The 55,758-nt window shown below is 70.3% G+C and carries 50 protein-coding genes, 4 tRNA genes, 1 other RNA gene and 1 pseudogene (1 of these 56 cut by a window edge); 24 read left to right on the top strand and 32 right to left on the bottom strand.

The window, feature by feature from the left end; translation table 11 throughout:
- Positions 1–339: 339 nt before the first annotated feature.
- Together bldC and ACZ6TU_RS30575 are read right to left on the bottom strand one after the other, a co-directional pair.
- Positions 340–546: a developmental transcriptional regulator BldC gene (bldC, locus tag ACZ6TU_RS30580; protein WP_003949541.1), complete on the bottom strand. Its 207-nt coding sequence runs from the start codon at positions 544–546 to the stop codon at positions 340–342.
- A 596-nt stretch (positions 547–1,142) separates the two neighbouring features.
- On the bottom strand, positions 1,143–1,988 hold the full coding sequence (locus tag ACZ6TU_RS30575; protein WP_467677788.1) for a DUF8083 family protein: 846 nt from the start codon (positions 1,986–1,988) through the stop codon (positions 1,143–1,145).
- A 251-nt stretch (positions 1,989–2,239) separates the two neighbouring features.
- Here ACZ6TU_RS30575 and ACZ6TU_RS30570 point away from each other — a divergent pair, with 251 nt between their 5' ends.
- Together ACZ6TU_RS30570 and ACZ6TU_RS30565 are read left to right on the top strand one after the other, a co-directional pair.
- On the top strand, positions 2,240–3,346 hold the full coding sequence (locus ACZ6TU_RS30570; RefSeq protein ID WP_467677790.1) for a Leu/Phe/Val dehydrogenase: 1,107 nt from the start codon (positions 2,240–2,242) through the stop codon (positions 3,344–3,346).
- 298 nt (positions 3,347–3,644) lie between these two features.
- On the top strand, positions 3,645–3,896 hold the full coding sequence (locus ACZ6TU_RS30565; RefSeq protein WP_020277200.1) for a DUF3073 domain-containing protein: 252 nt from the start codon (positions 3,645–3,647) through the stop codon (positions 3,894–3,896).
- 84 nt (positions 3,897–3,980) lie between these two features.
- Here ACZ6TU_RS30565 and purM read toward each other — a convergent pair whose 3' ends face one another.
- From purM to purS, 7 genes are all read right to left on the bottom strand, one after another.
- On the bottom strand, positions 3,981–5,063 hold the full coding sequence (gene purM / locus ACZ6TU_RS30560; protein WP_467677792.1) for a phosphoribosylformylglycinamidine cyclo-ligase: 1,083 nt from the start codon (positions 5,061–5,063) through the stop codon (positions 3,981–3,983).
- Positions 5,064–5,108: 45 nt separating this feature from the next.
- The gene (purF, locus tag ACZ6TU_RS30555) at positions 5,109–6,638 is read right to left on the bottom strand and encodes an amidophosphoribosyltransferase (RefSeq protein WP_467677794.1); all 1,530 of its coding nucleotides are present in this window, start codon (positions 6,636–6,638) and stop codon (positions 5,109–5,111) included.
- A 63-nt stretch (positions 6,639–6,701) separates the two neighbouring features.
- Positions 6,702–7,475, bottom strand: coding sequence for an META domain-containing protein (locus ACZ6TU_RS30550; protein ID WP_467677796.1), 774 nt, complete (start codon positions 7,473–7,475; stop codon positions 6,702–6,704).
- A gap of 68 nt (positions 7,476–7,543) precedes the next feature.
- Positions 7,544–8,341 (bottom strand): maleylpyruvate isomerase family mycothiol-dependent enzyme, encoded by a 798-nt coding sequence (locus ACZ6TU_RS30545; RefSeq protein WP_467677798.1) that lies wholly within the window; start codon positions 8,339–8,341, stop codon positions 7,544–7,546.
- Positions 8,342–8,499: 158 nt separating this feature from the next.
- The gene (purL, locus tag ACZ6TU_RS30540) at positions 8,500–10,758 is read right to left on the bottom strand and encodes a phosphoribosylformylglycinamidine synthase subunit PurL (RefSeq protein WP_467677800.1); all 2,259 of its coding nucleotides are present in this window, start codon (positions 10,756–10,758) and stop codon (positions 8,500–8,502) included.
- Entirely contained in the window at positions 10,755–11,435 is a 681-nt protein-coding gene (gene purQ / locus ACZ6TU_RS30535) for a phosphoribosylformylglycinamidine synthase subunit PurQ (RefSeq protein WP_467677802.1), read from the bottom strand. Before purQ ends, purL begins: the two co-directional genes overlap by 4 nt.
- Complete coding sequence (gene purS / locus ACZ6TU_RS30530; protein ID WP_309063126.1) at positions 11,432–11,695, bottom strand: phosphoribosylformylglycinamidine synthase subunit PurS; 264 nt, start codon at positions 11,693–11,695, stop codon at positions 11,432–11,434. The genes purQ and purS overlap by 4 nt, the downstream gene beginning before the upstream one ends.
- Positions 11,696–11,962: 267 nt before the next feature.
- Here purS and ACZ6TU_RS30525 point away from each other — a divergent pair, with 267 nt between their 5' ends.
- The 8 genes from ACZ6TU_RS30525 to ACZ6TU_RS30490 all read left to right on the top strand — a co-directional run bounded on the left by ACZ6TU_RS30525 (position 11,963) and on the right by ACZ6TU_RS30490 (position 16,575).
- Entirely contained in the window at positions 11,963–12,280 is a 318-nt protein-coding gene (locus ACZ6TU_RS30525) for a histone-like nucleoid-structuring protein Lsr2 (RefSeq protein ID WP_467677804.1), read from the top strand.
- Positions 12,281–12,414: 134 nt separating this feature from the next.
- Positions 12,415–12,486, top strand: a tRNA-Gly gene (locus ACZ6TU_RS30520).
- An 82-nt stretch (positions 12,487–12,568) separates the two neighbouring features.
- A tRNA-Gly gene (locus ACZ6TU_RS30515) sits at positions 12,569–12,641 on the top strand.
- A 144-nt stretch (positions 12,642–12,785) separates the two neighbouring features.
- A complete protein-coding gene (locus tag ACZ6TU_RS30510) occupies positions 12,786–13,751 on the top strand; it encodes an ABC transporter ATP-binding protein (protein WP_469552220.1) in 966 nt (321 codons plus the stop codon).
- Complete coding sequence (locus ACZ6TU_RS30505) at positions 13,748–14,551, top strand: ABC transporter permease (RefSeq protein WP_467677808.1); 804 nt, start codon at positions 13,748–13,750, stop codon at positions 14,549–14,551. The genes ACZ6TU_RS30510 and ACZ6TU_RS30505 overlap by 4 nt, the downstream gene beginning before the upstream one ends.
- A gap of 22 nt (positions 14,552–14,573) precedes the next feature.
- Positions 14,574–15,860 (top strand): sensor histidine kinase, encoded by a 1,287-nt coding sequence (locus ACZ6TU_RS30500; protein WP_469552218.1) that lies wholly within the window; start codon positions 14,574–14,576, stop codon positions 15,858–15,860.
- Positions 15,857–16,477, top strand: coding sequence for a response regulator (locus tag ACZ6TU_RS30495; protein WP_467677812.1), 621 nt, complete (start codon positions 15,857–15,859; stop codon positions 16,475–16,477). Before ACZ6TU_RS30500 ends, ACZ6TU_RS30495 begins: the two co-directional genes overlap by 4 nt.
- A 22-nt stretch (positions 16,478–16,499) precedes the next feature.
- Positions 16,500–16,575: transfer RNA gene (locus tag ACZ6TU_RS30490), tRNA-Gly, on the top strand.
- Between the two features lie 54 nt (positions 16,576–16,629).
- On the opposite strand, the gene ACZ6TU_RS30485 is transcribed toward ACZ6TU_RS30490, so the two are convergent.
- The 6 genes from ACZ6TU_RS30485 to ffs all read right to left on the bottom strand — a co-directional run bounded on the left by ACZ6TU_RS30485 (position 16,630) and on the right by ffs (position 25,644).
- Positions 16,630–17,529 carry a phosphoribosylaminoimidazolesuccinocarboxamide synthase gene (locus ACZ6TU_RS30485; RefSeq protein ID WP_467677814.1) on the bottom strand — a complete coding sequence of 300 codons (900 nt, stop codon included), beginning with the start codon at positions 17,527–17,529 and terminating at the stop codon, positions 16,630–16,632.
- A gap of 69 nt (positions 17,530–17,598) precedes the next feature.
- Entirely contained in the window at positions 17,599–19,074 is a 1,476-nt protein-coding gene (locus ACZ6TU_RS30480) for a N,N-dimethylformamidase beta subunit family domain-containing protein (RefSeq protein ID WP_467677816.1), read from the bottom strand.
- A gap of 170 nt (positions 19,075–19,244) precedes the next feature.
- Positions 19,245–21,065: a hypothetical protein gene (locus ACZ6TU_RS30475; protein ID WP_469552251.1), complete on the bottom strand. Its 1,821-nt coding sequence runs from the start codon at positions 21,063–21,065 to the stop codon at positions 19,245–19,247.
- A gap of 501 nt (positions 21,066–21,566) precedes the next feature.
- A complete protein-coding gene (gene purD, locus ACZ6TU_RS30470; RefSeq protein WP_467677818.1) occupies positions 21,567–22,817 on the bottom strand; it encodes a phosphoribosylamine--glycine ligase in 1,251 nt (416 codons plus the stop codon).
- A 181-nt stretch (positions 22,818–22,998) separates the two neighbouring features.
- A complete protein-coding gene (locus tag ACZ6TU_RS30465) occupies positions 22,999–25,491 on the bottom strand; it encodes a DNA polymerase III subunit gamma and tau (protein ID WP_469552214.1) in 2,493 nt (830 codons plus the stop codon).
- A gap of 54 nt (positions 25,492–25,545) precedes the next feature.
- An RNA gene (gene ffs / locus ACZ6TU_RS30460) (signal recognition particle sRNA small type) lies at positions 25,546–25,644 on the bottom strand.
- Positions 25,645–25,716: 72 nt separating this feature from the next.
- Between ffs and ACZ6TU_RS30455 the strand changes: the two genes are divergently transcribed.
- Positions 25,717–25,804: transfer RNA gene (locus ACZ6TU_RS30455), tRNA-Ser, on the top strand.
- Between the two features lie 67 nt (positions 25,805–25,871).
- On the opposite strand, the gene ACZ6TU_RS30450 is transcribed toward ACZ6TU_RS30455, so the two are convergent.
- Positions 25,872–26,351, bottom strand: coding sequence for a DUF6415 family natural product biosynthesis protein (locus tag ACZ6TU_RS30450; protein WP_469552212.1), 480 nt, complete (start codon positions 26,349–26,351; stop codon positions 25,872–25,874).
- Positions 26,352–26,432: 81 nt separating this feature from the next.
- Positions 26,433–26,966 carry a hypothetical protein gene (locus ACZ6TU_RS30445; protein WP_469552210.1) on the bottom strand — a complete coding sequence of 178 codons (534 nt, stop codon included), beginning with the start codon at positions 26,964–26,966 and terminating at the stop codon, positions 26,433–26,435.
- 185 nt (positions 26,967–27,151) lie between these two features.
- Between ACZ6TU_RS30445 and ACZ6TU_RS30440 the strand changes: the two genes are divergently transcribed.
- The 3 genes from ACZ6TU_RS30440 to ACZ6TU_RS30430 all read left to right on the top strand — a co-directional run bounded on the left by ACZ6TU_RS30440 (position 27,152) and on the right by ACZ6TU_RS30430 (position 29,525).
- The gene (locus ACZ6TU_RS30440) at positions 27,152–27,895 is read left to right on the top strand and encodes an XRE family transcriptional regulator (protein ID WP_469552208.1); all 744 of its coding nucleotides are present in this window, start codon (positions 27,152–27,154) and stop codon (positions 27,893–27,895) included.
- A complete protein-coding gene (locus ACZ6TU_RS30435; RefSeq protein ID WP_469552206.1) occupies positions 27,895–28,365 on the top strand; it encodes an NUDIX hydrolase in 471 nt (156 codons plus the stop codon). The genes ACZ6TU_RS30440 and ACZ6TU_RS30435 overlap by 1 nt, the downstream gene beginning before the upstream one ends.
- An 830-nt stretch (positions 28,366–29,195) precedes the next feature.
- Positions 29,196–29,525 (top strand): hypothetical protein, encoded by a 330-nt coding sequence (locus ACZ6TU_RS30430; RefSeq protein WP_467677827.1) that lies wholly within the window; start codon positions 29,196–29,198, stop codon positions 29,523–29,525.
- Between the two features lie 300 nt (positions 29,526–29,825).
- On the opposite strand, the gene ACZ6TU_RS30425 is transcribed toward ACZ6TU_RS30430, so the two are convergent.
- On the bottom strand, positions 29,826–30,551 hold the full coding sequence (locus ACZ6TU_RS30425; protein ID WP_469552204.1) for a GNAT family N-acetyltransferase: 726 nt from the start codon (positions 30,549–30,551) through the stop codon (positions 29,826–29,828).
- A 566-nt stretch (positions 30,552–31,117) separates the two neighbouring features.
- Positions 31,118–31,969 (bottom strand): dienelactone hydrolase family protein, encoded by an 852-nt coding sequence (locus ACZ6TU_RS30420; protein ID WP_469552202.1) that lies wholly within the window; start codon positions 31,967–31,969, stop codon positions 31,118–31,120.
- A 98-nt stretch (positions 31,970–32,067) separates the two neighbouring features.
- On the opposite strand from ACZ6TU_RS30420, the gene ACZ6TU_RS30415 reads away from it, so the two are divergent.
- The 3 genes from ACZ6TU_RS30415 to ACZ6TU_RS30405 all read left to right on the top strand — a co-directional run bounded on the left by ACZ6TU_RS30415 (position 32,068) and on the right by ACZ6TU_RS30405 (position 36,140).
- Positions 32,068–33,039 carry a GlxA family transcriptional regulator gene (locus tag ACZ6TU_RS30415; RefSeq protein ID WP_469552199.1) on the top strand — a complete coding sequence of 324 codons (972 nt, stop codon included), beginning with the start codon at positions 32,068–32,070 and terminating at the stop codon, positions 33,037–33,039.
- A 330-nt stretch (positions 33,040–33,369) separates the two neighbouring features.
- The gene (locus ACZ6TU_RS30410) at positions 33,370–33,651 is read left to right on the top strand and encodes a hypothetical protein (RefSeq protein WP_469552198.1); all 282 of its coding nucleotides are present in this window, start codon (positions 33,370–33,372) and stop codon (positions 33,649–33,651) included.
- A 53-nt stretch (positions 33,652–33,704) separates the two neighbouring features.
- A complete protein-coding gene (locus tag ACZ6TU_RS30405; protein ID WP_469552249.1) occupies positions 33,705–36,140 on the top strand; it encodes a helicase-associated domain-containing protein in 2,436 nt (811 codons plus the stop codon).
- Between the two features lie 170 nt (positions 36,141–36,310).
- On the opposite strand, the gene ACZ6TU_RS30400 is transcribed toward ACZ6TU_RS30405, so the two are convergent.
- Positions 36,311–36,742: an arsenate reductase ArsC gene (locus ACZ6TU_RS30400; protein ID WP_467677837.1), complete on the bottom strand. Its 432-nt coding sequence runs from the start codon at positions 36,740–36,742 to the stop codon at positions 36,311–36,313.
- A gap of 138 nt (positions 36,743–36,880) precedes the next feature.
- Between ACZ6TU_RS30400 and ACZ6TU_RS30395 the strand changes: the two genes are divergently transcribed.
- From ACZ6TU_RS30395 to ACZ6TU_RS30385, 3 genes and pseudogenes are all read left to right on the top strand, one after another.
- Positions 36,881–37,189 carry an ArsR/SmtB family transcription factor gene (locus ACZ6TU_RS30395; RefSeq protein ID WP_467677839.1) on the top strand — a complete coding sequence of 103 codons (309 nt, stop codon included), beginning with the start codon at positions 36,881–36,883 and terminating at the stop codon, positions 37,187–37,189.
- Positions 37,186–38,295 carry an ACR3 family arsenite efflux transporter gene (gene arsB, locus ACZ6TU_RS30390; protein ID WP_469552196.1) on the top strand — a complete coding sequence of 370 codons (1,110 nt, stop codon included), beginning with the start codon at positions 37,186–37,188 and terminating at the stop codon, positions 38,293–38,295. Before ACZ6TU_RS30395 ends, arsB begins: the two co-directional genes overlap by 4 nt.
- Positions 38,296–38,400: 105 nt before the next feature.
- A pseudogene (locus ACZ6TU_RS30385) lies at positions 38,401–38,564 on the top strand (NAD(P)-binding protein); the annotation flags it as partial.
- A gap of 3 nt (positions 38,565–38,567) precedes the next feature.
- On the opposite strand, the gene ACZ6TU_RS30380 reads toward ACZ6TU_RS30385, so the two are convergent.
- The gene (locus tag ACZ6TU_RS30380) at positions 38,568–38,990 is read right to left on the bottom strand and encodes an ArsR/SmtB family transcription factor (protein WP_467677843.1); all 423 of its coding nucleotides are present in this window, start codon (positions 38,988–38,990) and stop codon (positions 38,568–38,570) included.
- A 135-nt stretch (positions 38,991–39,125) separates the two neighbouring features.
- Here ACZ6TU_RS30380 and ACZ6TU_RS30375 point away from each other — a divergent pair, with 135 nt between their 5' ends.
- Together ACZ6TU_RS30375 and ACZ6TU_RS30370 are read left to right on the top strand one after the other, a co-directional pair.
- Entirely contained in the window at positions 39,126–40,505 is a 1,380-nt protein-coding gene (locus tag ACZ6TU_RS30375; protein WP_467677845.1) for an FAD-dependent oxidoreductase, read from the top strand.
- 28 nt (positions 40,506–40,533) lie between these two features.
- Positions 40,534–41,001, top strand: a complete 468-nt coding sequence (locus ACZ6TU_RS30370) for an ArsI/CadI family heavy metal resistance metalloenzyme (protein WP_467677847.1) — start codon at positions 40,534–40,536, stop codon at positions 40,999–41,001.
- A gap of 48 nt (positions 41,002–41,049) precedes the next feature.
- On the opposite strand, the gene ACZ6TU_RS30365 is transcribed toward ACZ6TU_RS30370, so the two are convergent.
- The 5 genes from ACZ6TU_RS30365 to ACZ6TU_RS30345 all read right to left on the bottom strand — a co-directional run bounded on the left by ACZ6TU_RS30365 (position 41,050) and on the right by ACZ6TU_RS30345 (position 45,519).
- Positions 41,050–41,763 (bottom strand): cation efflux transmembrane domain-containing protein, encoded by a 714-nt coding sequence (locus ACZ6TU_RS30365; RefSeq protein ID WP_467677849.1) that lies wholly within the window; start codon positions 41,761–41,763, stop codon positions 41,050–41,052.
- A complete protein-coding gene (locus ACZ6TU_RS30360) occupies positions 41,763–42,098 on the bottom strand; it encodes an ArsR/SmtB family transcription factor (protein WP_467677851.1) in 336 nt (111 codons plus the stop codon). Before ACZ6TU_RS30360 ends, ACZ6TU_RS30365 begins: the two co-directional genes overlap by 1 nt.
- Positions 42,099–42,173: 75 nt before the next feature.
- Entirely contained in the window at positions 42,174–43,319 is a 1,146-nt protein-coding gene (locus ACZ6TU_RS30355; RefSeq protein WP_467677853.1) for an HTTM domain-containing protein, read from the bottom strand.
- Positions 43,309–43,998: a DUF5819 family protein gene (locus tag ACZ6TU_RS30350; RefSeq protein ID WP_467677855.1), complete on the bottom strand. Its 690-nt coding sequence runs from the start codon at positions 43,996–43,998 to the stop codon at positions 43,309–43,311. Before ACZ6TU_RS30350 ends, ACZ6TU_RS30355 begins: the two co-directional genes overlap by 11 nt.
- Positions 43,999–44,160: 162 nt before the next feature.
- A complete protein-coding gene (locus ACZ6TU_RS30345) occupies positions 44,161–45,519 on the bottom strand; it encodes an ice-binding family protein (RefSeq protein WP_467677857.1) in 1,359 nt (452 codons plus the stop codon).
- Between the two features lie 456 nt (positions 45,520–45,975).
- Between ACZ6TU_RS30345 and ACZ6TU_RS30340 the strand changes: the two genes are divergently transcribed.
- The gene (locus tag ACZ6TU_RS30340; protein WP_467677859.1) at positions 45,976–46,332 is read left to right on the top strand and encodes a PRC-barrel domain-containing protein; all 357 of its coding nucleotides are present in this window, start codon (positions 45,976–45,978) and stop codon (positions 46,330–46,332) included.
- Positions 46,333–46,338: 6 nt separating this feature from the next.
- On the opposite strand, the gene ACZ6TU_RS30335 is transcribed toward ACZ6TU_RS30340, so the two are convergent.
- From ACZ6TU_RS30335 to ACZ6TU_RS30315, 5 genes are all read right to left on the bottom strand, one after another.
- Positions 46,339–47,961 (bottom strand): ABC transporter substrate-binding protein, encoded by a 1,623-nt coding sequence (locus ACZ6TU_RS30335; RefSeq protein ID WP_467677861.1) that lies wholly within the window; start codon positions 47,959–47,961, stop codon positions 46,339–46,341.
- 5 nt (positions 47,962–47,966) lie between these two features.
- Positions 47,967–50,156 carry a hypothetical protein gene (locus tag ACZ6TU_RS30330; protein WP_467677863.1) on the bottom strand — a complete coding sequence of 730 codons (2,190 nt, stop codon included), beginning with the start codon at positions 50,154–50,156 and terminating at the stop codon, positions 47,967–47,969.
- A gap of 132 nt (positions 50,157–50,288) precedes the next feature.
- Positions 50,289–50,756 (bottom strand): MSMEG_6728 family protein, encoded by a 468-nt coding sequence (locus ACZ6TU_RS30325; RefSeq protein ID WP_469552190.1) that lies wholly within the window; start codon positions 50,754–50,756, stop codon positions 50,289–50,291.
- Between the two features lie 19 nt (positions 50,757–50,775).
- Positions 50,776–51,234: a DUF4383 domain-containing protein gene (locus ACZ6TU_RS30320; RefSeq protein ID WP_469552188.1), complete on the bottom strand. Its 459-nt coding sequence runs from the start codon at positions 51,232–51,234 to the stop codon at positions 50,776–50,778.
- A 13-nt stretch (positions 51,235–51,247) separates the two neighbouring features.
- The gene (locus ACZ6TU_RS30315) at positions 51,248–53,707 is read right to left on the bottom strand and encodes a SpoIIE family protein phosphatase (RefSeq protein WP_467677869.1); all 2,460 of its coding nucleotides are present in this window, start codon (positions 53,705–53,707) and stop codon (positions 51,248–51,250) included.
- Between the two features lie 192 nt (positions 53,708–53,899).
- Here ACZ6TU_RS30315 and ACZ6TU_RS30310 point away from each other — a divergent pair, with 192 nt between their 5' ends.
- Complete coding sequence (locus ACZ6TU_RS30310; RefSeq protein WP_469552187.1) at positions 53,900–54,871, top strand: DUF72 domain-containing protein; 972 nt, start codon at positions 53,900–53,902, stop codon at positions 54,869–54,871.
- Here the strand turns inward: ACZ6TU_RS30310 and ACZ6TU_RS30305 are convergent.
- Positions 54,771–55,758: the 3' portion of a copper resistance CopC/CopD family protein gene (locus tag ACZ6TU_RS30305; protein WP_469552247.1), read on the bottom strand. 887 nt of this gene lie beyond the right edge of the window; 988 of the gene's 1,875 nt are visible here — the last part of the coding sequence; the start codon falls outside the window, past its right edge; it ends in the stop codon at positions 54,771–54,773. The genes ACZ6TU_RS30310 and ACZ6TU_RS30305 overlap by 101 nt on opposite strands.

Below are 55,758 nucleotides of genomic sequence, written 5' to 3'. Positions count from 1 at the left end.
GAAAGTGCGGTACTTACACCCCGCCTACAAAGGGTCAATTTAATATGTGCAATTGCACCCCTTCGACGGTGCTGCACACAGAGGATCCGGCACCCCTCCCCAGACTCCGACAAGGCCGCTCACAGCGAGGCCACCAGCCCGACATCCGGCGCACAAAAAAGATCGCGCTGGACCCGGCGGAGTCCAGCGCGACCGACGACGCACCCTGTTATATGCCTGGATAGCTCTGACTGGCGTGGGCGTGGGGCCTGTTGGGGCAGGACCCGCGTCGCTTGGAGCTGTGGTTCCGGACGTCTCGACTGATGGGGGACCAGCCGGTTTGCCCGGTTATTCAGTTGTTCAGGCCTCGCTGCGCTGCTGCGGAATGCCCGCGAGCAGAGCACGGACCTCCGCCTCGCGGTAGCGGCGATGCCCGCCGAGCGTGCGGATCGACGTGAGCTTGCCGGCCTTCGCCCACCGCGTGACCGTCTTGGGGTCGACGCGGAACATGGTGGCGACCTCAGCCGGGGTCAGCAGCGGCTCGGCATCAGGGGTGCGAGCGGTCATGAGCGGCCTCCTCGGGAGAACCGAACCTTCTCGGTTCTTTCCTCTAAATTCTGCACCTTGACCCGCGTTGCCCGAAATGGCGGACGCGAGTCGAGTCGGTTATAGGACGAACGGCTTGTCCTCGGCACTACAACTACACCATCTGTCCAGCCGCGTCGGCCAAACCGATGGAATTGCCCTCCCAGGTGTTCATCAGCGACGGAAGCCGATGGACCATGCCATAGCGGACAGTCACGCCACTGTGACGATCAGTCACAGGACGATCAGGAGTCACTAGACCCCCCAAAGCGTGCAATGCTGAGATTCCGCCCACAATGCAGCACAACGGGACGGAAGGAGCCCCCCGGACTCCTTGTCCTATTTTGGCATGAGGAGGGGCAAGGGGCGCAAGGGTCATGTACGTGTAGTCCGTCACGCTTGGCCCACTTGAGAGGTACGCCCGGATCGGAACCTACGTCCGTTACTGACAAGGCCTCAGCAAACGCAGAGCGCACTTCAGGAACGTCGGTGCGAGGACGAAACCCCAAAACGGGCGGTACGTCAAACGCCTGTTCGTGACCGGTCGCGAGCGGTCCGTAGGAACCGAAGGTCAGATGTCAGTTCGCCGACCGCAGATCCCGTACGGAACGCCACCGGTCCACGAGCCGGGCGTACGCCTCCCCCGCGACCGCTCCGTCGCCCCGGCGCAGCGCGGCGATGCCCTCGGCCACGTCCGCGGCCGAGTGGTCGTCCTCCAGCGCCCCGGCCGGCAGTGCGTGCACGAGGCCGCCGTAGTCCAGCTCCACGAGCGAGCGCGGGTGGAACTCCTCCAGCCAGCGACCGACGTCCACCAGGCCGTCGATCAGCGGCCCCTCGTCCATGGCCTCCTTCAGGGCCCGCAGGCCCCGGGCCACACGCCGCCGGGCCTGGACCATGGGCGTCCGGTAGCGCAGCACCGGCGGGCTGTCCTCGCTGTCGCCCTTGTCGTACTCGCGCTCCTCGTCGGCGACCAGCACGAACCAGTTGATCGGCACCTGCCAGGTCGCCGTACGGATCCACGGCCGGGCGTCCGGGTTCTCCGCCAGCCAGCGCTCGTAGTCCTGGGCCGCCTGGCGGCGCAGGAAGGGCGGCAGGACCGCGTCCAGGACGGGCGGCGGGAGCTCCTCGGAGAGCTCTTCCAGGGCCTGCCAGCCGCGCAGCCGGGTGCGCCAGGGGCAGACGCAGACGACGCCGTCGACATCCAGCACGAAGGCGTCCTGGCTCTCGTGCACCGGCACCAGGACCGGCGGGATGGGCGCCAAATCGGCCAGCGCGCGGCGGAGTTCGTCCTGGTACGAGGGACGGTCCGGACGGCGTGCGTAGCGGGCCCAGTGGCTGCGCTCCGGCTCCGGGAAGGCGGCCAGCGGTTCGTACACGCGCAGATAGGTCGCGTAGGGGACGATCACCGAGGACACCTTGGGCACGCCTGCTCCCTCCCCCGCGCACCGTCGCGAAAACCTGCGGAACCCACTCACAAACGCGCGGGAAATCTATGCAAATCGTCGCACGGGTGTACTCCGGTCGGAGGTGATCCTGTGCACTGTGCGGTCGGCGGGCCCACCAGGCTCTAATCTCGTGCTCAACAGCCCCCACCGCCCTCCCCTCTGCCAAAAGCGTGGGGGGACCCCCTGGGAGCTGGTCTCCACCCGCCGCAACTTACTCAGGAGTCACCACAGTGACCGACGTAACCGGCGCACCTGCTGATGTACTGCACACCCTGTTCCACTCGGACCAGGGGGGTCATGAGCAAGTCGTGCTCTGCCAGGACCGCGCGAGCGGCCTCAAGGCCGTCATCGCCATCCACTCCACCGCCCTGGGCCCCGCGCTCGGCGGTACGCGCTTCTACCCGTACGCGAACGAGGCCGAGGCCGTCGCCGACGCGCTGAACCTCGCCCGCGGGATGTCGTACAAGAACGCCATGGCCGGTCTCGACCACGGCGGCGGCAAGGCCGTGATCATCGGTGACCCGGAGCAGATCAAGAGCGAGGAGCTGCTGCTCGCCTACGGCCGGTTCGTCGCCTCCCTCGGTGGCCGGTACGTCACCGCCTGCGACGTCGGGACGTACGTCGCCGACATGGACGTCGTGGCCCGCGAGTGTCGCTGGACCACCGGCCGCTCCCCGGAGAACGGCGGCGCCGGGGACTCCTCCGTCCTCACCGCGTACGGCGTCTACCAGGGCATGCGGGCCTCCGCGCAGCACCTGTGGGGCGACCCCTCGCTGCGCGGCCGCCGGGTCGGCATCGCGGGCGTCGGCAAGGTCGGCCACCACCTCGTGGAGCACCTGCGGGCGGAGGGCGCCGAGGTCTTCGTCACGGACGTACGCGAGGAGGCCGTGGGGCGGGTCCTCGCCGCGCACCCGACGGGCGTCACGGCGGTCGCCGACACCGCGACCCTGATCCGCGTGGACGACCTCGACATCTACGCTCCGTGTGCTCTCGGCGGGGCCCTGAACGACGACACGGTGCCGGTGCTGACCGCGAAGGTGATCTGCGGCGCCGCCAACAACCAGCTCGCCCACCCGGGTGTGGAGAAGGACCTCGCCGACCGCGGGATCCTCTACGCGCCGGACTACGTGGTGAACGCCGGCGGCGTCATCCAGGTGGCCGACGAGCTGCACGGCTTCGACTTCGAGCGGTGCAAGGCGAAAGCGGCGAAGATCTTCGACACCACGCTGGCCATATTCGCACGTGCGAAGGAAGACGGAATTCCGCCGGCCGCCGCGGCCGACCGGATCGCCGAGCAGCGCATGCACGACGCGGCCACGGCCCGCCGGGCGCTCTGATTCGAAAGCGCCTCGTACGTTTGGCCGGTACCCGTCGGTGGGCAGTTAGAGAGAACTCTCACTTCTACCGGCGGGTCGACCGCCGATAAGTGGTTAAAATCGCGGTTGACCAGCGAGGACGGGGCGCCTCGAAGGTCCTGGGCGCGGGCACGTCATGCGGGCGACGTACCGTATGGGCGCGGGCTCAGGTACCGTGGAAGCCCTACGGACCGGTCTCTCCGCGGAGAGTCCGTGCCGGACCATGAACGCGTGTCAAGACTCTGGGGCCGTCGAGCCCCGTCGTTGAGGGGGTCGAGCCATGGGGCGCGGCCGGGCCAAGGCCAAGCAGACGAAGGTCGCCCGCCAGCTGAAGTACAACAGCGGTGGGACTGACCTCTCACGCCTGGCCGAGGAGCTGGGTGCATCGCCTTCGAATCCGCAGCCGCCTAACGGCGGGCCGTTCGAGGACGATGATCAGGACGACGACCTGTACGCACGGTACGCCGACCTCTACGAGGACGACGATGAGGACGAGGACGACCAGTCCTCGCAACACCGTCGCGGCGCTTGACCTTGCACTGAGCACTTACCCGGTCGGTGACTCCGGTCACCGACCGGGTTCTGTGCTGCCCGCAGGGTCACGGCCCCCCGTGTCTCAGTTCGCGTAGTCACCGATCAGGGCGGCGCCGGTGGTGTGCTCGCCCCGGTCCGTGATCTCGCCTGCCACCCAGGCGTCCACACCGCGGTCGGCCAGGGTTGCCAGGGCCACGTCCGTGGACTCCTGCGGCACGATCGCGATCATGCCGACGCCCATGTTCAGGGTCTTCTCCAGCTCCAGGCGCTCCACGTTCCCGGTCCGGCCGACGAGGTCGAAGACCGGGCCCGGGGTCCAGGTGGAGCGGTCGACGATCGCGTGCAGGTCGTCGGGGACGACCCGGGCGAGGTTGGCCGCGAGGCCGCCGCCGGTGACGTGGCTGAAGGCGTGCACCTCGGTGGTGCGCATCAGGGCCAGGCAGTCCAGCGAGTAGATCTTCGTCGGCTCCAGCAGCTCCTCACCGAGGGTGCGGCCGAGCTCGTCGATGTGCGCGTCGAGTGCGAGTCCTGCCTGGTTCAGCAGGACGTGGCGGACGAGCGAGTACCCGTTCGAGTGAAGACCGGAGGACGCCATGGCGATCACCGCGTCACCCGTCCGGATACGATCCGCGCCGAGCAGCCGGTCGGCCTCCACGACGCCCGTCCCGGCGCCGGCGACGTCGAAGTCGTCCTCGCCCAGCAGGCCCGGGTGCTCGGCCGTCTCCCCGCCGACCAGGGCACAGCCGGCCAGCACACAGCCCTCGGCGATGCCCTTGACGATGGCGGCGACGCGCTCGGGGTGGACCTTGCCGACGCAGATGTAGTCGGTCATGAACAGCGGTTCGGCGCCGCACACCACGATGTCGTCCATGACCATGGCGACCAGGTCGTGACCGATCGTGTCGTAGACGCCCAGCTGGCGGGCGATGTCGACCTTGGTGCCGACGCCGTCCGTGGCGGAGGCGAGCAGGGGACGCTCGTAGTTCTTCAGGGCGGAGGCGTCGAAGAGGCCGGCGAAGCCGCCGAGGCCGCCGAGGACCTCGGGGCGCTGGGCCTTCTTCACCCACTCCTTCATCAGCTCGACGGCGCGGTCGCCCGCTTCGATGTCGACACCTGCTGTTTTGTAAGACGCAGTTGCGTAGCTGGCACCAGTTGTCTCAGACATGGCTAATGAGAACCTTCGTGTCGTACAGCAGGTATTGCGGGCTGCCTACGGGCGGCGGATCGCGTCGGCGGCGGCCGTCGCGGCGGGGCCGGCGGCCAGCTCGGTCTCCAGGAGCTGCTTGCCGAGCAGCTCGGGGTCCGGGAGCTCCATCGGGTACTCGCCGTCGAAGCAGGCGCGGCACAGGTTCGGCTTGGCGATGGTGGTCGCCTCGATCATGCCGTCGATGGAGATGTACGCCAGGGAGTCGGCGCCCATCGAGGTGCCGATCTCGTCGACGGTCATGCCGTTGGCGATGAGCTCGGCGCGGGTGGCGAAGTCGATGCCGAAGAAGCAGGGCCACTTCACGGGCGGCGAGGAGATCCGGATGTGGACCTCGGCGGCGCCCGCCTCGCGGAGCATGCGGACCAGGGCTCGCTGCGTGTTGCCGCGCACGATCGAGTCGTCGACGACGACCAGGCGCTTGCCCTTGATGACTTCCTTCAGCGGGTTCAGCTTCAGGCGGATGCCCAGCTGCCGGATGGTCTGCGAGGGCTGGATGAACGTACGGCCGACATAGGCGTTCTTCACCAGGCCGGCGCCGAAGGGGATGCCCGAGGCCTCGGCGTAACCGATGGCCGCCGGGGTGCCGGACTCCGGGGTCGCTATGACCAGGTCGGCCTCGACCGGGGCTTCCTTCGCGAGCTTGCGGCCCATCTCCACGCGGGAGAGGTAGACGTTCCGGCCGGCGATGTCGGTGTCCGGGCGGGCCAGGTACACGTACTCGAAGACGCAGCCCTTGGGCTTCGCTTCCGCGAATCGGGAGCTGCGCAGACCGTTCTCGTCGATGGCGACGAACTCGCCCGGCTCGATCTCGCGGACGTAGCTGGCGCCGCAGATGTCGAGGGCGGCGGACTCGGAGGCGACGACCCAGCCGCGCTCAAGACGGCCGAGAACCAGCGGGCGGATGCCCTGCGGGTCGCGGGCCGCGTAGAGGGTGTTCTCGTCCATGAAGACGAGGCTGAAGGCACCGCGCACCTGCGGAAGGACCTGGCCGGCCGCCTCCTCGATGGTCAGCGGCTTGTCGTCCTCGTCGACCTGGGCCGCGAGGAGTGCGGTGAGCAGATCGGTGTCGTTGGTGGCCGCCACGCGCGGCGTGCGGCCGCCCTCCTGCTTGGGCAGGTCGGCGACCATCTCGGCGAGCTGGGCGGTGTTGACGAGGTTGCCGTTGTGGCCGAGCGCGATCGAGCCGTGCGCGGTGGCGCGGAACGTCGGCTGGGCGTTCTCCCATACGGAGGCACCGGTGGTCGAGTAGCGGGCGTGACCGACCGCGATGTGACCCTGGAGCGAACCGAGTGAGGTCTCGTCGAAGACCTGGGAGACCAGGCCCATGTCCTTGAAGACGAGGATCTGTGAGCCGTTGCTGACCGCGATTCCCGCGGATTCCTGGCCTCGATGCTGGAGGGCGTAGAGCCCGAAGTACGTGAGCTTGGCGACCTCTTCGCCCGGAGCCCAGACACCGAAGACGCCGCAAGCGTCCTGAGGGCCCTTCTCACCGGGGAGCAGGTCGTGGTTGAGTCGTCCGTCACCACGTGGCACGCCACCGAGTGTAGGCGAGGTCGTCCACTGGTCCGAATTGGGGATACCGGACTTTTCAGTGGATCACTGTTCGGCGACGGCGCGCACAGTCGTGCCGTTTTCGCTGGTCAGCGTCAGAGTTTGGTGATCGACTCGGTACTTCAGCTTCCCGTCGAAAAGTCGCAGCAGGGCCTTCTCGTCGGACATGAGTGAGTCTTCGCACATCATTCGGGTCGTGGCCGGGCGGCCGAGGGTGATATCGCCGTCGCGGACGGTGGCCTCGGCGTTCACCTTGTTGCAGCCGAGGCTGCCGGAGACGGTGCCCTTCTTCCCGTCGAAGGTGAGGTGGGCGCGGCCGTCGGTCTCCGGGGACGTGACGGTCCACTTGGTGCCGCTCAGCGGGGCGTCCTCGGCCTTGGTCAGGCGGACGGTGTCCCCCTGGTCGGTGGTGAGGGTGAGGCGGTCGCCGTCCACCCGGGCCCTGAACTCCCGGTCGGAGAGTGTGCGGGCGAGGGTTTCCTCGAACTCCATGGGCTTGTTCTCGCACGCCATCTCCGTGGACATGGTCCTGCTGAGCCGGATGCGGTCGCCGTCGACGGTGGCCTTGGCACCGAAGTTGTTGCAGCCGAAGCTGCCCTCGGCCCGGCCCTTGTCGATGGTCACGTGGGCGCCGGTCGGGGCCTTGTGGGTCCTGCCGTCCGCGGTGACGCTGTCCACGCTCCATCGCACGCCCGTCACCGGCTTCTCGGCACGGACCGAACCGCTGCCGCTGTCCGCCTTCTCGTTGCCACAGGCCGCCATGAGCGGGACGAGCATGGCGGCGGCCATCAGGGTCATGCGCTGCTTCTGCCTGTCCATGCCACTTCGACGGGGGACCCGGGGGAATCGGTTCCCCTTACGGCCCCCGTTCCTTCCTGTGCCTCCGCTTACCCCATCAACGGCAGGTGGGCCGAAAGATCCGCCCGCTCTCCACTGGCGCTCACCTGGGCGTCCTGGAGCGCCTGCGCCCAGGCCAGTCGCCCGGTCGCCAGCCGGATCCAGGTCAGCGGGTCCGTCTCGACGACGTTGGGCGGGGTGCCCCGGGTGTGCCTCGGTCCCTCCACGCACTGCACCACCGCATACGGCGGAACCCTCACCTCCGTCGAGCCGCCGGGCGCCTTCGCGGCGAGCGCGTCGGCCAGCAGCCGGATGCAGGTAGCCAGGGCCTGACGGTCGTAGGGGATGTCCAGGCCGGGGACGGCGGTGTTGAGGTCGTCGGTGTGGACTACGAGTTCGACGGTGCGGGTGACGAGGTAGTCGGCGAGGGTCATGGCGCCCGTGCGTGTGGCGAGCAGGCGGGTGCCGGGGGCGTCCGCCAGCTTCTCGGTGAGGCGTTCCCCGGTGTCGGCGTAGAGGGCGTCGAGGTCGGGGTGGGCCTCGGCGAGCTGCCGGGTGTCGTCGGCGATGCCGGAGGCGCGGGCGGCGGTGGCGAAGGGCCAGTCGAGGAGGGCGAGCTCCGCTTTCGCCGGTTCCTCGCGGTCGAGGTTACGGCTGACGCTCTCCACGGCCAGCGTCACGTGCGCCGCCAGCTCCCGGACGGTCCAGTCACCGAGCCGCGTCGGAAGCGCCAGCTGCTGGGGGCCGAGGGCGCGGACGGCCTGCCGTACGTTCCCGAACTGGGCGAACACGGCCGTGCGGATCTTGGCGGGGTCGTAGCTGCGGGTGCGCTTCTTGGCCGGGGGCATGGCGTCAGCCTAGGGCTCCGTGCCAGGTGAAGGGACGCCCCGGGGCGGGGCCGTCAGCCGGGGACAAGCGCAGACCGATGAACCGGACCCCGGAACACACGAAAGCCCCGCCGGTCACCATGACAGGCGGGGCCCGTGTCGTCGTGCTGCCCCGGGCGCTACGCCAGCAGCGCCGGGATCGTCCTCTCGTGGGTCTCGCGCAGCTCGGACAGGGAGAGTGTGAACTCGCCCTGGACGTCCACCGAGTCGCCGTCCACGACACCGATGCGGGTGGCCGGCAGGCCCCGCGCGCCGCACATGTCGTTGAAACGGACCTCCTCGGAGCGCGGCACGGCCACGACCGCGCGGCCCGCCGACTCGGAGAAGAGGAAGGTGAAGGCGTCCAGACCGTCCGGGACGATCAGGCGGGCGCCCTTGCCGCCGAGCAGCGCCGACTCGACGACCGCCTGGATCAGGCCGCCGTCGGACAGGTCGTGAGCGGAGTCGATCATGCCGTCGCGGGACGCGGAGATCAGGATCTCGGCGAGCAGCCGCTCACGCTCCAGGTCGACCTTCGGGGGGAGGCCGCCGAGATGGTCGTGGACGACCTGCGACCAGGCCGAGCCGCCGAACTCCTCACGCGTGTCGCCGAGGAGGTAGAGCAGCTGGCCCTCCTCCTGGAAGGCGACCGGCGTGCGGCGGGCGACGTCGTCGATGACGCCCAGGACCGCGACCACCGGGGTCGGGTGGATGGCCGCCTCGCCGGTCTGGTTGTAGAGCGAGACGTTGCCGCCCGTGACCGGCGTGCCGAGCTGCTGGCAGGCGTCCGCCAGACCGCGCACGGCCTCCGCGAACTGCCACATCACCGCCGGGTCCTCGGGCGAACCGAAGTTCAGGCAGTCGGAGACGGCGAGCGGCTTGGCCCCGGTGGTGGCGACGTTGCGGTACGCCTCCGCCAGCGCAAGCTGGGCGCCGTGGTACGGGTCGAGCTTGGCGTACCGGCCGTTGCCGTCCGTGGCGATGGCCACGCCGAGGCCGGTCTCCTCGTCGATCCGGATCATGCCGGAGTCCTCGGGCTGTGCGAGGACCGTGTTGCCCTGCACGAAGTGGTCGTACTGGCTCGTGATCCAGGACTTGGAGGCCTGGTTCGGGGAGCCGACCAGCTTCCGGACCTGGTCCTTCAGCTCCTCGCTCGTCGCCGGCCGCGGCAGCTTGTTCGCGTCGTCCGCCTGGAGGGCGTCCTGCCAGGACGGGCGGGCGTACGGGCGCTCGTAGACCGGGCCCTCGTGGGCCACCGTGCGCGGGTCGACGTCGACGATCTTGCCGCCGTGCCAGTAGATCTCCAGGCGGTCGCCGTCGGTCACCTCACCGATGACGGTGGCGATGACGTCCCACTTCTCGCAGATCTCCAGGAAGCGGTCGACCTTCTCCGGCTCGACGACCGCGCACATGCGCTCCTGCGACTCGCTCATGAGGATCTCCTCGGGGGAGAGCGTCGAGTCGCGCAGCGGTACGTCGTCGAGCGTCACGCGCATCCCGCCGGAGCCGTTGGAGGCCAGCTCGGAGGTGGCGCAGGACAGGCCCGCCGCGCCCAGGTCCTGGATGCCGACGACCAGCTTCTCCTTGAACGCCTCCAAGGTGCACTCGATGAGGAGCTTCTCCTGGAAGGGGTCGCCGACCTGGACGGCCGGGCGCTTCGAGGGCTTGGCGTCGTCGAAGGTCTCGGAGGCCAGGATCGACGCGCCGCCGATGCCGTCGCCGCCGGTCCGGGCCCCGTACAGGATGACCTTGTTGCCCGCGCCGGACGCCTTCGCCAGGTGGATGTCCTCGTGCCGCATGACGCCGATGGCACCGGCGTTGACCAGCGGGTTGCCCTGGTAGCAGGAGTCGAAGACGACCTCGCCGCCGATGTTGGGCAGTCCCAGGCAGTTGCCGTAGCCGCCGATGCCCGCGACGACACCCGGCAGGACGCGCTTGGTGTCGGGGTGGTCGGCCGCGCCGAACCGTAGCGGGTCGACGACCGCCACCGGCCGGGCGCCCATGGCGATGATGTCGCGGACGATGCCACCGACACCCGTGGCCGCGCCCTGGTAGGGCTCCACGTACGACGGGTGGTTGTGCGACTCGACCTTGAAGGTGACCGCGTAGCCCTGGCCGACGTCCACGACACCGGCGTTCTCGCCGATGCCGACGAGCATCGCGTCGGACTCGGGGGCCTTCTCGCCGAACTGGCGCAGGTGCACCTTGCTGCTCTTGTACGAGCAGTGCTCCGACCACATCACCGAGTACATGGCGAGCTCGGCACCGGTGGGCCGGCGGCCGAGGATCTCGACCACGCGCTCGTACTCGTCCTTCTTCAGGCCCAGTTCGGCCCAGGGCAGCTCGACGTCGGGGGTCGCGGCCGCGTGCTCGACCGTGTCCAGAGGCGTCCGGCTCATGCGTTGACCAGCTTCTTGAGGATCGAGGTGAAGAACGGGAGACCGTCGGTACGACCGGTACCGATCAGCGGCTCGACGGCGTGCTCGGGGTGCGGCATGAGGCCTACGACGTTGCCGGCCTCGTTGGTGACACCCGCGATGTCGTTGTTCGAGCCGTTGGGGTTGACGTCCAGGTACCGGAAGGCGACCCGGCCCTCGGACTCCAGCGCGTCCAGCGTGCGCTGGTCTGCGACGTACTGCCCGTCGATGTTCTTCAGCGGGATGTGGATCTCCTGGCCGGCGGTGTAGTCGCTGGTCCAGGCGGTCCGGGCGTTCTCCACCCGCAGCTTCTGGTCACGGCAGATGAAGTGCAGGTGGTTGTTGCGGAGCATCGTGCCGGGCAGCAGATGGGCCTCGGTGAGGATCTGGAAGCCGTTGCAGATGCCGAGGACCGGGAGGCCGGCCTTCGCCTGCTCGATCAGCGGCTCCATGACCGGCGAGAAACGGGCAATGGCCCCGGCGCGCAGATAGTCGCCGTAGGAGAAACCACCGCACAGCACCACGGCGTCGACCTGCTTGAGGTCCTTGTCCTTGTGCCACAGGGCGACCGGCTCGGCGCCCGCGAGCCGGATCGCGCGCTGGGTGTCCCGGTCGTCCAGACTGCCGGGGAAAGTGACGACGCCAATACGAGCGGTCACTTCACGGCCTCCGCGGCTTCCTCGACACGGACCGTGAAGTCCTCGATCACCGTGTTCGCGAGGAAGGACTCCGCAAGATCGTGAATGCGGGCGAGGGCGGCCTCGTCGACCGGCCCGTCAACTTCCAGTTCGAAACGCTTTCCCTGGCGGACGTCCGAGATCCCTTCGAAACCCAGCCGCGGCAGTGCGCGCTGCACCGCCTGGCCCTGGGGGTCGAGGATCTCCGGCTTGAGCATGACGTCGACTACGACGCGTGCCACTGGCACTCCCGGTGTGTGGTGCTGAGCAGGTCCCTTCAGACTACCCGCACAAAATTTCTACGCGCGTCGACTTGTAGGAATCTACGTGACGGTCATCACGATCCTGCATCGACGGGCCCACACACGAAAATTTCCGGGAAAGATTCCGGGTCGACACCCGAAACCTATTGCGTTCGGACACGCGGAAGGATTTAGTCGGGTTTCACATTGCATTGCCGGGCACTGTAGAAATGAATTGACAAGTGCCGCAGGAAGGGACCGATATTCGTGGCGCAGAAAGTCGTGGTCACTCTCTTTGACGACATCGACGGCTCGGAAGCGGCGGAAACGATCGCCTTCGGACTGGACGGCAAGTCGTACGAGATCGACCTGAACGAAGTCAATGCCGTCCAACTGCGGAAGGCGCTCGCGCCCTACGTGGAGGCCGGCCGCAAGCGGTCCCGCTCGGGCAGGGCGTACCGGCAGACGGAGGTCGCCCCCGACCCGTCGGCCGTGCGGGCCTGGGCGCAGGCCAACAAGATGGATGTCCCCGCGCGCGGGCGCATCCCCAAGAGGGTCTACGAGGCGTTCACCGCCGCGCAGTGACGGCCGGTGGGGTCCGGGCGGACGACCGGCCACCCGCCCCTCGCGGCAACCGACTTGCGCAGCACCCCGGCTGATCAGCTAGAGTCTGGAGCACGCCGAGGGGCGAGGCCGAAAGGCCCAGCTCACGGAAACATGCGGGTGTAGTTCAGTAGTAGAACATCCCCCTTCCAGGGGGAAGGCGCAGTGTGCGATTCCTGTCACCCGCTCTGCATCGCCAGTACCGACCACTCTTGTGGATCAGGTAGGCTGGTGCCCGCACCGATCGGTGAGAGCCGGTCGGGAGCAAATGCGGACGTAGCTCAGTTGGTAGAGCGCAACCTTGCCAAGGTTGAGGTCGCGAGTTCGAGCCTCGTCGTCCGCTCGGGAATGAGACCCCGGTCCTGATGGACCGGGGTCTTCTTCGTGTTTCCGTTTCTCGTCCTTGACCCTTGCTTCTGACATTTGTCATGCCGAGCGATGACAGCGCGCACTGCTCCCGGAGCCGCGCGGCCGGGACGCTGAAGGCATGGAAACCAACGGACACGAACACGTGATCGAGGTCACTGACCTGCGGCGTGTGTACGGGGGCGGGTTCGAGGCGGTAAGCGGGATCAGCTTCTCCGTACGGCGCGGGGAGATCTTCGCCCTGCTGGGCACCAACGGCGCGGGCAAGACGTCGACCGTCGAACTGCTGGAGGGACTCGCGGCACCGGCGGACGGCCGGGTGCGGGTCCTCGGGCACGACCCGTACACCGACCGGGCCCTCGTACGGCCCCGCACCGGCGTGATGCTCCAGGAAGGCGGCTTCCCGTCCGAGCTGACCGTCGCGGAGACCGCGCGGATGTGGGCGGGGTGTGTGAGCGGGGCCCGGCCGCCCGCGGAGGTCCTGGCGCTGGTCGGGCTGGAGTCGAAGGCCGGCACCCGGGTCAAGCAGTTGTCCGGAGGCCAGCGGCGCCGACTGGATCTGGCGCTCGCGCTGCTCGGCGACCCCGAAGTGCTCTTCCTGGACGAGCCGACCACCGGCCTCGACGCGGAGGGCCGCCGCGACACCTGGGAGTTGGTGAGCGCGCTGCGCGACGGCGGTACGACGGTGCTGCTGACCACGCACTACCTGGAGGAGGCGGAAAACCTCGCCGACCGGCTGGCGATCATGCACGAGGGGCGCATCGCCAACACCGGAAGCCCGGCCGAGGTGACCGCCGCCGAACCCTCGCGGATCTCCTTCGAGCTGCCCGAGGGCTACTTCGCCGGCGATCTCCCGCCGCTCGGCGAGCTGGGCGTGACCGGACACGAGACCGACGGCCGGATCATCCGGCTCCGCACCCATGAACTGCAGCGGACGGCCACCGGGCTGCTGATGTGGGCCGGGCAGGCCCAGGTGGAGCTGCGCCGCCTGGACGTGCGGTCGGCCTCCTTGGAGGAGGCGTTCCTCGGGATCGCCCGGGAGGTCTCCGGCGAGCGGGCCACGACGACGAAGGAGTACGCGGCATGAGCGCCACCCACGCGACGACCCGCCCGGCGCCGGCGGCGACCACTCCACTGAGCCGGATGACGGCTCTCGCCCGTGCCGAGCTGACCCTGCTCGGGCGCACCAAGGGCGCCCTCGTCGCCGCGCTGTTCGTACCGCTGGTGCTGCCGGTCAGCACGGCCCAGGCGACCAAGGAGATGGACCTCGCCAAGGCCGGTCTGGACACCGGCACCCTGATCCTGCCCGCCTCGTTCGGCTTCTCCCTGCTGTTCGCCGTCTACTCGGTGCTCGTCGGCGCCCTCGTCGTCCGGCGTGAGGAACTCGTCCTCAAGCGGCTGCGCACCGGCGAGCTGCGGGACGTCGAGATCCTGGCCGGTTCCGCGCTGCCGTCCGTCCTCACCGGGCTCGTGCAGTGCCTGCTGCTGGCGGCGGGCTGCTCGGTCGTGCTGGATGTGTCCGCGCCGTCCGCGCCCCATCTGGCCGTCGTCGGCCTGCTGTTGGGGCTCGTGATGTGCGCCGCGCTCGCCGCCGCCACCGCGAGTTTCACCCGGACCGGCGAGAGCGCCCAGGTCACGCCCATGCCGCTGATGCTCGTCTCGATGGTGGGCTCCGGCATGGTCTTCCCGCTGGAGCTGTTGCCCGACCGGGTGGCCTCCGTCTGCGAACTGCTGCCGCTGACGCCCGTCGTCACCCTGGTGCGCGGCGGCTGGACCGGCGACCTGTCGGCGTACGAGGCGCTGGGCGCCGTCGCGACGGCGGTGGCCTGGATCGTCATCGCCGTGTTTGCTGTACGACGGTGGTTCCGCTGGGAACCTCGGCGCTGACCGGAGGGGGAGTGAAGGGCTGATGCGCGGGCCGGGCAGGTGGTGGCGGCGGCAGAGCAAGCCGGAGAAGGTCGAGACGTACACCCGGTGGTCGTTCCACTCCTTCGCGGTGGTCGAGTTCGTCACGATCGGGATCATGACTGTCCCACTGGGGGCGTGGCCCGGGGCCGTGCTGCTGCTGACGGTGGCTGTGCACGTCGGAGTCTGCTTCGTCACCGTGTCGCGGGCACTGGACTGGACGCGCGGCAGGCGGCCCCAGCCCGTCCGGCTGTTATGGACGCTGGCCGCCGTCACCTCCGCGGTCGGCCTCTCCGCGATCGGCATCGCGGACGGCGGACCGGACCGCGAGAGCGTGGACGCCGCTGCGGGCGGGACGTTCGGGGCCGTCATCGTCATCGGGACCGGCATCATCGCGCTCGGCGTACGCGGGCGGCGGCGCGTGTTCGCGATCCCCGGAGCCTTCGCCACGGGCTCTTTCGTCCTGGCGTTCACTCGGGGTGCCCCGGTGGGCGAATCGCTCTTCGCGTCGATGATGGTGCTGTTCGGCGGCGGGCTCCTCGCCTTCACGGCCGTCGTCTCGGTGTGGCTGCTCAACATCGTCTACGAGCTCGACGAGGCGCGCGAGACCCGGGCCCGGCTCGCCGTCGCCGAGGAACGGCTGAGGTTCGGGCGGGACCTGCACGACGTCATGGGGCGGAACCTCGCCGTCATCGCGCTCAAGAGCGAACTGGCCGTGCAGCTCGCCCAGCGGGACCGGCCGGAGGCCGTGGCGCAGATGGTCGAGGTGCAGCGGCTCGCGCAGGAGTCGCAGCGGGAGGTACGCGAGGTCGTGCGCGGCTACCGGGAGGCCGACCTCGGGTCGGAACTGGCCGGTGCGCAAGGGGTGCTGGCCGCCGCCGGTATCGACTGCACGGTGAGCGGGCGGGCCCCGGTGGGGTTGCCGGCCGGGGTGCAGTCCGCCCTGGGGTGGGTCGTGCGGGAGGCCGCGACGAACGTCCTGCGGCATGGGGACGCGCGGTGGTGTGAGGTGCGGCTGAGGGTGCTTGAGGGGCGGGTGGTGTTGTCGGTGGAGAACGACGGGGTTGCCGAGACCGGGCAGGGGGCGTCCGGCTCTACCGGTTCGTCCGGCCCGACCGGTTCCGGGCTCGCAGGGCTGCGGGAGCGGCTGTCGGAGATCGACGGGACGCTGGAGGCCGGGCCCGGGGGCAAGGACCTGTTCCGGCTGACGGTGGAGATTCCGCTGCCGTCGGAGCCCGCCCGTTCCGAGTCCGTCGCCGTTGCGCGAACCGTGAGTGAGGTCATGCCATGACGGCCCCCGAGCCCGTGCGGCTGCTGCTCGCCGACGACGAGCACCTCATCCGGGGGGCGCTCGCCGCGCTGCTGTCGCTGGAGGACGACCTCATGGTCGTCGCCGAGGCGGCCACCGGCCCGGAGGCGCTGGCGATGGCCCGGGCCCACAAGCCCGACGTCGCCGTACTGGATCTCCAGATGCCCGGCGCCGACGGTGTGAAGGTCGCCACATCCCTGCGCACCGAACTGCCCGGCTGCAAGGTGCTCATCGTCACCAGCCACGGCCGGCCCGGGCATCTGAAGCGGGCGCTGGAGGCCGGTGTGCGGGGGTTCGTGCCGAAGACCGTGAGCGCGCAACGGCTCGCGGAGCTCATTCGCACGGTCCATGCCGGGAACCGTTACGTCGACCCGGAGTTGGCCGCCGACGCCATCGCCGCCGGGGACTCGCCGCTGACCGCCCGGGAGGCCGAGGTGCTGGAACTCGCAGCCGACGGTGCGCCCGTGGCGGAGATCGCGGAGCGGGCCGCGCTGTCGCAGGGGACCGTACGGAACTACCTGTCGTCGGCCGTGTCGAAGCTCGGGGCGGAGAACCGGCATGCCGCGGTGCGGCTCGCGCGGGAGCGAGGTTGGGTATAGTGGTTCTCGCGCCACGGCGCATGCGAACGTAGCTCAGTTGGTAGAGCGCAACCTTGCCAAGGTTGAGGTCGCGAGTTCGAACCTCGTCGTTCGCTCCAGCGAGAAGCCCCCCGGTTCCGGCCGGGGGGCTTCTCTGTGTCCTACGTGCGGTCCTACGTCCAGCTGGTGCCGGTCAGGCGCTCGTACGCCTCCACGTACTTGGCGCGGGTGGCGTCGACGACCTGCTGCGGCAGCGCGGGCGGCGGCTGCTCGCTCTTGCGGTCCCAGCCGGACTCCGCCGAGGTCAGCCAGTCGCGGACGTACTGCTTGTCGTACGACGGCTGCGCGCGGCCCGGCTGCCACTGGTCGGCCGGCCAGAAGCGGGAGGAGTCCGCGGTGAGGACCTCGTCCGCGAGGACCAGGGAGTCGCCGTCGAAGCCGAACTCGAACTTCGTGTCCGCGAGGATGATGCCCCGGTCGCGGGCGATGTCCCGGCCCCGGGAGTAGACGGCGAGGGTCACCTGGCGCAGCTGGGCAGCGGTGTCGGCGCCGACCTGGCGGGCGACCTCCTCGTAGGAGACGTTCTCGTCGTGCTCGCCGACGGCGGCCTTGGTGGCCGGGGTGAAGATCGGGGCGGGCAGTTCGCTGCCGTCGACCAGACCCTCCGGGAGGGCGAGGCCGCAGACCGTGCGGGACTCGTTGTACTCGACCAGGCCCGAGCCGGTCAGATAGCCGCGGGCCACGCACTCCACGGGGACCATCTGGAGCGACTTGCAGATGAGCGTGCGGCCCTCCCAGTCGGCGGGGGCGCCCGCGGGCAGTTCCGTGCTCAGGACGTGGTGGGGGACCAGGTCGGCGAGCTGGTCGAACCACCACAGGGAGAGCTGTGTGAGGATCCGGCCCTTGTCGGGGATCTCGGTCGGCAGCACCCAGTCGTAGGCGGACATGCGGTCGCTGGCGACCATCACGAGGTCGCCCGCCTCGTTCTGGTACAGCTCGCGCACCTTTCCGGTGTGCAGATGCACCAGGCCCGGAACCTGGATCGGCTCGGGCTTTTCGACGAATCCGGACACGGTTCCTCCCCGTGGTTCTGTCCAAGTGGCTCGATTCTCCCGTATGCGAGCTTGATCACGGACAGGGGGTCAGTCGCGTTTGCAGATGCGGTCCAGGAGGTTTGCGGTGGCCCGCTGGATGCGGGCGTCCACGTGGCCAGGACGGTCCAGGGCCGGTGACCAGGCGAAGGTTCCCGCTGCGAACACCCAGGCGCCGGAGGGCGCGCGGTAGAGCGACGTCTCCTGGTGGCGCTTGACCCCCTCCTTGTCGGTGTACGGCGAGTGGGCGAGCAGCACGCGCTCCTCGTGCTCGGGCAGCGGGGTGCGCGGGAAGTAGCGGTCGGCCTCGCCCGCCACCAGACCCTCGATCTCGTCCCCCTCGTGCGCCCCGGTCGCCTCCCACAGCCAGTGGCCGGCGTTGCGCACGATCAGCGGATGCGGCACGGGGACGGGCCCGGCGTACTGGATGCCGATGAGCTGCTGCTCCGCCCGGTCGATCTCCCGCCACAGCACCGGCTTGCCGGGTCCCCTGCGCTTGCGGCAGGTCAGCAGGCGGTCGGGGACGCCGGACGGGGAGGGGCCCAGTTCCACCTGCCAGTACATGGAGTTGGCGGAGAGGAAGACGAGCGAGGTGCCGGCGTCCCGGGCGAGCTCCACGGCTCCGCGCATCGGGGCCGACCAGTACTCGTCGTGGCCCGGGAAGACCAGGCCGCGGTAGCGGGTGGGGTCGACGCGGCCCGCGTGCAGGTCGCCGGCGGTGGCGTAGGCGACGTCGTAGCCGTAGCGCTCGGCCCAGCGGATGAAGTCGCAGGCATGGCCGACGTGCAGGGGGAGGCCCGCGCCCGCGTACGGGCGGTCGAAGGAGACCGTGGTGGCCGCCTCGGCCTCACCCAGTAAACGGCCCTTCTCGTCCCAGGCGTGGTAGAGGCTGGCGCCGGTGCGGCCGTCCTCCGGGTAGAGGTTGTACGCCTGCCAGGTGATGTCGGGCAGGACGAGGAGCAGGTCGGCGGGCTGGTCGTGGCGGACTGTGAAGGGGACATGGGAGCGGTAGCCGTCGGCGGTGGTGAGGACGGCGACGTACGCGCCGATGTTCCAGTACGACGGGATCTGGAGCCGCCAGGAAAGCCACCAGTGGTGGCAGGAGACCGTACGGTCCGCCGTGAGCGGCGAGGGCTGCACGATGCCGGACAGGCGCGGGCTGGTGGTGATCTTCGCGGCGCCGTCACCGCCGTAATGGCCGATGCGGTAGATGTCGACGCCGAACTCCTGCGGCGGGTCGACGGTGATGTGGAAGTCGATGGCCTCGCCTGGCGCGACCGCGCCGGTGGAGGTGAAGCCCTTGATCTGGCGGTGGACGTCGTCTGCCGCGCGGGGGCCGCCGGAGCGGCTGCCCTTCTTCGGGGCGTGGGCCGGATCCTGGTCCACGTACCAGGGGACGACCTGACCACTCTCGTCGACGTACGTCACGTTCCCGCGCAGCCACGGAACGGGGCCCTGCCCGAAGGGATCCGTCACGGCGTGCGCCAGCGCTCCCGACTCCCAGCGGCGGATCTGCTCCGAACCCATGGTTGCTTCCCCTCCCCTTCGCCCCCGTGGTGGTGCGCACTGGTTATGTGATTGTCGTATGTCGCAAGCCCTTGCCATGCACGCGAAGGGTTCAAGCACATCACATAAAGCGCGCACTTCGTTACTGTTCGTTTCGAATTGGCCAGAAGCGGAAGCAGGTGCTCCGGCGGTCAGACGAGCCGGACCGGCTTCTCGGGGCGTATCCCCAGCTCGGCCAGCCAGGCCCGCAGGGGCGTGGAGTCGCCGTCCTCGATCAGTGTGAGGACCTTGGGCGCCAGGTCGGCGGTGCGTTCGCCGTTGTGGAGGAGGGTCGGGCCGTCCAGCCAGTCCAGGCCCGGCGTCGCGCCCGCGGTGTCCATCGCGGCGCAGCAGATCATCGCCGTGAGGTGGTCGGCGAGCAGTTCACGGGCCGTGCGCGGGGGCTGGAGGGGGAAGAGGGGGAGGGCCCGGTCGTCCCAGAGGGCGGCGGGGTCAGGGATGGCCGGGGAGCTGGTGGGGGGAGATCCCACGGTGGAGGGGCCGGTGGAGGGGCCGGTGGAGGGGCCGGTGGAGGGGCCGGTGGCCGACGGTCTTGGCTTCGCGGTGGCCTCCTCGCGGGACAGTTCGGCGCTGAGCCGGGCGGCGAGGGTGGCGCTGCGGGGGGTGGCGCCGGAGAGGTCCTCTTCGTCGTCGGGGGGTGGTCCGGGGCTTCGGGTGGCGAAGGGGAGCTCTCCGGCCCGGTCCGTCAGATGGTCGAGGACACGGGACAGGGTCGGGCCACCGGTGTTCGGGGCCGTGTTTCCCGGGGCCGGGCGGACGCCCATGGTGTCCAGGACGCGGTGGAGGCGGGCCGCGTCGATGCGCCACTTGCGGTCCACGACCTCCTCCGGATACTCACTCCAGCCCACCGGCGACCAGTCGGGCCCGGGCCCCGCGGGGCCGCCGTGGAAGAGGCGCGCGGCGAGGAGGGAGGCTGCCTCGTCGACCGCGCCCGGCTCCTCCAGCAGATCGCAGGCGGGTCTCTCACCGAGACGGGAGGCGAAGCCCTCGGCCAGGCGGTCACGCCGGGACAGCTCCGTGAGCGCCGCCACCACACCGGCGTCGAGCCGGGACGGCCAGCGGCCCATCCGCCAGGCGGGCAGAGCGACCCGGGTCAGCAGCCGGTCCCAGCCCGCGTACGCCAGGCCCACCTGCTCCTGGGCGACGATCCGCAGCCCGTAATCCACAGCCTGTGAACACTCCGCGGCCGCGGCCGCCACCCCCCGCTCCATCTCGGCGGCGTGTACCCGGCAGCTGCGCAGCAGAAGCCGGGCCACCCAGCCGACACCGGCGAGCACGGCCCGCGGCACCGGCCCGCGGTGCGACGCCGAGGCCACGGCCACCGCGGCGTCCAGACCCCGGACGAAGCGCCGGGCGGCGGCTATGTCCGGGTGGGCCGAGGGGCCCGTACCGGCGACGACCGGGGCGAGGACCGCGCGCAGCTCGGCGACCCGCATCCACCACAGGAAGGGCGAGCCGATGACGAGGACCGGCGCGACCGGGTGACGGCGCTGGGTGTGTCTCCCGCTGCCCGCTATGTCGTCGTGCTCCTCGGCGGGGGGCGGCCCGTGGGCCCGGTGAGTGCGGTCCTCCAGCCAGCTGTCGCAGTCCGGCGTGAGCGCTATCGCGGAGGGCGCGGGGACATCGAGGCGGTCGGCGAGGTCGCGCACCATCCGGTAGAGGTCGGGGGCCGCCTCCTCCGTGATGGGGATGGTCGGGCTCATGGCGGGGCGGGCCCGGGCGATGACGAGGGCGATACCCGCGGCGGCGAGCAGCACGAGGACCGCGACCGGCGTCAGGATCCAGCGGACGGCATCCCAGCCGGGGCCGACGAGACGGCCGGTGGCGGCGCCCGCGAGCAGGACCACGGCGACGGCGGCGGGCAGCAGGGCGACGGCCAGCGCGCGACTGCGGATGCGCAGCACCAACAGGGCTCGTGCCCGCGCGGCCTGCGCGCCTGCCTCCACACCCATTCCGGTCACGACCGACCTCACCCCCTCCCCGTTGACCTGACGCTTTCCTTGCTCACTCCCCCACTGTTGCACCGCCCACTGACATCGCAATGCCGCGTGGGCCAAGTGCCGGAACGCTTGCGCCGCACCCTAGTTGGGGCCCCGCCCCCCGTCAGCCGGATAAGGCATCGGTCACTCGATGGAATGGCTTTGGGGAGAGGTGGATGACGGACAGCGAGGATCAGGCCCCGCATACCGAAAACTTCAGGCCCCGGATCCTGAGACGGATCCGGGGCCTGTGGGGTTCATCGAGCGGGGTGGTTTCCCGCGTTGGTGTGAAGCCGGGTGGCGGGGTTGACGAGTGGCGGTGACGCCAGGTGGCGGGCGGGCTCACCGGGGCCGGTGAGCCGGGGGCCTGTGGCTTCGGGGGCCGGTGGCTTCGGGGGCCGGTGAGCCGGGGGCCGGTGGTTCCCGGTGCCGGTGAGCCGGGGGCCGGTGGTTGTCGGTGCCGGTGGTTGTCGGTTACGCACCGGCCGCCTTCGCGGCGATGTCCGTGCGGTGCTGGGAACCCTCGAGCCGGATACGGCCGACGGCCGTGTAGGCGCGGTCGCGGGCCTCCGTGAGGTCCTTGCCGGTGGCCGTGACGGACAGGACGCGGCCGCCCGCGCTGACGATCGCGTCACCGTCGCGCTTGGTGCCGGCGTGCAGCACGTACGCGTGCGGGGCGTCCTGGGCGGCGACCTCGTCGAGACCGGTGATCGGGTCGCCGGTGCGCGGGGTGCCGGGATAGTTGTGCGAGGCGACGACCACGGTCACGGCCGCGTCGTCGCTCCAGCGCAGCGGCTCCAGGTGGGCGAGGTTGCCCGTGGCCGCGGCCATCAGGAGACCGGCCAGCGGCGTCTTCAGCCGGGCCAGGACGACCTGGGTCTCGGGGTCGCCGAAGCGGGCGTTGAACTCGATCACGCGCACGCCGCGGGAGGTGATCGCGAGTCCGGCGTAGAGCAGCCCGGAGAACGGCGTGCCGCGGCGCTTCATCTCGTCCACAGTCGGCTGGAGGACGGTCTGCACCACCTCGTCGACCAGCTTCGGGTCGGCCCACGGCAGCGGGGAGTACGCCCCCATGCCGCCGGTGTTCGGGCCCTCGTCACCGTCCAGCGCGCGCTTGAAGTCCTGGGCGGGCTGGAGCGGCACGACCGTCTCACCGTCGGTGACGGCGAACAGCGAGACCTCGGGGCCGTCGAGGTACTCCTCGATGACCACGCGCTCGCAGGCGACGGCATGGGCCTTGGCCGCCTCCAGGTCGTCGGTGACGACGACGCCCTTGCCGGCGGCGAGCCCGTCGTCCTTGACGACGTACGGGGCGCCGAAGGCGTCGAGGGCCGCGTCGACCTCCTCGGGGGTCGTGCAGACGTACGACCGTGCCGTGGGCACCTCGGCCACCGCCATGACGTCCTTCGCGAAGGCCTTGGAGCCCTCGAGCTGGGCGGCCTGGCCGGACGGGCCGAAGACCGGGATCCCGGCCTCGCGGACGGCGTCGGCGACACCGGCGACCAGCGGCGCCTCCGGGCCGACGACCACGAGCTCCGCGCCGAGCTGTGTGGCCAGCGCGGTGACGGCCGTGCCGTCCAGGGCGTCGACCTGGTGCAGCTCGGCCACCTCGGCGATGCCGGCGTTGCCGGGGGCGCAGTGCAGCGCGGTGACGTCGGGGTCGTGGGACAGGGAGTGGCACAGGGCGTGTTCGCGGGCGCCACTGCCGATGACGAGGACCTTCACGGGGGTCAGCCTAACGGGAGGCGGCGGGTTCCCTTTGTGCGGGCTTCCGAAGGGGGTGGGGATCTCGGGCTGGAGATTCCTCCAAATCGGGGGCTCCGCAGTCTGGGCGTCCGGGGGCTCGTTCGCTGGGCAGGGCTTGTCCGGTCGCCCAGGGCCGGCCGCCTCGGGCTGGTCCGGCCGCTCAGGGCTCGTTCGAGAACTCCTCCACCACCGTCGCCCCCAGCTCCCGGACGATCAGCTCCTGGCCGGAGAGGGCCGACTCGTCGAGGTCGGGGTCGTCGTCCTCGGGGATGTCGTCCTCGACGGAGACGGACCGGGGCTCCGGGGCGGAGGGCTGGGGGACGGGGGCGTTGGGTGCGGGGGCCGGGGTGGAGCTGCGGGTGGGTGTGCTCGACTGCTGGGTGGGGGCGGACGGGGTCGCCGCCTGGGACGTGGCAGGGCGCTGGGCGGTCGCCGTACCGCCGCCGGTGCCGGTGTTGTATCCGCCGCCTCCACCGCCGGCGTTGTAGCCGCCACCGCCGCCGTAGCCACCGGTGCCGCCGCCGTGACCGCCCTGGCCGCCTCCGAACCCGGAAGGGCCGCCCGGGGCCTGCGGCGCGGAGCCGCCGGAGGGGTCGACGATCGCCTCGATCTTCCACTGGACGTTGAACTGATCACCCAGCGCCTGCCGCAGCACGTCCTCACTGCCGCTGCTCAGGAAGTTGTCGCGCGCGCCGGCGTTGACGAAGCCGAGCTGCAGGGTGGTGCCGTCGAAGCCGGCCACTTGGGCGTTCTGGCTGAGCAGGATCCAGGTGAAGCGGCGGCGGTTCTTGACCGCCTCCAGGATGTTCGGCCAGAGCATGCGGGGGTCGAGACCGCCCGGTGCGGGGGCAGGGGTGGAGGCGGCCGGTGCCGGGGCCGAGGGCGCCGGTGGGGTGCTGGGTGCGGGGGCGCTCGGAGCGGGGGTGCTCGCTGCCGGGGGGTTCGACGCGGGTGCGGGTGCGCCCGAGGCGGCCGTGGGCCAGCCGCCGGGGCGACGGCCGCTGCCGGCGGAGGCCGCGGTGGGCCAGGCACCGGGGGCCGGAGCGGAGGCGGCCGCGGGAGCGTCGGAGGGAGCGGGAGCCTGAGCGGACGGTGTCCGGGGCGGCTGGGCCTGCGCAGCCTGGGCGTGCCCGCCGTCGGCGGGACCGGAGGTGGGCGCCGTGTCGGAGGGAGTGCCGGGGGCACCAGGAGCACCTGCCGCGGGCGTACCCGATACCGCCGGCTGCTGCGCGCCCTGCCCCGCCGCAGCGGGGGCATGTGCATGCCCGCCCGCCGCCGCATGACCGCCACCAACCGGGCCCTTGGGGCTCCCTGGGCTCCCGGAGCCCCCACCGTCCGGCGCTCCGGAGCCACGGACCGCCGCCCGGGCTGCGGCCGGGCCGCCGCCCGGCGGCACGGGAGCGGCCACCGGACCGGCCGCCGCCGCCCCATGTCCCTCAGGCCCTGGCGCGTACCCCATGGCGGGCATGCCGGCGGGGCCCTGGGAGGAGAAGTTCACGTCGCGCTCGATCCGGTCCAGGCGGGCCATGACGGACCGCTCGTCGCCGTAGGCGGCGGGGAGCAGGACGCGGGCGCAGATCAGCTCCAGCTGGAGACGGGGCGAGTTGGCGCCGCGCATCTCCGTCAGTCCCTCGTTGACGAGGTCGGCGGCCCGGCTCAGCTCGGCGGCGCCGAAGGTGCCGGCCTGGGCCTGCATGCGCTCGATGACGTCGGCGGGGGCGTCGATGAGCCCCTTCTCGGCCGCATCCGGCACGGCGGCGAGGATCACCAGGTCACGCAGCCGCTCCAGCAGGTCGGTGACGAACCGACGAGGATCGTTCCCGCCCTCGATCACACGGTCGACGACCTCGAAGGCCGCGGCCCCGTCACCGGTCGCGAAGGCCTCGACGACGGAGTCGAGGAGGGAGCCGTCGGTGTACCCGAGCAGGGCCGTTGCCATGGCATACGTCACACCGTCCGCAGCGGCGCCGGCCAGAAGCTGGTCCATGACGGACATGGAGTCACGCACGGACCCGCCACCGGCGCGCACGACGAGCGGGAGGACACCGTCCTCGACCGGGATGGCCTCCTTCTGGCACACCTCGGCGAGGTACTCCCGCAAGGTCCCGGGCGGGACGAGCCGGAACGGATAGTGATGGGTCCGCGACCGGATGGTCCCGATGACCTTCTCGGGCTCGGTGGTCGCGAAGATGAACTTGAGATGCTCCGGCGGCTCCTCGACGACCTTCAGCAGCGCGTTGAAGCCGGCCGACGTGACCATGTGGGCCTCGTCGATGATGTAGATCTTGTACCGACTGCGCGCAGGCCCGAAGAAGGCCTTTTCCCGCAGGTCACGGGCGTCGTCCACGCCGCCGTGCGAAGCCGCGTCGATCTCGATGACGTCGATGGAACCGGGTCCGTTGCGCGCGAGGTCCTGACACGACTGGCACTCACCGCACGGCGTGGGCGTAGGGCCCTGCTCGCAGTTCAGACACCGCGCCAGGATTCGCGCACTGGTCGTCTTGCCGCAGCCGCGCGGCCCGCTGAACAGGTACGCGTGGTTGACCCGGTTGTTCCGCAGCGCCTGCTGCAACGGGTCGGTGACATGCTGCTGCCCGATGACCTCGGCGAAGGTCTCCGGGCGATAGCGGCGGTACAGAGCGAGAGACGACACGCATACGAGGTTATAGGCGCCTACTGACAACGGACCCCGCCACAGGAACCCCGGAACGCAAACGCCCCCCACGCACCCGCCAGAGCCAACCTACCCTTGCTGCCTTCCGGCCCTGGGGGAGTTCAGTCAGATAGCGCCGCGTGAGGGGCTGCGCCAAGGTTACCTGATGTCGGGGGCAGGGAACGAGTTCGCGAGCACTCCCCTCGGTCATGTAATGTTCCTGGCGGAGGATTCGCCTAGAGGCCTAGGGCGCACGCTTGGAAAGCGTGTTGGGGGCAACCCCTCACGAGTTCGAATCTCGTATCCTCCGCCAGTGCCTCACCGGGCACGATGTCGAAGGGCCCCACCGCTTGCGGTGGGGCCCTTCGTCGTGCTCCGTCTCACATTCCGTCTCGGTCAGGCCCCCGGCCCCCGGTGGCCGTTTCCGACGCGGGAACGGGCCCACGCCGTGCCTGCCGGTACTCCGCGTACAGCCGGTCGGCGGTCTCGCAGGTGCCGATGGCCTCACCGTCATCGTTCACAGTCCGGCAGGCCGGGCACCCGGGGCAGTGCAGCAGCATGCGCAGGTACGCGGCCCGTTCGGGACCGCTCGGGCACTGATGGTCCCCGTTCTCGTAGTGATCGCACAGGGCGATGACGGAGCGGGCGAGGACTTGCGCGTGGGCGATCCGGGCGGAAGGAGTGTGGCCGGGTTCCGCACGCAGCCGCAAGCGCCCCTCCCCGATGCAGAAGAAGGCACGGACCCCCGGCACGTCGTCCTCGGACAGGACTGGCTCTTCCGTCTCGATCTCGGTGATGACGAGCATCAGGTGTCCGCGTAACTGGAGCGTGAGCGTCCCCGACTCCTCGAGGCAGAGCACCTCGGCATCCTCCGCCAGCACGCGCCGCGCAGGCGCGCATCACGTCGAGGTCCAACGGCAGAGCCTCGGTCGCGGGCGCGGTCACGACTCGTCCTCGTCGATCGCCGAGTCGCCCTGCATCACCAGCGCCAGCACATCGCCGGACCTGCACAGGCGACCGGGACGGACCATGGGCACCATCCAGTACGAGGCTTGCGTCCGCTCGTCCCGCTCAGTGCGGTCGGCACGCGGCACGCCCAGGTAAGTGCCCTCCCCCAGGCACTCCGCGACCGGCGCGAGCCACGCCTGTGCGGTACCGGGCGGCACGAGGGCGTAGTAGCGCCGGAATCCCGGGTCGTGGATGACCGGGCCACCACCGAGGTACTGAGCGAGCCGTTCACTCAGGACAGACGACTCGTCGCTTCCAGCAGCACGGTGCACGATCTGCTCAGGAAGACGGACCGCCTCAAAGAGGCTCCCCAGCGGGATCAGCGCGAGCCTCGCGGCGCTGCCCCACTCGCTGCGTGCCGTATCCGGCGACGGGTGGGCGGAGGCCAGCCAGCCCTCGACGCTTCCGCGGGGCGACGGGCTGGACAGGGATGTCAGGATCGCCGCCGGGGCCAAAGTCTCTGCCATGTCGATCTGCGCTCTCAGAAGGTGGCCATTCCCCGGAACCGCGTCAGCGACCACCGAGGATTTCGTCTCGCGATCGTCGTGCGGATGCCCGGGACGGAGGAACCTCTCCCAAAGCCACTTCGGGACGTCCCTCAGGCGGTAGAACGTCCTTGGAAGCGTCCCGACGTACCGCGGGGGATCTCGAGATGCCGAATGAGAGGCTGCGGGCCGTCATGGCGGCCGGGGGCTGGACCTGCGAGTCCCTGGCAGCGAAGGCAGAGGTGGACCCCAAGTCCGTGGAGCGGTGGGTGAATCTGGGACGCGTACCCCGGCGCCGCACCGCCCACAAGGCCGCAGAAGCCCTGAGGGAGGACGTCTATGCCCTGTGGCCGGCGCTGCGGCAGGCGAAGGCAGCGCGGGCGGTGAGCCCTGAACTGGTCGCCTTGTACGGACACCGGGCGGACGTGCCGGTGTCCGCATTCATCGATCTTCTCGCCCCGGCACGTGAGCGCATTGACGTCCTGGTGTACGCGGCGGTGTTCCTGCACGAGGCGTACCCCCGACTCAACGAACTGCTGCGGGAGCGGGCAGAAGCCGGCTGCACCATGCGCATCGCATTAGGAGACGCAAACTCCTCGAACGTCCAACAGCGAGGCAGAGAAGAGAAGTTCGGCCACGGCATCGAATCGCGATGCCGACTGGCGGTCATGCACTGTCAGCCGTTGATCGGGGTAGCCGGTGTCGAGGTACGCACGCACGGGACGACCCTCTACAACAGCCTTTACCGTGCGGATGATCAGGTGCTCGTCAACGCCCACCTGTTCGGCGTGAACGCCTACGCCGCCCCGGTGTGGCATCTGCGCAGAAGTGACGACGGCGGCATGTTCGACACGTATGCCGCCAGCTTCGACGCCGTGTGGGAGACCGCCCGGCCAGTGGAGGGGACCTAGTGGCCCGCACCGAGTACTACGACGACCCCGAGGCCCCGGAACCGAACAGCCTCGTCGTGGCAGCCTCGGCGGTTGTCACCGACGACCAGGGCCGCATCCTGCTCCAACGCCGCAGGGACAACGACCTGTGGGCCCTGCCCGGCGGCGGCATGGACATGAGCGACTCCCTCCCCGGCTGCGCAATCCGTGAGGTCAAGGAGGAAACGGGCTACGACATCGAGATCACGGGACTAGTCGGAACCTACACGGACCCCCGGCACGTGATCGCCTACAGCGACGGCGAGGTACGCCGCCAGTTCAACATCTGTTTCCGGGCCCGCACCGTCGGAGGCGAGCTGACCATCTCCGACGAGTCCACAGAGGCGCGGTTCGTCGACCCCTCGGAACTGGACGCACTCCCCATGCACCACACCCAGCGCCTGAGGCTTCGCCACTTCCTGGAAAACCGTCCGGCGCCCTACTTGGGGTAGGACGAGGCCCGTACACCGTCTCCAGTCCGTTCGAAATGCCGGACTGCAGACGCACCTCACCGCGGAAGCCGCCACAACTCCAGAACCGCCAGGACAGCCCGGTATATCTGCTCGACAACCGACAATTCCACCAGCGCCAATCCCGGCCTCCTGCCACACGCCGCCACAACGTGCAGAGAAAAGCCGGTCACGGCCACTGTCAACCATCAGCTGAGACCGAAATGTCAAGCATCTCCCGGGACCGGACAGCCCCGCGCTACAGACTGAGTTACGACTTTCTCTACTGGTTTCAAGGCCCGCGCACGGCGCGGGCGCGCGCCGCCTCTGCGGCGCACTACGTGCAGCGGGCAGAAGCGAGGAAATCACCCGCGGGTCAAAGACGTGCCTCCGGCGGGGGCGCTCAGGCTCCAGGATGGCGGGGGCGCCGTCCGCGAGTGCCGGCCGGAGTAGTGGCGTGCGCGGGTAGCTCCCATCCCGCCTGCCATCGACCCAGGCAGAGCCGAGCAGACGCGGCCCCTGGCGTCCAGGTCGTTCGTACAGTGACGCGCTCCACCTGGACGCCAGGAACCACGCCCGCTCCACGGTGTGTGGGTCGACGGCAGACGGGATGGGAGCTGGGGGCGCGTTGTGGCTAGCGTCGGCACCTCTCGCTGTATTCGCACCAATGCTCGACCAAACTTACGCCCATCTCTGCCCAAGGCGCCTTAAATGACACTTACGAACACACCATGTGCAATCGTTCATAAGCGGGCACAACTAATCATAAAGTGTTGGTCGCGTAACGGAATGGCCCATGAGTGCCCCCGGCATCCGAACACAGGAGGAATCCGATGTCCGACATGTATCCCGGCGCCAACGTAGTCAAGCTCGCGGGCCCTGGCGTCGCAGGGATGGAACAGGATCCCCCTCTTTTCCACTACGACGTCTCCCCCGAGGAGGTGCCGATGCTGCTGGCAGATCCCGTCAAGTTCCTCCAGGAACGCGGCATGGGAGAGGAGCAAGGCATCGCGCCTGCCGGGAAGATGACCGTCACCTTCACGTCGAACATGTGGGACGGCACTCGGTGGGTCGAAGAATCCGGCGGGCCCGAGCTGAGGCACTCGTGTTGTTACGTCACTGATGCTCAGTCGGTCTGCGTGCCGCACTCACAACCGCACTGAACTTGAGGCAGTGTCGGCGGCCCTGACGACCAGCCGGTGCCGAGCGCAAACGTGCCCTTCGCGTGCCCGGTTGAGTGGTGGCAGGCGGGGAGCAGCGGGGAACGGCGGTCCGGCCGCTGGATACGCACAGGTCAGCGACGCGGCTAGTCAGGAGGTGAGCGCGTACGCGATCTTCCAAACTGGTGCTGTACAGCAGCGAAGTACAGCAACCCCAGCATCCGGCCCTGCCCGGTAGGGCACTCACACGGCCGTTCCGCGAACGGTATGACCATCAGCGACCGATCCACATAGAGCTACGGATCAGAAGGTCGCAGGTTTGCTCTCCGCCCGGTGCACAAGGAACAGGTCCTCGGAGAAATCCGAGGCCTCTGTTGTTTGGACAGCCAGGGCTCTCCGCCCCGGGTTGGTCAAAGGGGGGACTGTCACCCGCAGCCGGATGTAGTCATGGCCCAGGGGCCCAGTGCGGCGGGAGCCGTCCGGACGCCAGCCGTGCCGGGCGTAGAACGCCTGCGCCCGCGCGTTGGCCTCCCAGCACTCCAGCACTCCTTCGGTGAGCCCGTCCGCCTGCAACTGCCGCACGAACGCCTCGTGCAGCATGCTGCCGACGCCGCGGCCCCAGCCGTTCGGTTCGACACCAATCTGTTGCAACTCTCGTACCGATGCGGCATCGAGGTCGTCGAACTTCGGCGGTCCGGCCATGAGGAAACCGACCACACGGCCTTCGAGGGTGGCAGCGACCTGCGCCCGGCCTTCAGCTACCGCGCGCTCCCAGTAGACGCTGATGCGTTCCGCACTCGCCAGCTCCTCCGCCGGCACGCCGCCCGTCGTGTAGTACGCCGTGCGGGTACGGGTATGCAGCGCAGCGAGGGCCGCGGCCTCTTCCTCATGGGCCGAGCGGATGCTGATCCGTGTATCGGTCATGCGGACGAAGACGCCCCATGCCGTGATCTGGTTCCGACGCCGCTGGAAGCCGTCAGAAGCGCCCCAGTCGGATGGCTGCGGGAGATCGGTGATGGCAGGCGGCAAAGGCTCAAGTCGGCTTTCGAACAGCCTGGTCAGGTGGTGCCCGCCCGTCTCAGTTTCCGTCTCATTCAGCGCCGTTCACGGCCGTTCAAGCGAGACCCGGAGCCGTCCCCACCTCTCCGACCAGCCGCCCATGAACCCAGGTGAACGCCCTCGCACAGAGCCCACCACCCCACCAACACAGTTGGAAAGCGTGTTGGGGCAACCCCTCACGAGTTCGAATCTCGTATCCTCCGCCAGTGCCTCACCGGGCACGATGTCGAAGGGCCCCACCGTTCGCGGTGGGGCCCTTCGACGTGCTTGATCTCAGTTTTGGTCTCAGTTGCCATGATCGGATGGCGCGGACCTGGGCAGCGTGCGCGTCATGTCGACGGCGACCGCGGGCCTGATCCGTTTCTCCATGCGAACCGCACGCCAGCTGATCAGCGCATCCCCGTCCTGACCACCGAACGCGCAAGAACGGTCCCAGCCCATACCAGTCAGTCTCTGGAGCTACCGAGCCTCGCATGCGCGAGGTCCAATACATGAGCCGTGGCGTGCCGCTTGAGACGTCAATGGCCTCACGTGGCCTACAGCCCTTGACGATTGACCTCCGAGTGCCCGGTCCGGCTCAGCCGTTCGGTCAGAAAGGCGAGGATCTCGTCTCTGGCCTTCAGTGTGGGGTGTCCGTCCTCGTCCACGAGGTGGGCGGTAACCACACTGTGGGGGGACCCCACCACATCACGGAAGAACGGGGGCGGGTTCGTGTTCGCAGAACCGCCTGGAAGGACGCGGCCGTCGAAGGCGTCGCCGAGTAGGGCTCGGTACGCGGCGAAACGCTGCCCGGTGCACCAACGGTCGTTGTCGAAGCGGTAGGCGAGGACCTTCAGTCCGTCGCGTGCAACGCGCTCCTGGACCGCGTGCGCGTCCTCTTCGCTCATCTCCAGGCCGGCGGGATCGTCCAAAGGCAGTGATGGATGGTTGACCACCGGCGCGATGACGGCAGGCTCAATCGCCATGGTGAGTGCGAAGTTGCCCGTGAAGCACAGTCCGATCGCACCGACTCCGGGACCGCCACACTCGGCGTGGGCTTGGCGCGCCAGCCCACGCAGCCACGCCACGACAGGGCTGGTACCACCCCCGGCAAAGGCACGGAACTCGGCACTGACACACGCCCGGCGAATCACCTCCTGCCCACCCTCGACCGTGGGATGGGCACCGTCGGTCCCGAAGAGCGAGGGAAGGTACACGGTGAAACCCGCATCCCGCACCCACCGCGCCAGCCGAAGGACGTCGGGGCTGATACCAGGCATCTCCGGCATCAATACGACGGCCGGCCCAGAACCGGCGACATGCACCGTCTTCACCACCCCGGCCACGTCCACCATCCGGTGGGAGAAGTCCGTGATCGCGTCGCCAAGACGTCCGTTGGAAGCGGTCATGGCGACAGCGTGGACTGATGAACCCGCACAAGGCGATAGGCTGGATCGCCACATAGAGGGGCGATCTCGCCACAGGGCGTGGTGGTCAGGAGGCGACCATGAGCGCACTGCGGGTTGGCGTTCTGGCCTACCCGGGCTGCTTCGCGTCCGAGGTGTTCGGCGTGCCCGACCTGTTGACGATGGCCACGCACGTTGCCGGTCCGGACCGCTCGGGCTACGAGGTGTCGGTCGTTTCACCTCGTCGTCGCATCACCGCATCGGGCGGTGTGGCGTTGGCCGTCGCTCCGCTCCGCGAGGTCGACGTTCTTGTCGTGCCGGGATTCGAGCTGGTGCCGGGTCTCGACGTGGACGCGAAACTCACGGCCCTCGCCCCTGAGATTGCGGCGATCCGCTCACACACCGCTGCGGGTAACGCCGTCGTCTCGATCTGTGTCGGCGCCTTCCTGCTCGCCGAGGCAGGGCTTCTCAACCGGCGCCGGGCTACGACGGCGTGGCTTCTCGCCGACGAACTGGCTCAACGCTGTCCGGAAGCCGACGTCCGCCCCGAACATCTGGTCGTCACCGACAAGGGGGTGACGACGACCGCGGCCTTCAGTGCCATGTACGACTTCGCGCTGGAACTGATCCGCCAACACAGCGGTGCTGACGTGGCACGGGCAACCGCGCGGGTGGCGCTCGTCGACGACGCGCGGTCCTCCCAGACTCCATACGTCGACGCGCGACTTCTTCCGCATCCCGGAAACGAGTTCTCCCGCAGGGTCATGCGACGACTCGACCAGGACCTCGCCGCCCGATACGACCTCGCGGCGTTGGCGGACGCGTTCAGGGTCAGCACTCGGACGCTGTTGCGGCGCTTCGCTGACGAGACCGGCCGGAGTCCTCTCGAGTACCTACAGTCATCGCGCGTCCGCCGTGCCCGCCACCTGCTTGAGACCACGGATCGAACCGTCGCCAGCATCTCCACCACGGTCGGATACAAGGACCCCGGGACCTTCGCCGCTCTCTTCGCCAAGCACACCGGACAACGCCCAAGGGACTACCGCGCGACCTTCAGGCGTGGTGCCGACTGATCGCGGCCATCCCCTGGTGCGGGATTCGCCAGCGACCTTGCGTCCATCCGCGCTCGCGGTACCGGCGCGGAGGGCGACCCACACCCCAGGCGTCGTGCGGGCAATGTCGCCGTGGGCAAGGCCCTGACCCGCGTGGGAGCGTGCCATCGCCTTCGGTGACTCGGTAGAGGTGCCCGGCGAGCACATCGCCGACTTCAGGGTGAACGGGCCTTCAGTCTTGGGCATCCCCCGTGGGCATCCCGGCCCTGAGATGAGGCTGCGGTCTCGGCTCACGAGATACCTGCCGACCACGCAGCGCATCTGGTGGTGGCGGACGCGCAGGGTCAGCACGTGGCGGTACTCGGGCTGCGGATGACGGCGCTGCGCATGGGCACCCGAGGCAGCGTCCTCACCGGCACTGATGTCACCGGATCGTACGAATGTCAGCTGCGGATGGACCGCAGCACCGGCGCGCTCCAGGTTCAGGTGAAGTACGAGACCGCTGACCGGTTGCGCCCTGCCGCCAGGCTGGAGGCCGTCCGGTTCGCTGCTGCGCTGAGCACCCACCACACGCTGCGCGTGATACTGGCGGGTCGTGTGACCTCATCGGCGTTGTCCGTCCGCCATCCTTGAATCCTGTGCGTACCGGTTCCCCTCGCGGAACCATCCTGCTCTTCGACGGCGAGGTGTTCCCCATCAGTAAGCCCAGTGGATCAACACTGGCCGCCTGGCTACTCAGCCTTGACACAGCGCGGCTGGAGAGGGTCCTCACAACGAGGACCAATGCCGTGTCCCCTCCGGAACCGAGGTCGATCGGCGAACTGGCGGACCGCCTTCAGCGCCCCGGGGCAGTGGCACAGGTCCTGCCCCGGCTCTCGCTCCCGCAGCTGCAGGTGGCCGAGGCACTCGCGGCGCTGACGCCCACCACCCTCGATGCCTTGGCGGAACTGCTGGGAGCGGTGGACGGGCAGCGTGCTCGCGGCCTGGATGCGGCCCTTCAGGCGCTGGCCGATCACGCGCTGGTCTGGCTGGACGACGAGGGGCTGCTGCGCATGGTGGCGCCGTTGCGACAGGCGTGGGACGCTCCGTTGGGACTGGACGCGCCACTGCGTCAGCTGCTGAAGGACACCACCTCCGACGAACTGCGTCGCATGCTGGTGTCGTTGGGGATCAAGTCCGGTGGCACCAAGCGACAGCGGCTGGTGGACCTGGTGGAACACCACAGCGACCGGGAACGGCTCGCCGAACTCGTGGCACGGGCTCCGGTGGCCACCCGCACGCTGCTCGAGCGCCGGGCGGGGACCGCGCCGGAGCGGTCGGAGTTCATCATGGTCGGGGCTCCGGGGATCGACTCGGAGCCGGGTTCGCGATGGGCGCTGGAGCGGGGACTGCTGGTTCAGGACCGTCGCGGGTACGGAACGGCCCGCATGCCGGCCGAGGTGGCGCTCGCACTGCGCGGGCCCGGCTGGCGTGCTCCGTTCGAGCCCGCGCCTCCCGACGTGGCCACTCTGTCCGTCACCCCGGCCGAGGTGGACCGCGAGGCGACGGCCGCGGCTATGGCGTTCAGCGACCATGCCGCCTCGGTTCTCACGGTGTGCGCCGCCTCACCGCCGGCCCGGTTGAAGACCGGCGGGATCGGAGCACGAGAACTCTCCCGGCTCGGCAAGGCGGCACGCTGTGACGACATCGGGGTACGCATCGTGCTCGAAACGGCCTACGCGGCCGGGCTGTTGGCCCGGGACGGCGACAGGGTCTCGGCGACGGAAGGCTACGACGCCTGGGCGGAACAGGAACCGGCCGAACAGTTCGCGGTGCTTCTCCAGGCGTGGCGGACACTGCGACTCACCCCCGGCCAGGCCCGCGACGAGGATGGCAAGGCCGTGCCCGCGCTTGCCGGAACACCTCCCTGCGGCGGCTGTCGGCAGGCCCGGGAGGGTCTCCTCACCGCCGCGGCCCGGCTTCCGTCGGGGCAGGGCGTGAAGAGTCACGCTGACCTGGGCCCACTCGTCGCCTGGCACCGTCCGCTCGCCGACCCGCTGCCTCAGGACTCCACGCCGTTCACCACCGTGATCCGCGAGGCGGTACTGCTCGGCGTTCTCGCCCGGGGCGCTCTGTCCCCCATCGGGACCGCCCTGCTGGACAATGACGCCGAAGCACCGGCCGCCGCCTGCCGGCGGCTGCTTCCCGCCGCCACCAGAACCGCACGCTTTGGCGCCGACCTCACAGCCGTCGTCACCGGCACGCCGTCCGCCCGTCTCACCACGCTGCTGGATTCGGTCGCCGACCGCGAAACCGGCGGTACGGCATCGGTGTGGCGGTTCAGTCCCGGCAGCGTCCGCCGGGCCCTGGACGCCGGCCGCACTCCCGACGCCGTCGAAGCCGACCTGACCGCCGTCGCCGTCGAACCTCTCCCCCAGCCACTGGCGTACCTGATCCACGACACCGCGCGCGGTCACGGCCGGGTGCGCATCGCCCCCGCGGCCTGTGTGCTCCATGGTGAAGAGCCCGCGCTCCTGGCCGAGCTGGCCGCCCACCGGGAGCTCGCCCGACTCGGCCTGCGGCACCTGGCGCCGACCGTATTGGTAAGCCGGACCTCGCTCGACAACACCCTCGCCGCGCTCCGGGCCGCGGGCTACGCCCCAGTCGCCGAGACCGACGACGGGACGGTACGCGTCGAGAAGGCGCAGCGCCACCGTGCCGTCGCCCCGGTCCCGCCCCCGCGCCTGTCCAGCGGTGCCTCCCACCGCCGGAAGACCGACGGCCGTGCGGAGGAGGCTCCCGCCTCAGCCGACCTGCGTGCCCTGGCCACTCGACTGAGGACCGCACCACCGGCCACCCCGCAGCCCGACCCGTACAACGGCATCCCCTTCGACAGCGACACCGAGGAAATCATCGCCGGGTACGCCAGTCAGCTGTCCCTCACCGATGTTCGGCAGCTGGCTCATGCCGTCAACGAAGGCCAGGCAATCACCATCGAATACGTCGCCGCCTCGGGCAACCGCACCATACGCACGCTCACCGAGCTCGATCTCGACCCGCCCCACGTGTACGCCTGGTGCCATCTGCGCAACGACGAACGCGTCTTCACCCTCTCCCGCATTCACGGCGTCATGCCCGGGTAGCCGCGTGGTCTCAGTTCTGGTCTCATTCACCCTCGTACGGCGCCATCCGAAACCCTCGCCGTCACTCACTCCACCGCAGGTCAGAACGCTCCGCCCTCCGCCAGTGCCTCACCGGGCACGATGTCGAAGGGCCCCACCGCTTGCGGTGGGGCCCTTCGGCGTGCGTGGTCTCAGTTGCTGCGATGAGGCCCGGGCCCGGCGTCGATCTCGGCGATCAGGGTCTCGATGCGGGTCTTGATCTCGTCGCGGATGGGGCGGACGGCCTCGACGCCCTTGCCCGCCGGGTCCTCCAGGGCCCAGTCGAGGTACGTCTTGCCGGGGAAGATCGGGCAGGCGTCGCCGCAGCCCATCGTGATGACGTAGTCGGACGCCTGGACGGCCTCGGTGGTGAGGATCTTCGGCTCGGCACCGGCGATGTCGATGCCGACCTCCTTCATGGCCTCGACGGCGGAGGGGTTGACCTGGTCGCCCGGGACGGAGCCGGCGGAGCGGACCTCGATCCGGTCGCCCGCGAGGTGGTCGAGGAATCCGGCAGCCATCTGGGAACGCCCGGCGTTGTGGACGCAGACGAACAGCACGGAAGCGAGCGGGCTGGAGGACATCGGCTCTTCCTTCGTCAGTGGTTCTTGCAGGTGGTGCGGGTTGCGGAACCACGTGTCCGCCCGCGCGGCGTGGGGATACGAGTCCCGGAGATCAGCCCTGGCTGGTATCAGCTCACACTGATGTGACAGTATCAGCCCATGATGACGTCAGTCGACACTGATCTGATCCGGGTTCTGGCCGACCCGCTCAGGCTCCGGATCGTGACCCTGCTCGCTCAGGAGACGCTGTGCACCACCCACCTGGTGGAGGAGACCGGTGCCCGGCAGACCAACCTCTCCAACCATCTGAGAGTGCTGCGCGAGGCCGGGGTGGTCGAGACGGAGCCGTGCGGCCGGTACACGTACTACAGGCTGCGCCCTGACGTCATCGCCCAGCTCGCCGGCCGGTTCGCCGACCTGGCCGAGTCCGCACGCACCGCCGCCGACAACAAGAGGGCCTGCCCGTGACCCGCACCGAAGCACACGCGACCGCCGAGGAGTCCTCGGTCGTCGCCAAGCTGTCGACGCTCGACCGATTCCTCGCCGTGTGGATCCTGCTCGCCATGGCCGTCGGCCTGGGCCTGGGCCGCGTGATCCCCGGCCTCGACGACGCTCTCGCCAAGGTCGAGCTCGGCGGCATCTCCCTGCCGATCGCCATCGGCCTGCTGATCATGATGTACCCGGTGCTGGCCAAGGTCCGCTACGACAAGCTCGACGCCGTCACCGGTGACAAGAGGCTCATGGTCTCGTCGCTGGTCATCAACTGGCTCGTCGGTCCGGCGGTCATGTTCGCGCTGGCCTGGATCTTCCTGCCGGATCTGCCCGAGTACCGCACCGGCCTGATCATCGTCGGGCTCGCCCGCTGCATCGCCATGGTCATCATCTGGAACGACCTCGCCTGCGGCGACCGCGAAGCCGCCGCCGTACTCGTGGCTCTGAACTCGGTCTTCCAGGTGCTGGCGTTCGGCGTGCTGGGGTGGTTCTACCTCGACCTGTTGCCCGGCCTGCTGGGCCTCGGCGACGGCGAGCACCTCGACATCTCCATGTGGAAGATCGCCCTGAACGTCGTCATCTTCCTCGGCATCCCGCTGCTGGCCGGCTTCCTCACCCGACGCATCGGCGAGCGGAAGCTCGGCCGCGAGACGTACGAGTCCGGTTTCCTTCCGAAGATCGGCCCGTGGGCCCTCTACGGTCTCCTCTTCACGATCGTCATCCTCTTCGCCCTGCAGGGGAAGACCATCACCTCGCAGCCGCTGGATGTCGCCCGTATCGCGCTGCCGCTGCTGGTGTACTTCGCCGTGATGTGGTTCGGCACGTTCGCCCTCGGCAAGGTCATCGGCCTCGCCTACGACCGCACCGCGACCCTCGCCTTCACCGCGGCCGGCAACAACTTCGAGCTGGCCATCGCGGTCGCGATCGCCACCTTCGGCGTGACGTCCGGTCAGGCGCTGTCGGGCGTCGTCGGGCCGCTGATCGAGGTCCCGGTCCTGGTGGCGCTCGTCTACGTATCGCTGGCCTGGCGGCGGAAGTTCACCGCCGGTCGGAAACCGACGGCAGCGCCACAGGAGAGCTAATGCGCCGGCTGGACCGCACCAGCGGCGCCCGGTCCGGAGCCGTCGTCCGTGCCGACCCCGCCGGCATGGTGCGGACCTCGTGACGGCCGCCCGGCACCCGCAGGGGTGATCGTCGGCGGCGGCCAGTGGCGGGCTCGCCGCCGGCTGTCACCTGCGCCGCCTCGTGGGTGGACTTCGTCGCCCCCGACGCCCAGGCCGAGCCGGGCGGCGCCTGGCAACACGCCTGGGACTCACTGCACTTGCCCTCCCCCGCCGCCTTCTCGTCCCTTGGGCTACGGCGACTGGACCTGCCCCGCCTCCGCGTTTCCGATGGCGGGTCGGGCTACGGCCGGAGCACTGGTCAGCAGCTTGCCCATCGCGGCCAGCACGGACGGCTCGACGCGGTAGTAGACCCAGGTCCCGCGCCGCTCCGAGGTCAGCAGCCCGGCCTCCTTCAGCTTCTTCAGGTGGTGGGAGACGGTCGGCTGCGAGACGCCGACATCGGAGATGTCGCACACGCACGCCTCGCCGCCCTCGTGCGAGGCCACCGCCGAGAACAGCCGCAGCCGCACCGGGTCCCCCAGGGCCTTGAACATCCGCGCGGCCGTTTCGGCCTCCCCAGCGGTGAACGGACGCTCCGTGAGGGGCGGACAGCACGGCGCCACGCCCTCCGGGACCTCGGATTCCAGCAGCGGCAGCACCCTGGTATGTGACATGAATCGATGTTGACATACGTCGAACCAAAGAGGCCAGGGGCATGATTCGATGAATGTCTATGTTGACGCTTATCGAAGCAGGTGCCATGCTGAGCACACAAGCCATCGACGGATGTCGAATCAAAGGGGAACCTCGTGGCCGTGTCGATCAACAACGTGCCCACCACCGACCAGCTGCCCGTCGTGGTCATCGGAGCCGGCCCCATCGGCCTGGCCGCCGCGGCCCACCTCGTCGAGCGCGGCCTGCAACCGCTGGTCCTGGAGGCCGGGCCGTCGGCCGGCACGGCGGTACGCGGGTGGGCGCACGTGCGGCTGTTCTCGACCTGGTCCGAGGTCACCGACCCGGCGGCGGAGAAGCTCCTCGCCCCGACCGGCTGGACCCGCCCGGACGGCTCCGCGTACCCCACCGGCGGCGACTGGGCCGAGAACTACCTGCAGCCCCTCGCCGACGCCCTCGGCGACAAGGTCCGCTACGGCGCCACCGTGACCGGCGTCGCCCGCGCCGGACGCGACCGCGTCGTCGACTCCGGCCGCGACGAGCAGCCCTTCGCCGTGCACATCCTGCGGGCCGACGGCCGCGAGGAACGGGTCAGCGCCCGCGCCGTCATCGACGCCTCCGGCACCTGGTCCACCCCGAGCCCGCTGGGCGCCGACGGTCTGCCCGCCCTCGGCGAGAAGGCCGCCGCCGGACACATCTCCTACCGCGTTCCCGACCTGGGCGACCCGGTCGTACGCGCCCGCCACGCGGGCAGGCGCACCGCCGTGGTCGGCTCCGGCGCCTCCGCCTTCACCGCCCTCGCCGACCTCGCCGACCTGGCGAAGGAGGAGCCGGGCACGCACGCGGTGTGGATCCTGCGCCGTGCCATGACCGGCTCCACGTTCGGCGGCGGCGAGGCCGACCAGCTGCCCGCTCGCGGCGCCCTGGGCCTGCGCGCCAAGGCGGCGGTGGAGGAAGGCCACGCGAGCGCGGTCACCGGGTTCCGTACGCAGGCCGTCGAGCAGGACGGTGCCCAGCTGGTCCTGGTCGCCGAGGACGGGAGCCGCCTCGAACCGGTCGACGAGGTCATCGTCCTGACCGGTCTCCGCCCGGACCTGTCCTTCCTCTCCGAACTCCGCCTCGGTCTGGACGACCGCCTCCAGGCGCCCACCACCCTGGCCCCGCTCATCGACCCCAACGTCCACTCCTGCGGCACCGTCTACCCGCACGGCGTGAACGAGCTCTCCCACCCGGAGCAGGGTGTCTACCTGGTCGGCATGAAGTCCTACGGCCGCGCGCCCACGTTCCTCGCGATGACCGGCTACGAGCAGGTCCGCTCCGTCACCGCCGCGATCGCCGGAGACCGTGAGGCCGCCGAGCGCGTCGAGCTGACCCTGCCGGAGACCGGTGTGTGCGGCGGGGCCGGCCTGTTCGACGAGCCCGACGCGACCCCGGGCCAGGACGGAGGCTGCTGCGCCGCCCCGGCCACCTTGCAGATCGGCACCGGCGCCCCGGCCACCGCCTCCGGCGGCTGCTGAACTCCCCATCCACTCCAGGAGGTTCGCCATGACATCCCGTGTACAGCTCGCCCTCCGTGTCCCCGACCTCGCCGAGTCCGTGGCCTTCTACACGAAGCTCTTCGGCATCGAGCCCGCCAAACTCCGCGACGGCTACGCCAACTTCGCCATCGCCGAGCCCCCGCTGAAGCTCGTTCTCATCGAAGGCACCGCGGGCGAGGCGACCCGCATGGACCACCTCGGTGTCGAGGTCGGGACGACCGAGGCGGTGCACGCCGCCACCGCCCGCCTGGGCGAGGCGGGCCTGTCCACCGACGAGGAGAACGACACCACCTGTTGCTACGCCCTCCAGGACAAGGTCTGGGTCCACGGCCCCGGCCAGGAACCCTGGGAGGTGTACGTCGTCAAGGCCGACGCCGGTTCCCTGGCCAAGCAGCAGGACAGCACCTGCTGCACCGACCCTGCCTCGGCCGGCACCGGCTCGAAGGGACCGGCCGTCGCGGGCGGCTGCTGCTGATCCGCCGATACCGCCCACCGCACCAGCGAGGCCGTGACCGGTACGGGGTCAGTCACAGCAATCGCAGCCTGGGCGGCAGCCGCACCCCCCGTCCACATCAGCACCGATGACCGGGGCCGCAACAGCCGAGGGCGCGCAGCAGCCCTTGCCCTGCCAGGCGTCGCGGCCTTCCCTGACGGCGATGGCCGCGATGACGAGGGCGGCTATGGGGTCGGCCCAGGACCAGCCGAGGGTGGCGTTGAGAACCAGGCCGGCCAGGAGCACGGCCGAGAGGTACGTGCACAGCAGGGTCTGCTTGGAGTCGGCGACCGCACTGGCGGAGCCCAGTTCACGGCCCGCGCGGCGTTGGGCTGCTGACAGGAACGGCATGACCGCGAGGGAGAGCGCCGCGAGCACGATGCCGGGGATGGAACGCTCCGCCTCCCCCACCCCCGTCAGCGCACGGACGGCGTCCACCGTGACGTAGGCGGCGAGCGCGAAGAACGACACCGCGATGATCCGCAGGGTCGTCTTCTCCCGCGCCTCGCGCACGGCGTGCTCACGGGCGGAGAACTGCCAGGCCACCGCGGCGGCGGAGGAGACCTCGACGACCGAGTCCAGGCCGAAGCCGATCAGGGCGGTCGAGGAGGCGAGGGTGCCGGCGGTGATCGCGACGATCGCCTCGACGACGTTGTAGGTGATCGTCGCCGCGACCAGCAGACGTATCCGGCGGGCCAGCACGTCTCGGCGGGCCGGGGAGGGTCCCAGGGATATCGCGGCCATCAGCAGCATCCCTTGTCGCCGGCCTCCGCACAGGTGCGGTCGGTCTCGACAGCCACCACGGCTGCACGCAGGTCGTCCAGTGCGTGGCCGAGACGCTCGTCGGCCAGTTCGTAGCGGGTGCGGCGGCCGTCGGGCGCGGTGACGACCAGTCCGCAGTCCCGCAGGCATGCGAGGTGGTTCGAGAGCCGGGTGCGCGAGATGCCGAGGACGTCGGCGAGGTCGGCGGGGTAGGCCGGGGCCTCGCGCAGCGCGAGCAGGATGCGGCAGCGGATCGGGTCGGCCAGCGCGCGGCCGAAGCGGGCCAGCACTTCGATGTCGGGGGCAACAGTAAGCATGGAACGACAGTACATCGATCTCTGAATTCACGAAACCATGGACTGTCGTCCGGGGGCCCGTAGCCCGAGAACCTCTCAGGGGGCCTGAGGGACTCGATGCTTCGAGCCGAGTTGCTTCGAGCCGAGTGCGCCGACGGGCCCGGCTTGCGCGGGTACGGCGCCGGATCCTTCCGCTCGTCCTGGCACCGGCCGCCCGCTGTCCGTCCGCCGCAACACGCGTCGGCAGAGGCGGGGCAGGGAGGTGTAGAAGCGGTCGGGAAGGAACACGGCGTCCGCGACAATCATGGCGCCGGAGAAGAGAGGCAGCCCCATGAGCACGGCGATGCCGATGTGCATGCCCAGCAGCAGGGTGAGAACGGGGTACTTGAGCCTGCCGAAGAGCACGAACGGGAAGGCCACCTGCAAGAGCACGGTCATGTAGCCGACGACGGCGATCAAGAGCGTGCGCTCGTCCACGAAGTGGGAGAGCGCGGGCCAGGGCTGGAAGAGTTCGAGGTTCAGTGCGTAGTGGAGAGCGGTGCCGCTGCCCCAGGAATCGCCCTGGACCTTGTACAGGCCGGCTGATCCGTAGAGAAGACAGACCTGTGCCGCGATGACGAGCATGCCGCAGTTGTGCACCACCGTGACCAAGGTGGTTCGGGCGTCGCGGAGCTGCCGTGCGAGGAGGCTCCTCGGCGGTTGCGGCGTGCTGGTGGCCGGAACCGCCTTCAGCCTGTTTCTGCGCGCGTCCAGGGACCAGCGTCGGCCGCAGGCGGTGAGGACGAGGTAGAGGGCCATCAGCAGGACCAGGTTGTCGCCCCCGTCCGTCATGAAGATCGCCCGGGCATGGAACGAGGCCACCACGACGGCGAAGAGGACGGACATGACGCGGGTCCGCCAGCCCAGCGTGAACAGCGCGGACGTGACGACCGCCAGCCCGTAGCAGAGCTCGAAGTAGGCGCGGCCGTCGGACAGGGCCAGGATGCTGAACCAGCCCGTCTCCTCGTAGAGCTCGTGAGCCAAGGCGGGCGTCCACGGTGCTCCGGGGCCCCAGATCTCGTCCCGGTGCGGGAACTCACGCAGCAGGAAGATCAGGTAGAGCAGCCCGTAGCCGATGCGCAGCATCGACGCGGCGTACAGGGACACCGGCCGCCCGGTCAGGAGGTTCCACATCGCGGTCATCCGGTCGCCGAGCCACCGGTCGGCGCCGGTGAGCGTCGTCCTCTGCGCCTCATTGTGCATGGCGGGTCACCTTCCACCAGGGCAGAAGCCGGTTCTCGACCGGCTTCTGCGGGCGATCGCCGACCGCGGAACCGGGCGCGGCGACGGGCAGTGTGAGGACGCGGAGCTGAACGAAGTCGAAAGTGCCGCCCTTGTGGGCGGCGACGCGGTCCGCGGCGATGTTGGTCAGGTACGTCCGCATCATCCGTGCGCGTTGTGTGCGCGCCCTGTCGTCTCCGCCGTGCGAGTGGACGTAGCCGGACCAGGCCCGACGCAACATGTTCTGCGTCGTGTGGCTCGGGAACACATGGTGTTCGACCGCGGAGCCGTCCACGGCGCTCAGGTCGAACCAGGGGCTCACCTGAACCGATCCGTCGGAGTCGGTGTGGGCGGTTCTCGCCAGAATCTGCCGGTTGACGGATTCCGGGTCCGGGGCGAAAAGCCGCCAATTCTGTTCGAAGAAGGGGAACACCCATGCATTGATCTGGGGGCCGTATCGCTTGGAGACGGTGTTGGCCGGTGCCACATGGAGGAACACCAGAAGCACGTGGACGACGCTCGCCGCCAGACACAGGAGCACCGCGGCGCACAGCCCTGCTTTGAGTACACGGGCACCTCTCGGCAACTTGGGCGGCGCGGCCGTGGCGTCAGGACATTCCTGCGCGGCCGGACCGGGTTCGGAATACTGGATTTCCTTCACGTCCGCTGCGTCAATTCCGCTCGACATCGCCTACCTGCCTTTCCCACATCAGCTGCTCACGTCGGGGTTTTTCGCTGACTGCCCTCGACGGCGCCCGGCGGACTCGATGAGAAGTCCGCCGCGCGCCGTCATCAGGTGAGCGGGCTGACCGCAGTGCGTTGCCTAGGCGTCGTGGCCCTTGGAGTGGTCGTCGCCCTCGTAGCCCTTGGGCTTCTCGGCGTAGCCGAAGTGCTCGTCGGACTTGCCGTGATCGGAGTTCTTTCCGTGGTCGGGCTTGCCGTCTTCGGAGTTCTTTCCGTGGTCGGGCTTGCCGTCTTCGGAGTTCTTTCCGTGGTCGGGCTTGCCGTCTTCGGAGTTCTTTCCGTCGTCGGGCTTGCCGTCTTCGGAGTTCTTTCCGTCGTCGTGCTTGCCGTGATCGGGCCTGTCGTCGTGGTCCGGGCGGCCCGGCTCGTCGTCGTCACCGTTCCCGCCGACCGTGTTCCCGGCCGAGGCGCCCGCGGAGCTCCCGGCCGAGTTGCCCGCGGTGTCCCCGGCCGAGCTGCCGGCGGAGTTCCCGGCCCAGTTGCCGGCGGAGCTCCCGGCCAAGCTACCGGCGTTGCTGCCGGGGAGCCCGCCGTTCGTGGCACCGCCGTCCGTGGCGCCCCCGTCCGTGGCGCCCCCGTCCGTGGCGCCCCCGTCCGTGGCACCGCCGTTCGTGGCGCCCCCGTTCGTGGCACCGCCGTCCGTGGCACCGCCGTCCGTGGCGCCCCCGTTCGTGGCACCACCGTCCGTGGCACCACCGTCCGTGGAGGTCGCGCACCCTTCGAGGAAGATCTGGTTGCTGTCGAGCGTCACGGAGGCGTTACGGGCGAGCGCCCGGCCCTCGACGCTCGCACCCGTGGCGGCGGTGATCGACTGCAGAGCCATGATGGTGCCCACGAAGGTGGAGTTGGTGCCGAGGGTGGCGGAGCTCCCGACCTGCCAGAACACGTTGCACGGCGAAGCGCCGTTCGTGAGGATGATCTCGCTGCCCGATGCCGTGATCAGGGTCGAAGGGATCTGGAAGACCCAGACGGCATCGGGGTCTCCTTCAGCGTCCAGGGTCAGGGCGCCGTTGATCTGGACACTGCTGGATGCGCGGTAGACGCCCGCTTCCAGCGTCTGCTCCTCGCCGATCACCGGATCAAGCGCCTGGTCTGGAGCCTGAAGGGCCGCGCGGATGTACGCCTGTGTCAGGTCGCTCTGGGCCTGCTGGGCGTGGCCGTCCCCGCGATGAATCTCACCGCCCACCTCTCCGGGCGGGAATCCGGTGATGGCGGTAGCGGCGGCATTCGGGTACGTCCCGAGGTTCTGTCCGAGCACGGTCGGGCCGGTGTTGGTGACTGACTGACCTGCCAGAACGGAGTAGGTCTCCGCTGTGCCCAGTTCTGGGTCCGTCGCGACGGCCAGCGCCGGTGTCGGCGTCACGGCGACCATCACGGCGGCAACCGTCGCTGCGAGGGCTGAGGCCAGCACGCCGGACAGGGAACGCCGGTCAGCCACGTGAGGGATTTTCAGCTTCATCTAAAGGCCATTTCCTGTGGGGGCCATGGCGTACCGGGCCCTACCGATCACCCGGGAAGCCTTATTGCTGTTACTGCCGCCGCATATTACGCAGAAATATCCTTGCAACCGGCTTGAACAAGCTTGAACAAGACGGGAAAATTTCCGATCATTCGAACGGCGCACAGCGCTACGAAAATCACTTGAATTCGAATGACCGGCCGTGCGTCGGATCATGCCTACGGGGAATCCGAAGCGCTGCTGTGCGCAGGCCGCACCCGACCGGTGAGCCGCTGATCACTCCGGTTGCACTTGGAATACCGTCGCCGCGCGAGGGCCCAATGCGGGAGTTCCCCGATAGCCTGGGAGCACAGAGGGCCCCCGGGCTCGGCGGGCCGCGACGGCCCGCAGGGGGGCGCTCGCACCGGCCCGGATCGACGGCTCAGGAGGCAGGCCATGATCCATTCAGCCGACATCCGCGAGTGGCGCAACCACAGCGTCGTCGACCCGAAGGGGCACAAGATCGGCGTGCTCGAAGCGGTCTACGTCGACACCACCACCGACGAACCGGCCATGGCCACGGTCCGCACCGGACTCCCCACCCGCCACCACCTGGCCTTCGTACCCCTCGACGAGGCAATCGTCGGACCCGGCTACGTCAAGGTCTCCTACACCAAGACGCTGGTGAAGAAGGCACCCTCCCTCGGCATGGACGACATCCTGCCCGCCGAGTCGGAACGAGCGATCTTCCAGCACTACGACATGCCCTACCAGACCGGCGCGGGCGGCGAACGCCAGCTCGCCCGCCGCTGACCGCGGCTACCTGCTGCTGGGGATCACGCAGTTCTCCGGTTGCGGCTTGCCTGTCGGCCAGCCCAGGCCGACGAACCTCAGGGTGCCGGGGCCCTTTCGGCCCGGGTCCAGTTCGACTATCGCGGCCGGTTTGTCGTAGGCGTTGCCGCCTGTGGTCAGGCAGATCAGGCCGCTGGTGCCCTGGACGCGGTGGCGGGACTGGAGGAGGGGCCACTGGCGGCCTACGTCCTCGCGGGTGGGGACCGATTCCGGGTCGTTCTTCTGGGCCTGGTGGAGGGCCTTGCCGATGGTGATGAGGCCGTCGTGGACGAGCATCGTCCGGGAGTCGTCCAGGTTCGGGGTGGAGCCCAGTTCTATGCCCTCGCTCCGGGTCGTGCCGATCTGCTGCCTGAGGGTGTCCAGGGCTGCTTTCGGTTCGGTCAGGTACTGGGGAAGGTCCTGCTCGGCCGGCTTGCGGTGGTGGGTCGCCGTGTACTTCTTCGTCCAGGACGCCAGTTCCGTCGTCCAGGCGTCGGGGTGGGCGGGGGCCGCGTACTGCACCGTCACCTTCGCCCTGCCGTCGTCGCCGCGGAGTCGGGCCCAGTCCTTCTCCGTCATGTCCTGCCGCAGCGAGGCCGCGTCGGAACCGCTGACGATGGTGTAGTGGCGGTCCTTGCAGCCCACCTCGGCGAGCTTCAGCGCGAAGATGCGCAGGTGGAGGGTGCGGCCCGCGAAGTAGATCGTGTCGGCCCGGGAGTCGCAGATGTTGTTGGCCGTCTGGGTGAACTGGTTGCCGGTCGAGCCCGCCTCGTCGATCGACGGGGACTCGAAGGACATCGCGGCGGGGCCGGCCGGACCCTTCTCCTCGATCCTGCTGAAGGCCTTCGCCAGCGACTCGTTGTAGCCGTCCGGGCGTTTGTCGAAGACCAGGACCGTCCTGAGGTTCTGGCGGCCGCGCTCGCCGTTGAAGTTGGCCAGGGCCTGGGCCGCGTCGTGGTTGGTGGGGAGGATGCGGGCGAGGCCGGGGAAGTGGAGCTTCGCCATCCCGTCCGGCCGGTCCTCGTTGGCGATCCGGTCTCCGCTGATCCGGGCGGCGAGCACCGGGATCTTGTTCTCGGTCAGGCGGGCGACGGCCGTCTCCGTGGCGGCGAGGCTCAGGTTGAAGCCGGTGACCGCGCGCAGCCGGTCCTCGGGTGAGGCGGCCATCCGCAGCAGGGTGTCGACGACCTTCGACTGACGGCCGTAGTCCTGCCCGGGATTGGCCAGCACCAGGCGGATCTTCGGGAGTTCTCCCTCGCCCGCGTTGGCCTGGCGCTGTCCCAGGTACGCGCCTTGGAGGTCGCTGCGCATCTGCCGGCGCAGAGCCTCCCTGTCCGACTGGAGCGGCAGCATCATCGCGACCGTGACGTACGGCTGCTTCTCGTCCTCAATTTTCCGGTTTTCGCTTGCGATGGCCTGGGCCACGTCAGTGATCTCCGGGGTGCCGAAGTCGTAGCCCTCGCCGTTGACGCCGACGCACTCGCCGTCGATCCGCTCCACGCCGTCCGCGCAGGTGTCCGGCCTGGTGAGGAGTGAGTAGACGAACACGAAGCCTGCCGCGAGCGCCACGGCGCCCAACAGTGAGAAGAGGATCTTCCGCCATCTGGGCATGCCCGTCATCTCCTTCGCCGGAGCTGTTCGGTACAGGTGCAGCGCAGCAGGGGCTGTTCGTTCTCCGCGAGGCCGCTCCAGTCCGTCGCCGTCCTGCTGAGCAGCCCCGCGCCCTCGAAGTCCATGATCGAGAGCAGGTCCAGCAGCTTGGCGAGTGTGCGGGCGGTCTCCTTGCCGGTCGGCCTGGTCCGTTCCTCGCACAGCCATACCGCGTGCAGCAGCTGGTCGACGGTGCGGCGCAGCGGTGGGCCGTCCACCGGCACCAGGCCCTGGGCGCGGTCCCGCCGGGCGTCCGCCCCACTCGGGTACGGCGCCTGGGCGATCTCCAGGAGATCCGCGCACCACTCGCGGGGACGGCCGGGGAGTGTGGCGGCGAGGTGGCTGACGACGTCGTCCACGCCGCCGGAGACCAGGTGGTGGTTCATGCGGTGGGTGGTGAGGGAGCGGAAGGCGCTGCCGCCCGGGGCTCCGTCGCCCTGGCCCCCCGCCTCCGCCTCCGCCTCCGCCCGTCGCGTGTAGTGGTCGCGCAGGAGGTGGTGGTCGGCGTACCAGGCGGCGCCGTCGGGGTGCAGTCCGTACAGCCGGTGCACGAGCAGTTGGCGGAGGCCGAAGTCGCCTATGAAGTGGCGTTCGCAGCTCGGCCATCCCGTGTCGGTGAGGAGCCGGGAGACGTGATGGGCGGTCAGGTGGTGGACGTGGCCCTGCTGGTGGTGGCGGAGCAGGACGTCCGCGCACTCCGTGTCGTGTGCCAGCGACAGGTGGGTGAGGAGGTCGAGCCAGTGGGCGTGGTGCTCGGTCGGGAGCCGTACCGGTAACTGGTCGAGGATCAGGTCCCGCAGGAGCACGTCCGCGACGGGGCGTTCGAGGGTGCCGTCGCCGGGGAGCCGTAACGGGGCGTCCAGGATGTCCCGGTCGTTGGCGTCCGGCGGCATGCGGAAAGCGGCCGCGGCTTCGGCCAGGCGGGTCACGGTGTGCGGCCGGCCGCCGCTCAGCCGTGCCACGGCGGCGTCGATACGGCGGCGGTTCGTGCCGCCCTCCGGCTCGGCGCGCTGCTGTCTTCGTACGGTCTCCCGGCGGAGCTGGTCGCCGGTGAGCAGCGGCATCCGCAGCAGGAGCACGCCGTCGGCCAGGGGCGCCCGGTCCGCGCCTTCGTCCGTACGGCGGGACCAGGCGGGCGGGGCGCCGTCGGCGGGGCGGTACTCCGCCGAGGGCGTCACCTCCTCGGGCGGCAGGCCGCCGTGCAGGAAGGCGCCGCCGTTCGGCCGGCGTGCCGTGCCGACGATGACCACGCGGTCGCGCTGTCCGCCCCGGCGGTCGGTGAGTACGGCGCGCAGCAACTGCTCGCCCAGGGGCGACTCGGCGTGGTCCAGCAGCAGACCCGGGCGGCCGACCCGGCGCAGCCAGCCGGAGGGTGAGGCGTACGCCGCCTCCAAGTCCTCGCGCAGGGCCCGGAAGAGGAAGCTCTCCGCGACCTCACGTGCCTCGCCGCCGGCCCGGAAGTCGGCGGCGAGGATGCGCAGCCCGATCCTGGGCTGGCCGGCGGCGCCGGGATAGGCGCCGTAGATCCGGCCCAGTTCCGCTCTGCCCCGGGGGGCCAGGCTCTCGAAGAGGGCGTCCAGGAGGGCGTTGCTCACGGCCGCCGAGTACGGGTCGAGCGCCTGCCCGAGGGTGGTCAACAGGTTGCGGATCGTGCCGCGCAGGACGCCGCGCCAGAAGTCGCCGGCGCCCAGGCCGCGCAGGCGTTGCTTCTGGGGCAGGTCCTCGTACCGTTCGGCCTCCGTCGCGACCGCCTCGGGCGTGCCCTCCGCGACGCCCGTCGCGATCATTGCCAGGCCCGCGAAGAGACGCGGGAAGGCGAACGAGCCGCCTGTCCCCTGCCAGGTGCACAGCCGCCGGGCCACCTCGACCAGGGCCTCGGTCGTGGCCGAGCGGGCGCCGGGCTCCGGGTCCGCGCGGTCGGCGTACACCGGGGAGGCACAGTCCAGGTGGATCACCGGCACCTTGGCGGCGAAACGGTCCCGCACGGCGCGCAGCAGCCGGCCCTTCCCCATGCCCGGACCGCCGGTGAGCAGCACGACGGGCAGGTCGGGGCCGTACAGCAGGTCCCGGCCGGCCCCCGAGGGCGCACGCCCCAGCAGCCGTGCGAAAAAGCCCTCCTCGCCGAGGAGTTTCTCGAATCCCAGTTCTTCACACACGGACCCCCCATGGAGTGCCTGCCCGCCCGGGAGCGGGTGACCGGTGACCGATGTGCCAGAAAAGATCCAGTGGAACACGGAACGGCCCGATCGGACAACGGGGGCTGCATGGAAGGAAGTTGGCCGTAGTGCCTAAGCGGGCCGGTCCGACGCGGGCCACACGTACGGCAGGTCGTCGGGAACGCCGGGGAAGAGGTCCGCGTAGGTGGAGGGGTCCTTGCGGACGAGGGCCGAGCGGTGGCTGTGGTGGAAGGGGGCGTCGCCCAGCCAGGGGGGAAGTTCGCCCTCGGCCGCCAGGATGTGCTGGTCGCGGACCGGGGCGTGCGGGCGGGTCGCCGCGAGGTCGGCGACCAGGGTGGCCGCGCAGCTGTCCTGGTGGCCCCTTTCGCGCCAGACGCGGCAGATCTCCAGGCCGTAGCGGACGAGTGCCTCCTCGTATCCGGCCCACATCCGGACCGCAGGGTGGTGGCGCCAGCCGTACCCCGGCACGACCAGGCCGCGCAGCACCTGCAACGCCTCGACCCGCTGTTTGCCGAGCCGGCGGCGGTCCAGTACCAGGGCCGACTCCCGGAAGCCGGGGTAGGGCAGGAAGGTCTGCACGCCGTCCCGTCCCCGGTGCCTACCGCTCCGCGCCGGTGCGGGTCGGGCGGCGGCGGCCGAGGGCCAGAGCCAGGGCGATCATCACGATGCCCAGGGCGAAGTGCAGCCAGTCGTCCGCGGCGTTGAGGGGAACGAAGTTGGCATCGCTGTCATGGCCGACGGACAGGCCGTAGACCCACAGCACCAGGTAGACGGCGCCGCCGACCAACAGGTAGGAGTACGCTGCGGCGGCCGTGCGGGCGAGGGCCAGGCCGGCGAGACCGTAGGCCAGGTGCACGAGGTTGTGCAGGACCGAGACCTGGAACAGGCCCAGCAGCTCGGCGCCCGACTCGTGGGAGGCGAACTCCATGGAGTCGTAGTCGGTGGTGACGCCGGGGACGAACCCCAGCACGCCCACCAGGAGGAAGACGACGCCCACCAGTTGGGCGGCCCGCCGCACGGGCGCCGCGGCGGCACGGTGGGAAGTGTGTGTGGTCATGACCGGTCGATCCTCACGGGAGAGACAGTGTCTGTTCCGCCCAGATGGTCTTGCCCATGGCGCCCTGGCGGGTGCCCCAGCGCCCGGTCAGCTGGGCCACGAGGAGCAGGCCGCGCCCGCCCTCGTCGTAGGTGCGGGCGCGCCGCAGGTGGGGAGCGGTGTTGCCGCCGTCGGAGACCTCGCAGATCAGGGTGTTGTCGCGGATCAGGCGAAGCTGGATCGGTGGTTCCGCGTGCCGGATGGCGTTGGTGACGAGTTCGCTGACGACCAGTTCGGTGACGAAGACCGCGTCGGACAGCCCCCAGCTCTCCATCTGCCCCACCACGTCCTTGCGGGTCTGGGCGACCGCGGACGGGTCGTCCGGCACCGCCCAGGTGGCGACCTGGCTCGCGTCGAGCGCACGGGTGCGGGCGACGAGCAGGGCCACGTCATCGGCCGGGCGCTGCGGCAGCAGGTCGGCCAGCACGGTGTCGCACAGGGCGTCCAGTGAGGGCGCCGGGCAGGCGAGGGCCTCCCGCAGCCGGTGGACGCCGGCATCGAGGTCCCGGTCCCGGTCCTCGATCAGGCCGTTGGTGTAGAGGACGAGCAGGCTGCCCTCGGGCAGGACGGTCTCGGTGGCCTCGTAGGGCAGGCCGCCCACGCCGAGCGGGGGCGCGGACGGGAGCCCGACCAGTTCGACACTGCCGTCAGGGCTCACCACGGCCGGCGCCGGATGCCCGGCCCCGGCGAAGCAGCAGCGCCGCGACACGGGGTCGTACACGGCGTACAGGCAGGTCGCGCCCACGTCCCCGGAGGTCTCCCCGTCCTCCTCCCCGTTCAGCCGGGCGACCAGGTCGTCCAGGTGTGTGAGGAGCTCGTCGCACGGCAGGTCGATGTCGGCGAGGGTGCGTACGGCCGTGCGCAGCCGGCCCATGGTCGCGGAGGCGTGCAGGCCGTGGCCGACGACGTCGCCGACGACCAGGGCCACCCGCGCCCCGGAGAGGGGGATGACGTCGAACCAGTCGCCGCCGACGCCGGCGTGTCCGCCCGCCGGCAGATAGCGGGACGCGACCTCGACGGCCGCCTGCCGGGGCAGCCGCTGCGGCAGCAGGCTGCGCTGGAGCGTGACCGCCGTGGCGCGCTCCCGGGTGTAGCGGCGGGCGTTGTCGATGCTGACCGCGGCCCTGGCCGCCAGTTCCCCGGCCAGGACCAGATCGTCGTGCCGGAAGGTCTCGGGGTTGCGGTACCGGACGAAGAACACGACTCCCAGCGTGGTGCCGCGGGCGACGAGCGGGACGGTCATCACCGAGTGGATGCCGAACGCCCGGATCCTGGCGGCACGGGCGGGGTCGTGTGCGAGCCACGCCGTGAACGCCGTGTCGGTCACCTCGTGCAGGGTGGCCCGTCCGGCGCGCAGGCTCTCGTAGGGCGCCGAACCCTCCGGGTAGGAGTCCACCTGGCCGGGCGCCACGACCGCCTCCGGGGCTCCCGGGGTCACGGACCGCAGCGCAACCCGCCGCAGCAGCAGCGGCCCGTCCGCCGCAAGGGCCTGCGCGGACGGTTCGGATACGTCGTCCAGCGCGGCGAGCAGATCGACGCTGACGAAGTCGGCCAGGGCCGGGACGGTCACGTCCGTCAGCTCCTGGGCCGTGCGCGCCACGTCGAGCGTGCTGCCGATGCGCCGTCCGGCCTCGGCGATCAGCTGGAGCCGCTTGCGGGCCCAGAACTGCTCCGTCATGTCGTGCGCGGAGAGACAGACGCCCCGGATCGTTCCCTCGGCGTCCCGCAGCGCGGACTCGAAGACCGACCAGGCGTGCTCGCGGGTCTCGCCCGGGGCGCGCAGACAGTTCTCCTCGTACTGCGGCTCGCCGGTCCGCAGCACCCGGGCCATGCTGCGTTCCACCCGCTGACCGGCCTCGTCGTCGACGATCTCGGACACGCGCAGGCCCAGCATCTCCTCCTCGGTGAGCGCCATGGCCCGCTCCATGCCCTCGTTGGCCCGCCGCAGCCGGAGCCGGGTGTCGTAGATCGCCAGGGCGCAGCACGGGGACTGGGCGAAGCTCCAGCTCACGAGGGATTCGTCGAGGTCGGGCCGGGGCTGCCGGCGGGTCAAGGGGGAGAGGAGGAGCCAGGCGGGGGCGCCGGTGCCGGGGGCCCTGTGGTGGGCGAGGACCCTGACGGTCAGCTTCCGGCCGTCCTGGTGCCGGAGCGCGACGTCGCCGTTCCACCGGGGCAGCTCGGCGAGCGTGGGCAGGCCGCCCCGTACCGGGACCGGCTCGGCCAGCAGATCCGCCGCGCGACGGCCGGTCATCTGCCGGGCCGAGTATCCGAGGAGCCGTTCGGCGCCCGTGTTCCAGCCGGTCACGCTGCCCTGCTCGTCGAGGGTGACGCGAGCGGTGAGGGCCTCGCCGACAAGGTCCGCGAGGGCTTCGGAGGCCTCGGGTTCCGCTCCGGGCGACCGGTGGGTCCGGCCGACGGTGACGGGCTGCTCCATGTCGGTCATCTCGCTCTCGCGGAGGAGTCGCGGGGAATCACAGGGGAATCGCGAGGGAAAATCGCGAGTGAATGAGCCGTAATCCCGTATATATCCGTTACCTCCTGATTACCCGATTGTGGCGGGTCTTACCGTTCCGCCACCGGCCCGGCCGCGAGCCTGCCGCTGCCCGGCCCGGGTAACCGGTCCCCCATGGGCGAGATCCTGGTGGGCACGTGTTCCTGGACCGACCGGGCCCTGGTCGGCAGCGGCTGGTATCCGGTGGGGCGGCGGGACGCCGAGGGGCGGTTACGGCACTACGCCGAGCGGTTCCCGGTCGTCGAGGTCGACGCGTCCTACTACGCGCTGCCGAGCGAGCGGAACAGCCGGCTGTGGGCCGAGCGGACACCGGACGGGTTCGTGTTCGACGTGAAGGCGTTCTCGCTGCTGACCGGGCATCCCACCCGGGAGGCGGTGATGCCGGGCGGACTGCCGACCGATCACCGGGACCCTGCCGTGCTCGACGAGGTGTGGGCGCGGTTCGTGGCCGGGATCGAGCCGCTGCGGCAGGCCGGGCGGCTCGGGAGCGTGCTGTTCCAGTTCCCGCCGTGGTTCCGGCCCGGGGAACGGGCGGAGGCGTTCCTCCAGGAGTGCGCCGAGCGGACGCGCGGGTGGCCCGTCGCCGTGGAGTTCCGGCATCCCTCGTGGTGGGAGCCGGGCCGGGAGGAGGCGACGGGCGCGCTGCTCACCCGGCACGGCATGGCCGCGGTCGCCGTCGACATGACGCAGACGCTGCCCTCCTCGATGCCGCCCGTCACCCCCGTCACCTCGCCCCGGCTGTCCGTCGTACGGTTCCACGGACGCGGCACCGCCTGGGGCACCGGCAGCAAGGAGGACCGGTTCCGGTACGCGTACGGCGAGGACGAACTCGCCGAGTGGCTGCCCCGCGTGCGCCGGCTGGCCGAGCGGACCGCACAGGTCCACGTCCTGTTCAACAACTGCTGCGGCGACGCCGCCGTCCGTGCCGCCGAGTGCATGACGCGGCTCCTCGACGGCGACCTGCCGACGGCGGCACCGAGGCTGCCTAGGGCACGATCCGCACCTGCTTCTCCACCGTCACCTGATCCACGTCCGACACCCGCACGGTCGTCTTCATCGTCCAGGTCCCGGCGAGGGGCAGGTTGACGGAGTTGGTGCTCCAGTAGCCGCCGACGTCGGTGAGTCCGGCGTCGATCGGGCCGACCTTGCGGGAAGGGAGGGTGAACGTGATGCGGACCTCGGGGACGACGACCAGCCCCTTGTCGGCGCCGTAGACCACGGCCTGGACGCCGTTCTCGCCGACGCGGGCCGGGTCCAGGGTGACCTGCACCGTGCCGCGGCCGGACAGGGTGCCGGTGCTTCCGCCCGTGTCGAAGGGCACCGTGGCGAGGGTCGTGGGCGGCAGCGCGCCCGCCGGGGACCGCTGCGCGGCCTCGGCCTGCGCCCGGCCCGGCAGCGTGGTGGTGAGCAGTGTCGTGATCAGCAAGACCACGGCGGCGACGGCGACTTCGACGAGGACGGAGCGGCGCAGACCGCGTCGTCGGGTGTCCGCTTCGCCGGACCCGGGAGCCGGCCCGGACGCCCCCGACGGCTTCTCCTGTCCCTCCGGCGCTTCCGGCTTCTCCGGTTCCCCGGCCTCCCCTGTCGCGCCGGATTCCCCGGCCCTCCCGGACTCCCCCGGCCCCTCCGGCTGTGCCGGGGCCCCCGCGCCGACCGGATGCGCGACCCGTTCCGGTACGGCCGTCCGGGCGGTGGCCGCGGGTGCCGCGAGGCGGGCCGTCCACCGGCGCGAGTACCCGGCCGCCAGCAACAGCGCGGTCACCGCGACCAGTTTGGCCAGCAGCAGCCGGCCGTACGACGTGCCGGTCAGCGCCGAGAGGGAGCCGAGGCCGCGCCAGGACTGGTAGAGGCCGGTGACGGCCAGGACGGTCACCGAGGCGAAGGCGATACGGGAGAAGCGGGGCACGACCTCCGTCAGGGCGTCGACGGAGGCGCGGCGCAGGGTCAGGAGCAGCGCCACGAGGCCGCCGAGC

Source organism: Streptomyces sp. NPDC052064 (assembly GCF_055585925.1).
The sequence above is the reverse complement of the archived record's forward strand: the minus strand, read 5'-3'. Positions and strand labels throughout refer to the sequence as shown.

Bases quoted from the DNA above. Each gene is read 5' to 3' on its own strand.
- bldC (WP_003949541.1), bottom strand. From the start codon at position 546: ATGACCGCTCGCACCCCTGATGCCGAGCCGCTGCTGACCCCGGCTGAG.
- ACZ6TU_RS30565 (WP_020277200.1), top strand. From the start codon at position 3,645: ATGGGGCGCGGCCGGGCCAAGGCCAAGCAGACGAAGGTCGCCCGCCAG.
- purM (WP_467677792.1), bottom strand. From the start codon at position 5,063: ATGTCTGAGACAACTGGTGCCAGCTACGCAACTGCGTCTTACAAAACA.
- ACZ6TU_RS30550 (WP_467677796.1), bottom strand. From the start codon at position 7,475: ATGGACAGGCAGAAGCAGCGCATGACCCTGATGGCCGCCGCCATGCTC.
- ACZ6TU_RS30545 (WP_467677798.1), bottom strand. From the start codon at position 8,341: ATGCCCCCGGCCAAGAAGCGCACCCGCAGCTACGACCCCGCCAAGATC.
- purL (WP_467677800.1), bottom strand. From the start codon at position 10,758: ATGAGCCGGACGCCTCTGGACACGGTCGAGCACGCGGCCGCGACCCCC.
- ACZ6TU_RS30510 (WP_469552220.1), top strand. From the start codon at position 12,786: ATGGAAACCAACGGACACGAACACGTGATCGAGGTCACTGACCTGCGG.
- ACZ6TU_RS30505 (WP_467677808.1), top strand. From the start codon at position 13,748: ATGAGCGCCACCCACGCGACGACCCGCCCGGCGCCGGCGGCGACCACT.
- ACZ6TU_RS30500 (WP_469552218.1), top strand. From the start codon at position 14,574: ATGCGCGGGCCGGGCAGGTGGTGGCGGCGGCAGAGCAAGCCGGAGAAG.
- ACZ6TU_RS30495 (WP_467677812.1), top strand. From the start codon at position 15,857: ATGACGGCCCCCGAGCCCGTGCGGCTGCTGCTCGCCGACGACGAGCAC.
- ACZ6TU_RS30480 (WP_467677816.1), bottom strand. From the start codon at position 19,074: ATGGGTTCGGAGCAGATCCGCCGCTGGGAGTCGGGAGCGCTGGCGCAC.
- ACZ6TU_RS30475 (WP_469552251.1), bottom strand. From the start codon at position 21,065: ATGGGTGTGGAGGCAGGCGCGCAGGCCGCGCGGGCACGAGCCCTGTTG.
- ACZ6TU_RS30445 (WP_469552210.1), bottom strand. From the start codon at position 26,966: ATGGCAGAGACTTTGGCCCCGGCGGCGATCCTGACATCCCTGTCCAGC.
- ACZ6TU_RS30440 (WP_469552208.1), top strand. From the start codon at position 27,152: ATGCCGAATGAGAGGCTGCGGGCCGTCATGGCGGCCGGGGGCTGGACC.
- ACZ6TU_RS30430 (WP_467677827.1), top strand. From the start codon at position 29,196: ATGTCCGACATGTATCCCGGCGCCAACGTAGTCAAGCTCGCGGGCCCT.
- ACZ6TU_RS30420 (WP_469552202.1), bottom strand. From the start codon at position 31,969: ATGACCGCTTCCAACGGACGTCTTGGCGACGCGATCACGGACTTCTCC.
- ACZ6TU_RS30415 (WP_469552199.1), top strand. From the start codon at position 32,068: ATGAGCGCACTGCGGGTTGGCGTTCTGGCCTACCCGGGCTGCTTCGCG.
- ACZ6TU_RS30400 (WP_467677837.1), bottom strand. From the start codon at position 36,742: ATGTCCTCCAGCCCGCTCGCTTCCGTGCTGTTCGTCTGCGTCCACAAC.
- ACZ6TU_RS30395 (WP_467677839.1), top strand. From the start codon at position 36,881: ATGATGACGTCAGTCGACACTGATCTGATCCGGGTTCTGGCCGACCCG.
- ACZ6TU_RS30380 (WP_467677843.1), bottom strand. From the start codon at position 38,990: ATGTCACATACCAGGGTGCTGCCGCTGCTGGAATCCGAGGTCCCGGAG.
- ACZ6TU_RS30370 (WP_467677847.1), top strand. From the start codon at position 40,534: ATGACATCCCGTGTACAGCTCGCCCTCCGTGTCCCCGACCTCGCCGAG.
- ACZ6TU_RS30365 (WP_467677849.1), bottom strand. From the start codon at position 41,763: ATGGCCGCGATATCCCTGGGACCCTCCCCGGCCCGCCGAGACGTGCTG.
- ACZ6TU_RS30360 (WP_467677851.1), bottom strand. From the start codon at position 42,098: ATGCTTACTGTTGCCCCCGACATCGAAGTGCTGGCCCGCTTCGGCCGC.
- ACZ6TU_RS30355 (WP_467677853.1), bottom strand. From the start codon at position 43,319: ATGCACAATGAGGCGCAGAGGACGACGCTCACCGGCGCCGACCGGTGG.
- ACZ6TU_RS30340 (WP_467677859.1), top strand. From the start codon at position 45,976: ATGATCCATTCAGCCGACATCCGCGAGTGGCGCAACCACAGCGTCGTC.
- ACZ6TU_RS30335 (WP_467677861.1), bottom strand. From the start codon at position 47,961: ATGCCCAGATGGCGGAAGATCCTCTTCTCACTGTTGGGCGCCGTGGCG.
- ACZ6TU_RS30320 (WP_469552188.1), bottom strand. From the start codon at position 51,234: ATGACCACACACACTTCCCACCGTGCCGCCGCGGCGCCCGTGCGGCGG.
- ACZ6TU_RS30315 (WP_467677869.1), bottom strand. From the start codon at position 53,707: ATGGAGCAGCCCGTCACCGTCGGCCGGACCCACCGGTCGCCCGGAGCG.
- ACZ6TU_RS30310 (WP_469552187.1), top strand. From the start codon at position 53,900: ATGGGCGAGATCCTGGTGGGCACGTGTTCCTGGACCGACCGGGCCCTG.